We start from the raw sequence: 57,671 nt of genomic DNA, 5'->3' as shown, positions 1-57,671 counted from the left end.
GGTAGGCCTCGTGGTATTCGTCGGGGCCGACGACCCCGCGGAGCCGGTGCCGTCCGAGCCGCTCGTCGTAGACGGCCGAGTCCGCCCAGAAGCGGGCGATCTGGAGCAGCATCTCGGCCCCCTCGGTGTGCAGGAACTCGGTGTCCCCGGCGGCCTCGCAGTACTGCCAGACGTTGTACGCGATCGCCGACCCGACGTGGTGCTGCAGGTGCGTGTGGTCCGGCAGCCAGCGTCCGGAACGCGGGTTGAGATGCACCCGCTGCGTCTCCTCGCGGCCGTCGCTGCCGCTCTGCCAGGGGTAGAGCGCACCGCGTCGGCCGACGTCGCGGGCGGCGGCCACGGCCGTGCCCAGGCGGCGGTGGCGATAGTGCAGCAGGGCGCGGGAGACCTCCGGGAAGTGCAGGTTGAGGTAGGGCAGGACGAACAGCTCGTCCCAGAAGACGTGCCCCCGGTAGGCCTCGCCGTGCAGTCCGCGCGCGGGGACGCCGACATCGAGGTCGGCGGTGTGCGGGGAGAGCGTCTGCAGGACGTGGAAGAGGTGCAGCCGCAGGATGCGGCCCGCCTCCCCGGGTACCTCCAGCTCAGCCCTGCGCCACAGCTGGTGCCAGGCGGTGCCGTGCGACGTGAGGAGGTCGTCGAAGCCCGGAGCGCGGCCCACGCGGTCGATGGCGGTGTCCAGGGGGTCGCTGATCGCCGGGTCGCGGGAGGTGTGCAGGGCGACCGTCTTGTCGACGGTGACGGTGCGGCCGGGCAGCAGGCGCAGCCGCAGTCGCTGCACGGCGCGCGGAGGGACGTGCTTGGAGGTGAGCAGCGCGTCGGTGGTGAGCCGGGCGGCCATGCCGACGCGGATGTCGGAGGTGCGGGTGCGGCAGCGCAGCCACACGGTGTCCGGGGTGGCGTCACCGGTGTGGACGTGGGTGAGGTGGCGGCCGTCCAGGTCGCGGTAGCGCGCCACGCCGGCGTTGGTCACACCGCCGTCGAGGGCCGCCTCCACGTCGAGGTCGCCCGACCAGTCCACCGCCGTGAACTCCGTGCGCAGGGCCACGAGGTGCGGGTCCGCCATGTGCACCAGCCGCCGCTGCCGTACCGCCAGCACGCGTCCCTCCCCGACGTCGTAGCGCGTACGGCGCTCGAGGAGCCCCGACGACAGGTGCAGCCCCATGTGGTGCTCCAGCACCGTCGCCGTGTCCGGGGTGAGCCAGCGCCGCCCCGGCAGGCGGAAGCGCAGCGGCAGCCAGTTCGGCAGGTTGACCATGTCCTCGTTCTCGACGAGCCGTCCGGCCACCCGCGAGGTCAGCCGGTTGTAGACACCGGCCGCGTACGTCCCCGGGTAGTGCACCTCGTCCGCGGCGCACTCGGGCAGCGCCCCGCGGGTCGCGAAACACCCGTTGCCCAGGGTGCACAGCGACTCCCTGAGCCGCTCCTGTCCGGCCTCGTACCCCTCGTACTCCCAGGTCAGCCCCGTCACCCGGTGCTCCTCGCGTCAGCAGTACACCCAGGTCGCCCGCGCCGGCCGTCGGCGCCGTGGCGCGGCGCTGTCCGCCGGGTACCCCCGACGGCCCTGGCCGAGCATGCGCCGGGAGGGACGTTCGGCCCTCCCGGCGCACGCCGGAGTCAGGGTTCGTTCACCGGCACCCGCCAGACCAGGGACGTACCGCCGTCGGCGGGGGTGGTCAGTTCCAGCGAACCGCCCAACTGCTCGGCGCGTTCGGCCATGTTGCGCAGACCGCTGCGGCGGCCGTCCGGCGGGATGCCCACGCCGTCGTCCACGACCGCCAGCCGCACCTCGCGGCCGTCGGTCCCCAGCGCCACCGCGGTGCGGCCGGCCCTGGCGTGCCGTGCCACGTTGCTCAGCGCCTCGCCGAGGACGGCGATCACATGGTCGGCGACGTCCTTCGGTACCTGAGTGTCCAGCAGCCCCTCCATCCGCACGCTCGGCGCGAATCCCGACCCGGGCGCCGTCTCCCCGACGACGCGCATCACCCGGGCCCGCAGGCCGGACCTGGCGGCGGTCTCGCGCGACCGCAGGCCGAAGATCGTCGACCTGATGATCTTGATGGTCTCGTCGAGCCGTGCGGTGAGGATCGCGGCGAGCCCGACGGGACCGGCTCCGACGACGGCGACGGTGTCTCCGGGCCGTACGTTCCCGTTGGTGACACCCACCTCGTAGGCGGTCGGGAAGATGTCGGCGAACAGTACGGCGTCGTGCTTCTCCACCCCGCCGGGCAGTCGATGCACGGAGAGGTCGGCGTGCGGTACGCGGACGTACTCGGCCTGGGTGCCGTCGATCAGGTGGCCCAGGATCCAGCCACCGCCGCCCCGGCACTGCCCGTACGCCCCGTCCTTGCAGAAGCGGCAGCGGCCGCAGGCGGTGATGCAGGAGATCAGGACCTCGTCGCCCGGCCGCACGGTGCGCACGTCGGCGCCGGTCTCGACGACCTGCCCGACCGCCTCGTGTCCCAGCACGGTGCCCGGGCGCGTCTCGGGCACGTCGCCCTTGAGGATGTGCAGGTCCGTCCCGCAGATGGTGACGGCGTCGACCCGCACGACGGCATCGGTCGGGTCCTTGATCACGGGATCGGGGACGTCCTCCCAGGCGGACTGTCCGGGGCCGTGGAAGACGGCCCTTCATGACGGTTCCTCCTTCCGTCTGCCCTCGGTCGGTCGGGAATCCCCCGCGGTTCCAGCGTGACCGCTCAGTCCGGTGACCGCTTGGGCCGGTCGGCCCGATGGCGCGGCGGACCTTCGGCGGGAGGCGCGCGTTCGGTCAGGGCCGAACGGCCCGTACGGACGGGGCCCCGCGGCCGGTCCCGCGGCCGGTCCCGCCCGGCGAAATGATGGTCAAAAGTTGTACATGAACGCTTGTAAGCCTTTGTGGGGCGGCGAATCATTGGCCGGATCCCACCCCCGTCCGATCCCACCCCGTCACATCCCACCCGATCCGATCCCACCCGATCCACGAGCACGCGGGAGCCCCGGTGGCCGCTGGCCAGATACTCTCCGAGCCGGCCGGCACGCCGGCCGCAGCCCACGCGGAGCGGCAGAAGCTGCGCAAGCACTTCGGCCGCTTCGACATCCTGTTCTTCCTGCTGTGCACCATCGTCGGTGTCGACACCATCGGCACCGTGGCCTCGTCCGGTGCCGAGGCGTTCACGTGGCTCATCGTGCTGGCGGTGGTGTTCTTCGTGCCGTCGGCACTGCTGACCGCCGAGCTCGGGGCCGCGTTCCCCGACGAGGGCGGCCCCTACATCTGGACCAGCCGGGCCTTCGGGCGGCTCGCGGGTGCCGTCAACAACTTCCTGTACTGGATCACCAATCCGGTGTGGCTCGGCGGCACCCTCTCCGTGTCCGCCGTCACGGCCTACACCACCTTCTTCAACGACGGGAAGGATCTGAGCACCCCGGCCTTCTACGTCTTCACCCTGGTGTTCGTCTGGGTGGGCGTGCTCGCCGCGATCCTCTCCTTCGACATCGGCAAGTGGATCCCGACCGTCGGCGCGTGGAGCCGCTTCGTCCTCCTCGGCCTGTTCACCGTCACGGTCGTGGTGTACGGCGTCCGGCACGGCCTGCACGGGTTCGGGCCCGGTGACTTCTCCCCCACCTACGCGGGCTTCGTCGGACTGGTGCCCGTGCTGATGTTCAACTACGTCGGTTTCGAGCTGCCCAACACCGCGGGCGACGAGATGACGGATGCCCAGAAGGACGTCCCGTTCGCCATCTTCCGCAGCGCCGCCCTCGCCGTCGTGCTGTACGCGCTGCCGATCCTCGGCATCCTGCTCGTCCTGCCGGTCAAGGCCGTCACCGGCCTCGGCGGATTCCTCGACGCGATCCGTCAGGTCTTCACCGTGTACGGCGGCCATGTCGCCGGCGACGGCACGGCCACGCTCAGCGGCGCGGGCAGCCTGCTCGGCGACTTCGCCGCGATCCTGTTCATCCTCACGGTGCTGTCCTCGGGCGTCACCTGGGTCATGGGCTCCGACCGCGCGCTGGCCGTCTCCGGATACGACGGCGCCGCGCCCCGGTTCCTCGGCGTCATCTCCAGCCGCTTCGGCACCCCGGTGCGCGTCAACGTCCTCAGCGGTGTCGTCTCCACCGTCGTGCTGGTGCTGGCACACGAACTGACCGACGGCAGCGCCGGGAAGCTCTTCGGCGCTGTCCTCGGCCTCGCCGTGTCCACCACCCTCGTCAGCTACTTGGGCATCTTCCCGGCGCTCGCCGTGCTGCGGCGCAGGGCCCCGGACGTCCCCCGGCCGTACCGGGCGCCCTTCCCCCGCACGATCAGCGTGGTGCTCACCCTGCTCGTGCTGTTCGCCGGCGTGCAACTGGTCGCTCCCGGGCTCGGCGACCACTGGTTCGGTTCCGCCTACGCCCCGGACGGCTGGAGTCACGACGAGCGCTGGACGTACCTGCTGACGGAGGCCGTTCCGCTCGTCGGGTTCATGCTCCTCGGCGTCCTGTTCTGGGCGCTGGGCAGGCCGACCCGCATGTCAACCGTGGCCGAGGAACCCTACGCGAAGATCTCGCTGGGGTAGGGGACATGGAGTTTGTTCCATGAGGTCTCGCCCGGCCAGCCGTCCGCGTCCGACCCCTTGAAGTTGAGCTTGCGCTGCCACATGGCGTAGGAATTGCGGTGCTCCGCGTTCCACTGGTACGAGGGGCCGGTGTGGCCGTACGCGGAACAACCCTCCTGCATCAGGCGAATTCCCATTTCGTGGATGATGGGGCTTTCCGGCAGCGTCTTGAACCACGCGGCCCCCGGGAAGGGAATGTCGTCGGAGTCGCCTGGCTTGACCTTGTCCTTCTTGACGATCAGCCGTTGGCCGATCTTGATGAAATTCGGGTCGCGGATTCCGTTCCACGCCTGGAGCTGTTCGACCGTCGTGTGGTAGCGCCGAGCGATGTCGTACAGCGTGTCACCTGTCTTGACCGTGTAGTACATGTCGTCTCTTTCCATGTTTTTATGGTAGGCGTGCCCGTCGCCATCTGCATGGTGAGAAAACCTGATTGACCAGGTGACATTTGAATCGGCCAACACTGTTCGGAGGCGTTCATGATTATGGGAGAACGCGTTTCTGAGGCAGGAACAGATTACGTTTCGCAGCTGGAGAAAGCCGGCGAGCGCTTCGAAAGCCGTACGGCTCGACGCGAGGAAACCCGGCGGACCATCGAGAGCCGGGGAGTGCTGTACGCCGACGACCCCGACCGTGTGGCGAAGCGGCTGGCGCGGCTCAACGCCGACTGGTCACTGGCCAGATCGATAGAACAGACCCCGACGGAGCCCGCCACGTCGACAGGCAGCACTCTCCCGCTGGCGCCGGAGACCTTCGGCGCCGATGTGCTCGGCCTGGAACGCCTGATGGGTCGTAACAACCTCACCGGAGTGGCGTTCCTCGAGGGCGGGTTCAGGGCGGCCCGGTCCATCGGGCGGGTGACCGTCGCGGGGCCGGCGGGTGGATTTCATGGGACCGGGTTCATGGTGTCCCCTTCCTTGCTGATGACCAACAACCATGTCCTGCGCAGCCCTGAGGAAGCGGGCCACGCCGTCGTCGAGTTCAACTTCCAGGCAGGGCTGGACGGACTGCCGCTCACCCCGGTGGCCTTCGCGCTCGAACCGCAGAGGTTCTTCGCGACCGACCGCGACCTGGACTTCAGCGTGGTCGCCGTGGCCGAGCGCAGCCAACAGGGCACACCGCTGGCCGACTTCGGCCGGCTGCCCCTGGACGGGGCGCAGGGGAAGGCCATCCTCGGCGAGTTCGTCAACATCGTTCAGCACCCCAACGGCGAGCCCAAGCAACTCGCACTGCGCGAGAACCAGATCATCGATCTGCTGGACCAGTTCATCCACTACGAGACCGACACCGCGCCGGGGTCGTCCGGATCCCCGGTCTTCAACGACCAGTGGGAGGTGGTCGCCCTGCACCACTCGGCGGTGCCGAAGACCGACGGCGACGGCCATCTCCTGGCCATCGACGGAACCGTCTGGCGGCGGGGGATGGACGAGCACCGGCTGGCGTGGAAGGCGAACGAAGGGGTGCGCATCAGCCGCGTCCTGGAGGCGCTGAGCCGACTCACCCTGACCGCGGGCCCGGCCCGGCTGCGGGACGAGCTGATCAAGCCTCCGACTCAGGGCGCACCGCGGCCGGACGAAGGCGTGCCGCGGCCGGACGAGGGCCTGCCACGGGCGACGCCGGCAGTCGGGCCGGAATCCAACGGCTTCCCGTCGAACGGTTCGGTACGGCTGGTCTCGCACGGCGCGGCGGGCACGACGCTGCCGCTGCGGATCACGGTCGACGTCGATGTGCCGACGTCCGCACCACCCGCCCCGGGGCACCCCGCGGCCGACGCGTCCTCGACCGGGACGACGGCAACCGCCCTCCCGCAGGCGGCGCAGGCCGACGGAAGGGCCACCGCCGACGCGGCGGACCGGGATCTGCACGCGGCCCTGCGCAACCTCCGACTCGGTGCGGAGCGCGTCTACTACGACCGGGACGCCGACCGCGCCGCACGCGACGCCTACTACGCGGGAATCGACGGCAGCGCGGACGGCGACACGCTACGACGCACGCTGACCGAGTTGTTGGAGCGGACCCATGAGCGCCGCCCCTCCTACAAGCCCGCGCGGCTGCTCTACCCGTGGGTCGACCTCCACCCCGACCGGCTGCTGCGCAGCGTCTACTCCGGGAAGACGTTCACCGCGGAGGAACTCATCCGCGCCGACGCCGCCACCGAGGCGGCCCGGCTGAGGGGCGTGCAGGAGTTCCTGCTGCGGGAGAGCACGGCGGGTCCGGCCGAGGTCAGCGAGGAACTGGGCGCCCTGGAGGCGTCCTTGCCCTACAACTGCGAGCACGTCGTCCCACAGTCCTGGTTCGACCACAAGGAACCCATGCGGGGTGACCTGCACCATCTGTTCGCGTGCGAACCGGAGTGCAACAGCTACCGCGGCAGCATCCCGTACATGGACTTCCCCGACTTCGACGAGGCCGTGAAGAAGGACTGCGGGATGCGGGAGCCGGGAGGGTTCGAACCCGAGCACAGCAGGGGCGCCGTCGCCAGGGCCACCCTGTACTTCCTGTTGCGCTACCCGAGACTCGTGGGTGACACGGCTGACGAGTTCCCCCAGGCGCGGCTGCCCGTGCTGCTGGACTGGCACGCGAACGAGGCGGTCGACGAGTACGAGTCGCATCGCAACGCCGCCATCGCCGAGCTACAGGGGAACCGCAACCCCTTGATAGATCACCCGGAGTGGGCCCGGCACATCGACTTCTCCGGTGTGTGGCCCTGAGCGGACGCGCCGGACGGCCCGCCGGTCCGACTTTGGTCTGCGACACGGCCACCCGAGGATGAGAACCGGGTCACCCATCGACCGATGACCGCCACCCGTGTGCGGCCCCAGTGTGGGGTCCGAGCACATCGAGGAGGCGGCATGGCGATCTTCCGTACGCGGACAAGGGCGGGCGCCGTCACACGGGTGGCGGCGGCGCTGGCGACGTCGGTGGTGATCGGGCTGTCCACGGCGGTCGTACCGTCCCCCGTTTCCGCCTCACCGATTCCGTCCCCTGCCTCCACGGCGACCCACTTGTACGTCGCGCCCTGGGGGCGGGACTCCTGGCCCGGCACCCTGGAGCGACCGTTCGCCACACCGGGGCGGGCGCAGCGGGCCGTGCGTGAGCGGACGCAGCGGATGACGGCGGACCTGGTGGTGAACCTGCGCGGCGGAACGTACACCTTGAAGGCACCGCTGCGGCTGTCGCAGGCCGCGGGCGACTCCGGCCGGGGCGGCCACCGGGTGATCTACCAGGCGTACGGCTACGGAACACCCCGGCAGGAGCGGGTGACCCTCAGCGGCGGCCGGCAGGTCTCCGGCTGGCGGCCGGACCGGCGGTTGAGGGGGTTCTGGCGGGCCGACGTGGGCGCGCTGGAGACCCGGCAGCTCTACGTCGACGGCCGGCGCGCCGCACGGCTCGCCGGGGAGGGGACGGGGTTCGACGGCACGCTGAAGGCGACGAGTACCGGGTACGTCACCACCAGCACGGCTCCTCGCGGTTGGCGCGGGCCCGCCGACATCGAGTTCGTCTACCGGTCCGGGTACGTCGAGGGCCGCTGCGGGGTCGCCGGCGTCTCCGGCCTGGGCCGCCGGACCGCCATCACCATGGACCAGCCGTGCTGGGACCTGGTCCAAGCCCTCTACGGCGACCCGGAGCTGCTGGAGACGCCGGTGAGTGTCGAGAACTCGCCCAGCTTCGCGCCCCGGCCCGGCGGCTGGTACCTCGACCGCTCCCGGCCCGGCCACCACGAACTGCTCTACTTCCCGCGGCCCGGCGAGGACATGAGCCGGGCCCGGGTGGTGGCTCCGGTCCTGGAGTCCCTGGTCACCGGGACCGGGCGGCCCGGCCGCCCGCTGCACGACATCGGCCTGCGTGGTCTGACCTTCGCGTACGCCACTTGGCTGGCGCCCAGCGAACCCGCGGGGTTCCCGGCCGCGTGGAGCATGTACCTGCGCCCCGGCCCGGGCGAGGACGCGCGACTGCTGACGGTGCCGGGCACGGTCGCCTTCCGTACCGCCGAACGGATCACCCTGGCGGGCAACCGCTTCACCCATCTCGGCGCGCAGGCGCTGGAGTTGTCCGCCGACAGCTCGTACAACGTCGTCGACGGGAATGTCGTCAGCGATGTCTCCGACGGCGGGATCCTGATGGGGGTGGTCCCGCCGGAGGAGAAGGGGACCAACCGCGGCAACCGGATCACCAACAACTGGATCCACCACATCGGCGCGGACTACCACGCGGCCTCGGGAATCTGGGACACCGCGACCCAGGAGACCACGATCGCGCACAACCAGGTCGACAACGTGCCCTACAGCGGCATCCTCTCCGGGCCCAGCGAGGACCTGAGGGGCGTGATGCGCCGTAACCGCATCCTCGGCAACCGGGTGTTCGCCACGAACCGGCTGCTGATGGACGGCGGCGGGATCTATCTGCGCGGCGAGCAGGGCACGTCGTACGCCGACGGGGCCGTCGTCGCCGGCAACGCGGTCACCTCCAGCAGGTACGGAATCTGGAACGTCGGGATCTACACCGACGACAGCACCAAGTGGGTCACCGTGGACCGCAACGCGGTCTACGACTACGTCGCTTCCATCGGCGGGTGCAGCGAGGAGTGGGGTGGCCGGCCCGTGCGACACGTGCGATACCGCGGCAACTTCTGGGACGACGCCGTGCCCGAGTGGCTGGAGCGGCGTGCGTTCCCCGGCGCCTGGCCCCCGGCCGACCGGCAGAACCCGGACGAGGGCTGCGGAGACCCGCACGACCTCGAGTTCACAGCCAACACCCTGTTGCCGCCGCGGCACCCCGGCCGCACCTGCGCCACCACTCCCACCTGCGCCGCGATCCTGTCGAACGCCGGTCCGCTCCCGCCGTACCGCCGACACCCGGGCATGCCGGCGACCCCCTGAAGCGCAGGCACGCACACGGTACGTCGGTGCGACCTGGCGGACCGCTCAGCGGCCCGCCGCGGTGGTCGGCGTCTGGGTACCGGTGGCGCCGAAGCGGACACCCTTCGCCTCCGTGCCGATCGCGCTGAGCACGATGACGACGACCAGGGTGGGCACGACGGTCCAGGCCATCGCCGAGGGGTAGCCGTGGTGTTCGGCGATGGTCTCCTGGAGGGGCAGGTTGAGGGCGGCGATCAGGTTGCCGAGCTGGTAGGTCACGCCCGGGTAGAAGCCCCGGACGGCGTCGGGGCTCATCTCGGTCAGGTGCGCGGGGATGACACCCCATGCGCCCTGGACGCACACCTGCATCAGGAAGGAGGAGAGCATCAGCCAGCCGACGGTGGTGGACAGGACGAAGAAGGGCACCACGACCAGGCCCGCTGCCGCCGCCACCATGATGGTCCGGCGCCGGCCCAGCCTCTCGGAGTAGGCGCCGAGCAGCACGCCGCCGATCATGGCACCGATGTTGTAGACCACGGCGATGGCGATCGCGGTGTTCGGCGACAGCTCCAGACCCTTCTTGATGAAGGTCGGGTAGATGTCCTGGGTGCCGTGCGACATCCAGTTGAAGGCGGTCATCAGGGCGACCAGGTACACGAACCGCCGCAGCACCGCCGGGTTCCTGAACACCTGGTGGGCGGGGGTGCGGTTGAGCCGGACGCTCTTCTCCCACACCTCGCTCTCCTCGACCCGGCTGCGCACCCACAGCGCGACCAGGGCCGGCACGAGACTGAAGGCGAACAGGCCGCGCCAGCCGAAGACGGGCTCGATGACGAAGAACGCGACGGCGGCCAGCAGATAGCCCAACGAGTAGCCGCTCTGCAGCAGTCCCGACCAGAAACCGCGCCGGGCGGCCGGGATCTTCTCCATGGCCAGTGCCGCGCCGAGCCCCCACTCCCCGCCCATGCCGATGCCGTACAGCAGGCGCAGCACCAGCAGGACGGTGTAGTTGGGGGCGAAGGCGCAGGCGAACCCGACGATCGAGTAGAAGACGACATCGACCATGAGCGGGACGCGGCGGCCGCGGCGGTCCGCCCACATGCCGAACACCAGGGCTCCGACCGGTCGCATCACCAGGGTGACGGTGGTGAGGAAGGCCATGTCGGTGAGGGACACGTGGAAGTCGTCGGCGATCTCGCTGTAGACGAGCACCACGAGGAAGTAGTCGAAGGCGTCCATCGCCCAGCCCAGGTAGGCGGCGACGAACGCGTTGCGCTGGTCCTTGGTGAGACCCGCGGCCTGCTCTCTGACCGTCTTCAGCATGCCAGTCCTCCCGAAGTCCGCGGGTGAGGCTAGGCGCGCGGGGCGGAGCGGACAACGTAGAGGTGGCAAAGCACGGCCCACGTTTGAACAAAAGCCGACAGCCTCCCACGTCCCTCCACGGCGAGGGCGGTTACTCAGGAGGACCTTGACGATCACTGTGACGGCTGCCACGATTCCGTCGCCCACCCCTGCAAACGCTTACTACCAGCATTTGCCACCAGCAGCACCTCAACACCGCGCAGGCTCCGCCACGCACCGAGCCGCCATCCCCACGAAAGGGCAAGCCGATGCGCACAGAACCCCACAGCAAGCACAGCAACCGCTTCACCCCACGGTTGCGGGCCACCTTCGTGGCCGTCGCGATCGCCGCGATCAGCGGCACCACCCTCGCCGGCAGTCCTGCCTCCGCCGCCGCGCCCAGCACGGACACCACCCAGTTCAAGGGCGTCAACTGGGCCGACCCGCGTGACAACTTCGCCGACGACCCGGTCGTGCTGTCGGGCCTGTCGCTCTCCGACACCTACGCGCAGACCTACACCAAGGCGAGCCGGATCATCTCGGCGTTCCGCGCGAACCTCGGCGCCAACACCGTCCGGCTGCCCATCAACCCGTACACCGTCAACGGCTCCTACTGGAAGTCCTACCGCGGGGTCATCGACGCGGCGACCGCCAAGGGCTTCAAGGTCATCGTGTCCTACTGGGAGGGCACGGGCGCGCAGAAGGACGGCTTCATCGACGACGAGGCCACCTACTGGCCGATGTGGAACACCGTCGTCAAGACGTACAAGAGCAACAAGAACGTCTACTTCGAGCCGATGAACGAGCCCCACGGGTACACCGACACGCAGTGGGCCGACATAGCCGCGAAGTGGCTCGACACCTACTCGTCCGTCCCGCGCAACCGCGTGTTCGTCAGCGGCGCCGGCTACAACGACCACGTCACCTCCGTGTGCGCCGACCCGCGACTGAAGGGCACGTACCTGTCCCTGCACCACTACGGGTTCTGGAAGGACTACGCCACCTACGACCAGTGGGTGGCCGACCTCAAGGTGCGCATCGGCGACTGCGCGAACCGGACGGTGGCCGACGAGTTCGGCGCCCCGATGACCACGGGCCTGAACTACGACAAGCCCGCTCCGGACAACAACTTCATCAACTACGTGCAGGCCGTCACCGACACCTTCCGCCAGCTGAAGATGGGGTCGGTGTACTGGCCGGGCCTGCGCACCGACGACACGTACTCGCTGCAGAAGCTGGTCGGCGACCCCTCCCGCCCCTGGCTGGCCACCACCAACCAGTCCGGCGCCGACCGACTCGCCTGGGCCTGGGGCCGCGGCAAGCCCGTGCAGCGCTGAGCCGGCCGGCCGTGCGCAGGGCCGGGGTTCGCGGACCGCGCCCCCGACCCGCGCACGGAGGCCCGGGCACGAACCGGGTGGTTGGCTTCCGCCGGGCACGGCACGCGTGGCGGGACGGTTCGGCGTGGCATGCGCAGGTATGCCCCGCCGTGGACACCCCGGCGAAAGGAATGCCGTGCAGTCCGAGCACGAACAGCCCGCACCGCAGGTCGTCTCCGAGCCCGACCCGCCCTACGACTCCGACAAGCAGAAGCGGCCGGGTCCTGGAGGCCGACATGCGCACCGCGCCGCACTACCGGGCGAGCCGGTACCGCGCCTGCGGAAAGCTGGAGGGCAAGGCCGCGCTGATCACCGGTGGTGACTCCGGCATCGGACGGGCGGTCGCCCTGCTGTACGCGCGCGAGGGCGCCGACGTCGCCGTCATCCATCTCCCGGACGAACAAGTGGACGCGGACCAGGTGCGGCGCGAGGTCGAGGAGCAGGGCCGGCGCTGCCTGCTGCTGCCGGGCGACCTCAAGGACGCCCAGTTCTGCCGCGAGGTGGTCGAGCGGACCGTGGCCGAACTCGGCGGCCTGAACGTCCTGGTGAGCAACGCCGCCTACCTCAACAGCAAGCTCGAGCTGGAGCAGCTGACGGCCGACGACTTCGACCGCACGTTCAAGACGAACGTCTACGCCTACTTCCACTTGCTCATGGCGGCCCTGCCCCACCTGAAGGCGGGGGACGCCGTCATCGCGACGGCGACGGAGGAAGCCCTCAAGGGCAGTACGACGATGATCGACTACGCGGCCTCCAAGGCCGCGCTGATCACCCTGACCAAGTCCTTCGCCGTGCACCTGGCCCAGCGGGGTGTCCGGGCCAACGTCGTCGCCCCCGGCCCGACCTGGACGCCGCTCAACGAGGCGGACCCGAACATGCCGCCGGACGGCCTGGCCCAGATCGGCAGCGAGGCACCCCTGGGCCGCGCGGCCCAACCGGAGGAGATCGCGCCGACGTACGTCTACCTCGCCTCCGACGCCGACTCCAGTTACACGGTCGGCGAGGTGATCGCCGTGACCGGCGGGATCGTCGACACTCGGTGAGACGGCGCGCGGGGCCCGTCGGCACCCGGCAGTGGCCCCGCGTCCGGCGAGATCCCTTGACGCCCGATCGTTTCGTTGCTTCTCTCGGAAGTCTGTACATGGGAGCGCTCCTACCCCCCTCCGAAAGGGATCCCCATGCAGACCACCCCCCCACACCTCCCCCACCACTAGGTCACGCCGCCCCGGACGCGCCCTCCCGGCCCTCCTGACAGCCGTTCTCCTCGCCTGCCTGCTGTCCTGGACGGGCGGCTTGCCCGCGCAAGAGGCCCGGGCCGCCCAGGCCGCGCCCGGGGACGGTTCGGTGTCGGATCCCGACATCGTGTACGTCGGACGGTGGGACACCAGCGCAGGGACCGCGGCAGTACCCTCCTGGACCGGTGCCTATTTCCAGACCGCCTTCACCGGAACCACCGTGAGGATCAAGGCCAGGGGCGCGGTCAACCTGTACGTGAGCATCGATGGCGGACCCGACGTGTTCCACGCGGGCGTGCGGGGCACCGTGAACCTCACCCCCCGGCCCCTCCCCGCGGGCACCCACACCCTGCGCGTCTCCTACCGCTCCGGGGACACCGTCTTCCAGGGCCTGGTGCTGGACCCCGGCGCGCGCACGGTCAATCCGCAGACACCCGCCCGGCTGGTCGAGTTCGTCGGCGACTCCATCACCGCGGGCGCCCTGACCGACCGGCTGGCGCTCGACTCGTACGCCTGGAAGACCGGTGAGCAACTGGGCGCGCGCCACACCCAGATCGCCCGCTCCGGCTACTGCCTCGTCGCGCAGTCCGGGTGCACGGGTCTGAGCAGCCAGTTCTTCAAGACGGCGAGCACGGGCAACCAGGGCTGGGACTTCTCCCGCTACCGGGCGGACGCGGTCGTCATCAACCTCGGTACCAACGACATCGGCCACGGCGTGACCGGCCCGGCCTTCCAGTCGGCGTACACCCGGTTCCTCACCGACCTGCGCGCCGCCTACCCGGACGCGCACCTCTTCGCGGTGCAGACCCTCAAGAAACGGTACGTCGCCGAGACCAGGGCGGCCGTCGACGCCCGCGCCGTCGCCGGTGACGGCAGGGTGCACCACGTCGACACCACCGGCTGGCTCACCGACGGCACCGACTACGAGGACGGCAACGGGCACCCCAACGAGGTCGGCCACACCAAGTTCGCGAACCGCCTCGCCGCTGTCGTCGGCGCCCGCCTCGATACGCCGGGCGCCACCAGGACAGTCGCGCCCGGTCAACCCGGCGACCCGAGCATCAAGTTCGTCGGTCGCTGGGACACCCGGAGCTCCCCGACCGCGTACACCCCCTACTGGGCGGGCGCGTACTACCGGGTCGGCTTCACCGGCCGGACCGTCAAGTTGAAGCAGCGGGGCACGATCGACTTCTGGGCCCGGATCGACAACGGGCCGGTGACCTTCCACGACGACGTCAAGGGGACGGTGAACCTGACCCCGTCGCCGCTGTCCGCCGGCAACCACACCCTCCAAGTCAACTACCAGGTGGTCGCCGGTTCCTACCGAGGTGACGCCGTCTTCCAGGGGCTGGTCCTCGACAGCGGCGCGACGACGTTCGCACCGCAGGCGCCCGGCAGGCTGGTCGAGTTCGTCGGCGACTCGATCACGGTGGGCACCACGACCTCGCAGAACGCCCGAACGGCCTACGACTGGTTGATCGGGGAACGGCTCGGCGCCGAGCACACGCAGATCGCCCAGGGCGGCGCCTGTCTGGTCGCCGCCGCGGACGGATGCGTGGGCCTGGAGCGGCAGTACGGCAAGCTCAACCCGAACGCGGCCACCCCCGACTGGGACTTCGCCTACCGGGCGGACGCGGTCGTCATCAACCTCGGCACCAACGACGTCGGGCACGGGGTGAGTGCCACGCAGTTCCAGGCGGCGTACACCAGTTTGCTGCGCAAGGTCCGCGCGGCTCATCCGCAGGCGTGGATCTTCGCGCTCAGGACCTTCCGCGGCCGGTACGTCCCGCAGACCGAGGCCGCGGTCCGGACGGTCGTCGAGGCCGGGGACTCGCGGGTCTCCTTCGTCGACACCACCGGGTGGCTGAGCGCCGGCGACCTCACGGACTCCGTGCACCCCAACGACCGGGGCCACCGCGTCATCGCCGACCGCCTGGCGCCGATCGTCGCGGCGGGGCTCGGTGCGTGAACGCACCGCGGGACGGCCCCGAGGGCCACGTGGTTTCGTCTTCACCTGTTGCGCCGTCAACCGCTTCTGGGGTCGCCTTCCCGTTCTCCGAGGAGCACGATGGGACCAGAGGCACCCGGCGCCGTGGGCCCGTCGCGAGGCCGCGCGGCCGGTGCGAGGAGGTCGGCCATGGCCCGCATCGCTTCCGCCATCAGATCCCGGATACCCGACACCATCCGGCTCGCCGGCACCCACGCCGGAAACCATCCGTGGAAGATCCAGCTCGTCGAGCATCCCAGGCGCAAGGAGTCGCCGTTCTTCCGGGCCGCGAAGACGACGACGAAGAAGATCCTCGACGAGATGAGCGACGACGACCTGCCCTACGGTCCCCGGCCCACCGGGTCGGAGAACTGGGAGATGCACCACGGCGGCAGCCTCTGGGTGAAGGGCCGCGACGGCTGGCGCATGTACCGGGCGAAGGCCGGCATCGAGTGGAGCATGCAGTTCTGCGCGGACCCCGAGAAGGTCGACCGGCTGCGCCGGCTCGCGGCCGAGCTCGTGGACGCCTTCCCGCTCACCCTGCCCGCGCTGGACGCGCTGGGCTACGAGGAGGCCCGCGATCTGCTGCGCACCCCGATCACGGACGCCGACGGCGTCGAGGCGTGGACGGACTCCCTGTTCAACTCGTGCGTGCCGCTGAGCCGAGGCGACCACCAGGGGATCCTGCCCAAGACCCCCGGCGAGCACCACTACCCCTGGCCGGTCAAAGGGGCCGACTACTTCCGTTACTCCGACTTCACGTTGTGGGTGACCCTGCCCGACGGCACCCACGGCGCCGTCGCCCCCGTGGGCCGGCGTGGCTCCGGCGACGGACGCGTCCGCCTGCTCCACGTACCGGAGAACAGCAAGGCGGCGACCACGCTGGCCGAGGCGGCGGAACTGCGGGAGATGGCCGTGCTCCCGCCCGACAGCCGTGCCGCGCTGGAGGCGTTCCAGCTGCAGATCGCCGACGGACAGCGTGACGCGTCCGGCCCGCTCGTCGCCGAGGGCACGCGGCACAACGGCGGACGCCGGCACGGCAGACGGCGTCAGGCGTAGGGCCTGTCCGACGCGAGGAGCGACCATGGCACGCAAGATCGTCATCTGCCTGGACGGTACCGGCAACCAGGTCGGCGCCGGCCACCCGACCAATGTGGTCCGGCTCTACGAGATGCTGCGCGCGGACGACCCCGCCCAGCAACTCCTGTACTACGACCCCGGCGTGGGCACCATGTCGGCGGCGACCGCGCGCGGTCCGGCCGGCCGCTGGTTCTCCCGCATGTCCGGACTCGCGTTCGGAACCGGCATGAAGACCAATCTCGCCGAGGCCTACACCTTCCTGATGGGCCACTGGCAGCCGGGCGACGAGGTGTACGTCTTCGGCTTCAGCCGCGGCGCCTACACCGCCCGCGCCCTGGTGGGCATGCTGAACAAGCCCGGTCTGATGCGGCCCGGTTCGGAGAACCTGGTTCCGTACGCCGTCGCCAAGTACGCCTTCAACCAGGACGTCGACACCGGCATGAAGGAGATGGCGCGCTTCTCGCACGCCTTCTGCCGGCGCATGGACGACGAGCCGCTGTGGAGGGTGGTGAAGGACAACGCGGAGGCGGCCGGAACAGCGAGACAGGTCTCGCACTACGCCCTTCCCGTCGCCTACCTCGGCGTCTGGGACACTGTGAAGTTCGCGGGCGTCCTGCGCCCGGGCGGCCTTCGCTGGCCCTACACCCACGAGCTGCCCAACGCCGCCCGCATCCGCCACGCCGTCTCCCTCGACGAGAAGCGCCGCCCCTACCGCGAGTACCAGGTGACACCGCGTCCGGCGGTCCTCCAGGACACCGCGCAGGAGGTCTGGTTCGCCGGGGTGCACTCCGACGTCGGCGGCACCTTCGCGCACGCCGACGACGAGCCGCTGCTCTCCACCATCACCCTCAAGTGGGTCACCGACGGCATCTGCGACGACCTGCTGTTCCGCCCCGGCGCCTACGCCGAGGCCTGCGCGCTCGACGATGCGTTCGCCGACGCCCCCGTGCACGACAACGGACCGTTCTGGATCCTGGTGGGCCGCCGCTCCCGTCCGGTGCCGGAGGGCGCGCGGGTGCACGCGAGCGTACGGCTCCGGCGGCAGAACGACCCCGCCTACCACCCCGGCATGCCGGAGCCCCGGCAGTGGGCCGACCCCGACTGGACCCAGCCCCGACAGGACCAGGCCGCCGCCGACGCGGGGCAGTTGGGCGGGCAGGCGACACTGGCCGGCTGAGCGGACTCGGCAAACTGAGCGGACTGAGCGGGCGAACAACCGAAGAGCGCGGCATCCCCTCCGCCCAGGGGCGATCATGGGCCGTTGACACACACGGCCCCGCCCCGGAGGTATCACCATGCCGCAGCCCCTCCATCCGGACGCCCCGGAGTCCGTCAACTCCGGTGCCTGGGAGGCCTACGGGACACACCATCTGAGGCGGGGCACGGTCCTGGCCGAGGCGGAACGGATCGACTGGGGCGTCCCGGACACCGGGCCCGACGCCGGCATCCTCGGCGAACTGTCGGGCCGCCGGGTCCTCGACCTGGGCTGCGGCACGGCCCGGCACGCCGCCCACCTCGTCCGCGCCCACGGCGCCCGGGTGGACGCGGTGGACGCCTCGCCGAGCCAGTTCGAACGAGCCCGGGCACGGTACGGCTCGCTGCCCGGGCTGCACCTCGTCCGGGCCGACGCGGTCGCGCACCTGAGGACGGCGGCGCCGTACGACGTGATCTACTCCGTCAACGGCGTCCCGTTCATCGATCCCCGCCGTCTGCTGCCCGCCCTCGCCACCGCGCTGACGCCCGGCGGGACGCTGTGCTTCTCCGCGCTGCACACCAGCTCGCGCGGCGACGGGCCGTCCTCCGAGGTGCTGTCCCGGCCCGAGGTCCTGCGCTTCGCCGGGGGCGGCGACACCGCCGTGCACATGTGGGTGCTCGCCCCGGAGCTGTGGGAGGAGCTGCTCGCCGAACACGGGCTGCGGCTCGACGACGTGCACGCGGTGGACTCCCCGGAGCCCGGCAACCACGCCTCCTACCGCGTCTTCCGGGCCCGCCGCCCCGCCCGCGTCGCCTCCCGGCCCCGCACCTCCCTGCCTCCCCAGGCGCACGCGACCCTCGGTGTGGCACCCATCCTGTACGGCCCCCGCGGCCTGCTCCTGGGCCGCCACCGGCGGGGCACCTGGGAACTGCCCGGCGGGAAGGCGGAGCCCGGTGAGACGCTCCAGGAGACGGTCGTGCGTGAGCTGCGCGAGGAGACCGGGCTGCGGGCCGAGCCGTCCGACGTACGCCTGCTGGGGACGCTCCTCGACCACGTCGACGACGTCGTCCGGGTGACCGTGGCCGCCGAGGTCACCGACTGGCGCGGCGAGCCGGCCGACCAGCCCGGGGAGAGCGTCGGTGACTGGCGCTGGTACCCCCTGGAGCAGCTCCCGCCCGCCCTGTTCGTGTGCAGCGCCCAGGCCCTCACCGCCTGGCGTCCCGACCTCCCGATCGACCACGCGCCCGCGCACTTCACGCCGTACGCGGAGGCGCCGCCCTCCGCCCCGACACCACGGGTGCGGCCCCGCACGACGGACGACATGGCCGACTGCGTCGCCGTCCTCGCGGCGGTCCACGAGGACGACGGTTATCCGATGGACTGGCCCGCCCGGCCCGCCGACTGGCTCACGCCCCGCTCGCTGCTGTCCGCGTGGGTGGCGGAGCTGGACGGGCGGGTCGTCGGGCATGTGGTGCTGTCGCACAGCGAGGAGGGCGACGTGGCGCCCGGCCTGTGGAGCGCCCGCCGGCCGGGCGCCGGGGCGGCCGCCGTGGTCAACCGGCTGTTCGTCTCCCCCGCCGCGCGCGGGCGCGGCATCGGGGCGGCGCTGATGGAACGGGCGGCGCGTGAGGCGTCCGCGCGGGGCCTGCATCCGGTGCTGGACGTCGTCGCGACCGACACCGCGGCGACGGCGCTCTACGAGCGGCTGGGGTGGGAGCTGCTGGACGTGGTCGAACAGCTCTGGGGCCCCGAACGGGCGGTCTCCCTCCGCTGTTACGCGGCGCCCTCCCGGTAGAAGCAGGCCCGCCGCTGAGGGCCGATCAGCTCAGCGGCGCCCACGCCTATTTCGATCGGTTTTCACCCGTTCTTGTGCAGTCCGCCGCGCTGTCGTCCCGTCGAGACTCGTCCTCTGATGCACTTCCTCCGAGTCCTGCGGCAGGTGACGAGACCTCAGGGGGAGCGGTGACGCGTTGTCAAGAACGACTCGGAGCGGGCAGAACGGGCAGGGCGGTCCTCACCGTGCTCACGGCCCTCGGCACGCTGGCCGGTGCGGCCCTGGTGGGCGCGGGACCGGCCGGCGCCGCGCGGAGCGGCACCCTGATCGCGCCCGGCGTGGTCTACCGGCAGCTCGACATCCAGGGGAGCAAGGGTCCGACGCGCGCCCATGTGCTGAGCGTCGACCTGACCGACTCCAGGGTGCGTCTGGGTCTGCTGTACCCGGGGAAGGTGGCCGCCCGGGCCACCGTCTCGCGGCTGGCGGACACCCAGCAGGCGCTCGGCGGCGTCAACGGCGACTTCTTCAACATCTCCGAGACCCAGCACCCCGGCGTCGAGGCGACCGGCGCGAGCGTGGGCCCGGCGATCGCGGACGGCCACGTGCTGAAGGCGGCCGTGCCGAAGGGCCAGCGCTTCGGACCAGCGCTGCCGTCGGGCGCCACCACCCGGGATGTGCTGGGCGTCGGCACCGATCACCGCGCCCGCCTGGACCGGCTGACCCTCGACGGATCGGTCACCACGCCGGAAGGTGAGTTCGCGCTCGGCGGGCTCAACCAGTACGCGCTGCCCGTGGGTTCCGTCGGCGCGTTCACCACGGAGTGGGGCAGCGCCTCCCGGGTGCGTGCCACGTGCGGCACGGACGGCGACCGGGGCGCGCCGTGCAGCACCGACACCTTCGAAGTGACGGTCAGGGACGGCCGGGTGGTGTCCACCGCCGACAGCCCCGGCGGCGGCGCCATCGCCGCCGGGACCACCGTGCTCGTCGGCCGGGAGGCGGGCGCCCAGCGGCTGCGCAAGTTCTTCGCCGGGGAGTCGGTGCGGGTGCGGCACCAGCTCGTGGCGACGTCGGCGTCGTACAGCTTCGCCATCGGCGGGTTCCCGGTCCTGCGGGGCGGCCGGCCGCTGCCCGGTCTCGACGCGTCGGCCGCGGCCGTGCGCACCGCCGTGGGCATCACCGAGGGCGGCCGGGGCGTGCTGCTGTTCGCGCTGGACGGGGCGCCCGAGTACCGCAGCGGTCTGACGGTCGCCGAAGTGGCGGACGCCCTGCGCGACCTGGGCGCGGTCGACGCCTTCAACCTGGACGGCGGGGGCTCCACGACGTTGGTCACCCGCTCCTCGGGCGCCGGTACGGTCTCGGTGCGCAACCATCCCTCCGGCGGCGCGGAGCGCCCGGTCGCGAACGGCATCGGGGTCTTCGCCGCCGGGTGACCCTCACGGCCGCAGACTGCTCACGATGTCGGCGGTCGCGGTGATGCCGCTGTGGATGGTGGGAGCGACGCTGGTGCTCGCGAGGTAGAAGCCGAGCAGCAGACAGACCAGGGCGTGGGAGATCTTCAGCCCACCGTTGCGCAGGAAGATCACCGCCAGGACAGCGAGCAGCAGCACCACAGAGATGGAAACGGCCATCGTCAACCTCCTCCGCCACGTCCGCTTCGCGGCGTTCGGCCGCAAGTGTGGCGTAGCGGAGGGTTTGCCCGGGTGGCAGACCTGTCCGCCGATCGAGTGGTGTCACACGACCGGTGCGCGTCCAGGAACGTCTCCGGGTGACGGTCAGGGTGCTTGCAGGTCGACCAGTTCGGCCAGTGCGGCGCGATGGGCGCCCGCCGTGCCGTACGCGATCGAGTCGGCCTTGGCGCGCTTCAGGTAGAGGTGGACCGGGTGCTCCCAGGTCATGCCGATGCCGCCGTGCAGTTGCAGCGCCTCCTCGGCCGCGTGGACGGCGACCCGTGCCGCGTAGGCCTGGGCGACGGCGACCGCCACCTCCACGTCCTCACCCGTGGCGAGCGCGTCGGCGGCGTTGCGGGCGGCGGCGCGGAGGTTGACGACCTCCAGCCAGAGCTGGGCGAGCCGGTGCTTGAGGGCCTGGAAGCCGCCGACGGGCCGGTTGAACTGCTTGCGCTCCTTGAGGTAGCGCACGGTCTCCGTCAACGTCCAGTCCGCGAGGCCGAGTTGCTCGGAGGCGAGCAGCCCTGCCCCGGCGCGCAGGGCACGGCGGACCGCGGGCCCGGCGTCGCCGAGCCGACGGCCGGGGGCGCCGTCGAGGGTGACGGTGGCGAGCGGGCGGGTCTGGTCGAGGGAGACCTGTGGGGTGACGGTCACGGCGTCGGCCTCGACCGCGTACAGCCCGCCGTCGTCCGCCGGTACGAGCAGTACGTCGGCGGCAGCGGCGTCCGCGATGCCGGTCAACTCACCGCGCAGGGCCCCGCCTTCATGGCGTACGGCCTGGTGGGCGCCGCCCGGAGCGACGTTCAGGGCGACGGCGAGGGCACCGACGCGCCGGCCGGAGGCCAGCTCGGTGAGGAGGTCGTCGGCGATGGGGGTCCCCCCGCTCGAGCGGAGCCGAGAGTGGGGGAAGGCCAGCAGGGCCTCGGTGGCGACGACCGCGCTCGTCAGGTAGGGCACGGGAGCGACCGAGCGCCCCAGCTCCTCCAGGACGACGGCGACTTCGCGGTGCGAGGCGCCCTGGCCGCCGAGGGACTCCGGCACCAGGAGGCCCGCCAGGCCCATGCCGTCGGCCAGCGCCTTCCACGCCTCCCGGTCGTGCGGGGTGTCCGACTCGGTGCGGGCGATCACGCCCGGCGCGTCGCAGTGGTCCGTGAGCAGGTCGCGGACGGCGGCGCGGAGGGCCTCTTCCTCCTCGGAGTAGAGAAGATCGGTCATCGGGCGAGGTCCTTCCAGGCGACGTCCTTGTCGGTGCGCGGCTCGGCGGGCAGGCCAAGGACGCGCTCGGCGACGATGTTCAGCAGGACCTCGGTGGTCCCGCCCTCGATGCTGTTGCCCTTGGAGCGCAGGTAGCGGTAGCCGGCGTCGCGGCCGGTGAAGTCCACCAGTTCCGGGCGGCGCATGGTCCAGTCGTCGTACAACAGGCCCTCTTCGCCGCGGAGTTCCACTTCCAGGCCGCTGATCTCCTGGTTGAGGCGGGCGAAGGCGAGCTTCATGCCGGAGCCCTCGTGGCCGGGCTGGCCGGCGACGAGCTGCTGGCGCAGGCGTTCGCCGGTGAGACGGGCGACCTCGGCGTCGACCCAGAGGGTCAGCAGCCGCTGATGCAGGTCGTGGGTGCGCAGTTCGGGGCGTTCGCGCCAGGTCTTCGAGACGGGGCCGATCATGCCGCCCTCGCGGGGCAGCCGCATGCCGCCGATGGCGACGCGCTCGTTCATGAGGGTGGTCTGGGCGACCCGCCAGCCGTCGCCGACGTCGCCGAGACGGCGGGAGTCGGGGATGCGCACGTCGGTGAGGAAGACCTCGTTGAACTCCGCCTCGCCGGTGACCTGGCGCAGCGGGCGCACCTCGACGCCCGGGTCGGTCATGTCGCAGAGGAAGTAGGTGATGCCGGCGTGCTTGGGCACGTCCGGGTCGGTGCGGGCGATGAGGATGGCCCAGCGGGCGAGGTGGGCGCTGGACGTCCACACCTTCTGCCCGTTGACGACCCAGCCTCCCCCACTCTCCCGCACGGCGCGGGTGCCGAGCGCCGCGAGGTCGGACCCGGCGCCGGGCTCGCTGAACAGCTGGCACCAGACCTCCTCCCCCACCCACAGGGGCCGCAGGAAGCGCTGCTTCTGCTCCTCGGTGCCGTACTTCAGGATCGTCGGCGCGGCCATGCCGAGGCCGATGCCGATGCGCCGCGGGTCGTTGTCGGGGGCGCCCGCGGTCTCCAGCTCGGCGTCCACCACGGCCTGGAGAGAGCGCGGGGCGCCGAGGCCGCCGAGGCCCTCGGGGTAGTGGACCCAGGCCAGTCCGGCGTCGAAGCGGGCCCTCAGGAAGTCCGTCCGTTCCGTCGTGGCGGGCGGATGCGCGGCCAGCAACTCGGCTGTGCGGCGCTTGAGTTCGGATGCGTCGGTCATGCGGCGGCTCCGTTCTGCGGTACGACGGCGACCCGGCCGGTGGTGACACCGTCGCCGACCCGCTGCACGGCCGCGGCCGCCTCGTCCAGCGGTACGCGCTCGCTCACCAGCGGCTTGATCGCGCCCCGGGTGGCCAGCTCGGTGAGCTGCTCGTGGCAGTGCTGGACCAGCTTGGGGTTCTTGGTGTTGTACAGGCCCCAGTGCAGGCCGAGGATGGCGTAGTTCTTCACCAGGGCGTGGTTGAGGCCCGGGCTGGGGATGGTGCCGCTCGCGAAGCCCACGACGACGATCCGGCCCTCGAAGGCGACGACCTTGGTGGACTGGGTGTAGGCGTCGCCGCCGACCGGGTCGTAGATCACGTCGGCGCCGCGACCGCCGGTGGCCTCCTTGACCGCGGCGACGACGTCCTCGGCGCGCCGGTCGACGACGACGTCGCAGCCCAGCTCGCGGGCGACGGCCGCCTTGCCGGCGCCGCCGACGACACCGATGACGGTGGCCCCGGCCGCCTTTCCGAGCTGCACGGCCGCGCTGCCGACCCCTCCTGCGGCAGCGTGGACGAGCAGTGTCTCGCCGGCTTCGAGGCGGGCCCTGCGGTGCAGGCCGAACCAGCCCGTCTGGTACCCGATGTGCAGGGCGGCCGCCTCGGCGTCGTCCAGCGCGTCGGGGGCGGGCAGCAGCGCGGCGGCGTCCGCGACGGCGTACTCCGCGAAGCCGCCGTGGGGCAGCGCCGGGTTGGCGATCACCCGGCGGCCGTCCTCGGTCTCGCCGCAGATCTCCACGCCGGGCGTGAAGGGCAGCGGGGGCCGGACCTGGTAGTGGCCCCGGCACATCAGCACGTCCGGGAAGTTGATGTTCGCGGCGCGCACCCTCAGCAGGACCTGGCCGTCGCCGGGCTCGGGACGCGCCACGTCCGCCAGACGCATCACCTCACTCGGCTCGCCGTTCTCGTGCACCTGCCATGCCTGCATGCGGAGCCTCCACGGGACTGTGTCTGAATTGTTCGCCTCAGGGGCGCTTTCAGCCGGTGTCGAGAGCCCGATCGTGCTCAGCCTGCGGGGCTCCGCGCGCTCGATCTCTCGACACCGGCGCGCCCCTTCGGCTCACGTACGTCGCCTGACCGGGGTCGTTCGCATACTAAGCGGTCGCTTGCCGATCAGGGAACAGCCTGCCACGGAAGAGTCACGTCCGTCACGATCGCTTGGGCTTCGCCCGCACGTGCATCCGCTCCCCCTGCGGCCCGAAGAGACTGAGGAACTCCGCCGGCCCCTCCCCCGTCGAGCCGAACCAGTGCGGAACACGGGTGTCGAACTCGGCCGCCTCCCCCGCGGCGAGCACCACGTCGTGCTCTCCCAGCACGATCCGCAGCCGCCCCGAGAGGACGTAGAGCCACTCGTACCCCTCGTGAACCCGGGGTTCCGGCTCCTCCTGCCGCCGCGGTACGAGCACCTTGTACGCCTGGAGTCCACCGGGTTGGCGGGTGAGCGGCCAGTAGGTGCGCCCGTGCCGGACGATCGGCTCGGCCCGCACCCGCGGATCCCGCACCGGCGGAGCGCCCACCAGTTCGTCCAGCGCCACCTCGTGCGCTCGCGCGATGGGCAGCAGCAGCTCCAGACTGGGTTTGCGCAGGCCGGACTCCAGCCGCGAGAGCGTGCTCACCGAGATGCCGGTCGCCTCCGACAGCCCGGCGAGCGTGGCGCCCCGCTCCTTGCGGATCCTCCGCAGCCGCGGACCGACCTCGGCGAGCACCTCGTCCATACCGTCCTCACTCATGAGCAGCATTGCAGTTTCGGCAAAGAGGTTTGTCAATACGGCAGCGTCCGGGCGATGTTGTCCGTGGAGGTGGTCACCATGACCGATACGTACGAAGTGGTCGTCGTCGGAGGGGGCGCGGCCGGACTGTCCGCCGCGCTGGTCCTCGGCCGGGCCCGGCGCCGGACGCTGGTGGTCGACGCGGGCGAGCCGCGCAACGCGCCCGCCGCGCACATGCACGGCTACCTGTCCCGCGACGGCATGCCGCCCGCCGAGTTCCTGGCGGTCGGCCGCGAGGAGATCGCGCGCTACGGCGTCGAGCTGGTGCGGGACCGGGTGGTGGACATCGACAAGGGGGACGACTTCGCCGTGGTCCTGGCCGGTGGCCGTACCGTGCGCGCCCGTCGGATCGTCGTCGCCACCGGCCTCAGGGACGAGCTTCCGCCGGTGGCGGGAGTCGCCGAGCGCTTCGGGCGGGACGTGCTGCACTGCCCGTACTGCCACGGCTGGGAGGTGCGGGACCGGGCCTTCGGCGTGCTGGCCACGTCCGCGCTGAGCGTCCACCAGGCGCTGATGGTCTCCCAGTGGTCCGGCGACGTGACGTTCTTCCTGCACACGGTCACCGAGGAGGAGCTCGCGGACGACGATCTGCGCCGGCTCGCCGCGGCCGGGGTGAAGGTGGTGGCCGGCGAGGTCGCGGAGGTGGTGGCCGAGGACGACCGGCTCACCGGGGTCCGGCTCGCCGACGGTACGGTCCACGAGCGTGCGGTGGTGTTCGTCGCGCCGCGTGCCGTGCCGCAGACCGCTCTCCTGCTGCGGCTGGGGGCCGAGCTGCGCGAGACCCCGTTCGGCGCGTACCCGGTGGTGGACGAGACGGGCCTGACGAGTGTGCCCGGGGTGTGGGCGGTGGGCAACGCGATGGGCTTCGCCGAGCAGGTGGTGAACGCGGCGGCCGGCGGCTACCGGGCCGGGGCCACGATCAACGGGGAGCTGCTGATGAGCGATCTCGACGCGGCTGTTCATCTGTAGACGTCCGGGTGTGGACCGCCCGCCTCCGGTGCACCATGACTGCATGCTGCTGACCCGGCTCGCCCAGGTGTCCCGGGAGGTCGCCGCCACCTCGGCGCGCTCCCGCAAGATCGCGCTGCTCGCCGAGCTGTTCCGGGACGCGGACGCCGACGACGCTCCGATCGTCATCCCGTATCTGGCGGGCAGACTCCCGCAGGGCCGGATCGGCGTCGGCTGGAAGGTGCTCGGCCGCCCCGTCGAACCGGCGGCCGGGCCGACGCTGACGGTGCGCGAGGTGGACGCCCGGCTCACCGAGCTGGGCAAGGTCACCGGCCCCGGTTCGCAGGCCGAACGCGCGCGCTTGGTTGGCGAGTTGATGGGGCTGTCCACCGAGGACGAGCAGCGCTTCCTGCTCGGCCTGCTCACCGGTGAGGTCCGCCAGGGCGCCCTGGACGCGCTCGCCGTGGAGGGGCTGGCGCAGGCGACCGGGGCGGCCTCGGCGGACGTACGGCGGGCGGTGATGCTCGCCGGTTCGCTCCAGGAGGTCGCGCGGGCCCTGCTCGGCGAGGGGCCGCCGACCCTGGAGCGGTTCCGTCTCACCGTCGGCCGCCCGGTGCTGCCCATGCTCGCGCACAGCGCCTCGTCGGTCGCGGAGGCGGTCGAGAAGCTCGGCGCCTGCGCGGTCGAGGAGAAGCTGGACGGCATCCGCGTCCAGGTGCACCGCGAGGGCGACGACGTGCGCCTGTACACCCGCACCCTGGACGACATCACCGACCGTCTGCCGGAACTGACCTCGGCGGCACTGGAGCTGCGAGGTGAACGCTTCATCCTGGACGGCGAGGTCATCGCCTTCGACGACAGGGGGCGGCCCCGCTCGTTCCAGGAGACCGCCGGGCGTGTCGGCTCACGGGTGGACGTGACGACGGCCGCCGAGGCGGTCCCCGTCTCCCCCGTCTTCTTCGACGCGCTCTCCGTCGAGGGCCGCGACCTGCTGGACCTGCCCTTCGCCGAGCGGCACGCGGAGCTGGCACGGCTGGTCCCGGAGCCGATGCGGGTGCGGCGGGCACTGGTGAACGGGCCCGAGGACGTTGCGGTGGCGGAGGAGTTCCTCGCCGGGACGCTGGAGCGCGGCCACGAGGGCGTGGTGATCAAGGCCCTGGACGCCGCCTACAGCGCGGGCAGGCGCGGGGCGTCCTGGCTGAAGGTCAAGCCCGTGCACACCCTCGACCTGATCGTCCTGGCCGTCGAACGCGGCCACGGCCGCCGCACCGGCAAGCTCTCCAACCTGCACCTGGGCGCCCGCACCGCCGACGGTGGCTTCGCCATGCTCGGCAAGACCTTCAAGGGCATGACCGACGCGATGCTCGACTGGCAGACCGAGTATTTCCAGGGACTGGCCGTCGAGGACGACGGCTGGGTGGTGACCGTACGCCCCGAACTCGTCGTCGAGATCGCCTACGACGGCCTGCAACGCTCCACCCGCTACCCGGCCGGCGTCGCCCTCCGCTTCGCTCGCGTGGTCCGCTACCGCGAGGACAAGCGCCCGGAGGACGCGGACACCGTGGAGAGCCTGTTCGCCGCCCACCCGGAGGTGCGTACGTGAGGGACATGACAGGGAAGCGCAGCGCGGGTCTGCTGCTGTTCCGGCACACCGACGACGGCCTTCAGGTGTTGCTGGGCCACATGGGCGGCCCGTTCTTCGCGCGGCGCGACGCGGGCGCCTGGACGGTGCCGAAGGGCGAGTACGAGCCCGACGAGCCCGCCTGGGACGCGGCCCGCCGCGAATTCCAGGAGGAGCTGGGCCTCGCCCCGCCCGACGGCGACGCCGTAGCGCTCGGGGAGGTCCGGCAGACCAACGGCAAGATCGTCACGGCGTGGGCGATCGAGGCCGACCTCGACCCGGCGACCGTGGTCCCCGGCACGTTCCGGATGGAGTGGCCGCCGAAGTCGGGACGGGTCCAGGAGTTCCCGGAGCTGGACCGGGTGGAGTGGCTCGGCCTGGACCGGGCGCGCGAGGTGATCGTCACCGCCCAGTCCGCGTTTCTCGACCGCCTGGCGGAGCACTCGGCCTGAGCAGATAACCCCGCGTTGCGGTCCCCGGCGCCGCGCGGGAAGGTCGAAGCACAGCGGGTCTTCAGGGAGGTCGGTCATGCCCATCGCGACGGTGAACCCGGCGAACGGTGAGACGCTCAAGACGTACGAGGCCATGGGCGAGGAGGAGCTGGAACGCCGGCTCCAGCTCGCCGAGGCCACGTTCCGCACGTACCGCACGACCGGCTTCGCCGAGCGCGCCCGCCTGCTCACCCGGGCGGCCGAGCTGCTCGACGAGGACCGGGACGAGATCGCCCGGATCATGACGACCGAGATGGGCAAGCCGATCAAGCAGGCCCGCGCCGAGGCCGCCAAGTGCGCCAAGGCGATGCGCTGGTACGCCGAGAACGCCGAGGAACTGCTCGCCGACGAGAGGCCCGCCGACGCGGACGTGAAGGACTCCGGCGCCTCCCGCGCCCTGGTCCGCTACCGGCCGCTGGGTCCGGTGCTCGCGGTGATGCCGTGGAACTTCCCGCTGTGGCAGGTGGTCCGCTTCGCCGCGCCGGCGCTGATGGCAGGCAACGTCGGCCTGCTCAAGCACGCGTCCAACGTCCCGCAGACCGCGCTCTACCTGGAGGACCTGTTCCACCGCGCCGGATTCACGGAGGGCTGCTTCCAGACGCTGCTCATCGGTTCCGCCGCGGTCGACGAGATCCTGCGCGACGAGCGCGTGAAGGCCGCCACCCTCACCGGCAGCGAGCCCGCCGGCCGGGCGGTCGCCTCCACCGCCAGCGACATGATCAAGAAGACGGTGCTGGAACTGGGCGGCAGCGACCCCTTCGTCGTCATGCCCTCGGCGGACGTCGACCGCGCCGCCGACGTCGCGGTGACCGCCCGCGTGCAGAACAACGGGCAGTCCTGCATCGCCGCGAAGCGGTTCATCGTGCACACGGACGTCTACGACGCCTTCGCCGAGCGTTTCGCCGAGCGCATGAACGCGCTGAAGATCGGCGACCCGCTGGAGGAGGACACGGAGGTCGGGCCGCTCTCCAGCGAGCAGGGCCGTACCGACCTGGAGGAACTCGTCGACGACGCCAAGCGCGTGGGCGCGACCGTCCTGTGCGGCGGTGAACGCCCGGACGGACCCGGCTGGTACTACCCGCCGACGGTCCTCGCCGACATCCACCGCGAGATGCGCATCCACCGCGAGGAGGCGTTCGGCCCCGTCGCCACGCTCTACCGCGCCGGCGACCTGGACGAGGCGATCCTGATCGCCAACGACTCCCCGTTCGGCCTGAGTTCCAACGTCTGGACCCGGGACGAGGCCGAGGTCGACCGTTTCGTCCAGGACCTGGAGGCGGGCGGCGTGTTCGTCAACGGCATGACCGCCTCCCACCCGGCGCTCCCGTTCGGCGGTGTGAAGCGGTCCGGGTACGGCCGTGAACTGTCCGGGCACGGAATCCGGGAGTTCTGCAACATCACCACGGTTTGGCACGGTGCGTGAGGCTTCCGCGGCTACGATCCCGTCTGTGAACCGCGAAGTGACTCTGCCTCTGATCGTCGACGACCGCGGTACCTTGCAGGTGGCTGCCGCCGACGTGAGCAAGCTGCTCCGCACGGTGGGCGGGAGGTGGCTGCATCTCGTCGAGGCCGGGACGGAGGGACTGGACGAGGACACGGTCGCCGCGTTGACGATCGAGCTGGCGAAGCTGGCGGATCGTATCGACGTCGCGTGCATTGCGCACAGCAGCGGTGGCGCGCCCTGACGGGGCGCGGGGAACTGCGCGATCAGCCATGGACGACCCGCGGACCGGATCGCGCAGCACCCCGCCGCTGCGCTAGCGGATCGGCATCCCCGACAGGGTCCGCGCGATCACCAGTCGCTGGATCTCACTCGTGCCCTCGAAGATCGTGTAGATCGCCGCGTCCCGGTGCATCCGCTCCACCGGGTATTCGCGCGTGTACCCGTTGCCCCCGAGGATCTGGATCGCCTGCGCGGTCACCTTCTTCGCCGTCTCACTCGCGAACAGCTTGGACATCGAGCCCTCCGCCGCGGTGAACGCCTTGCCGCTGATCGCCATCCAGGAGGCACGCCAGACGAGCAGCCGCGCCGCGTCGACCTGCGTGCGCATGTCGGCCAGCTGGAACGCCACACCCTGGTTGTCGATGATCGGCCGGCCGAACTGCTCGCGGGTCTTCGCGTAGTCGAGGGCCACCTCGTACGCGGCACGGGCCGTACCCACCGCCATGGCCCCCACCGCGGGGCGACTCGCTTCGAACGTCGCCATCGCCGCGTTCTTGACGCGCTCACCGCCCTGCTTGGCCTTCTCGCGGGCCCGCGCCAGGCGCTCGTCCAGCTTCTCCTTGCCGCCGAGCAGGCAGGAGCCGGGGACGCGCACGTTGTCGAGGATGACCTCCGCGGTGTGGGAGGCGCGGATGCCGTGCTTCTTGAACTTCTGGCCCTGGGCGAGTCCGGGCGTGTTCGGCGGGACGATGAAGGAGGCGTGGCCCTTGGAGCCGAGCTCGGGATCGACGACCGCGACGACCACGTGGACGTTGGCGATGCCGCCGTTGGTCGCCCACGTCTTCGTGCCGTTGATCACCCACTCGTCCTTGGCCTCGTCGTACACCGCGCGCGTCCGCATGGAGGCGACGTCGGATCCGGCGTCGGGTTCGGAGGAGCAGAACGCGGCGACCTTGACATCGTTGGCGTCGCCGTACATCTGGGGGATCCAGGTGCCGATCTGCTCCTCGGTGCCGTTGGCGAGGACGCCGACGGCGGCGAGGCCGGTGCCGACGATCGACAGGGCGATGCCCGCGTCGCCCCAGAACAGCTCCTCCATGGCCATGGGTATGCCGAGGCCGGTGGGGTCGAAGTACTGCTGGGCGTAGAAGTCGAGGGAGTAGATGCCGACCTTGGCGGCCTCCTGGATGACCGGCCAGGGAGTCTCCTCACGCTCGTCCCATTCGGCGGCCGCGGGGCGGATGACGTCGGCGGCGAAGCCGTGCAGCCAGTCCCGGACCTCCTTCTGTTCGTCGTTGAGCTCCATGGTGAACTCGGCCATGTCCCCTCCAGCGGCGGCGCACGAGTCAACGTGCATGTTACTTGCGGTAACACGAGTGTGTTACCGGTCGGTAGGAAAAGTCAACTCCGGACGGCAGCTCGGCAGCCCGTTCGATGTCAGGCTGCTGTCAGGTGTTAGTTTGCGCAGGCGTCATCGAATCAGCACGGGTGGGGAGAGACCATGGACACCACGCAGCGGACCGAGCAGCAGCGCTCCGCCGACCGCCGGCGTCGGGAGCTGCTGGAGGCCGCGGACCGGGTGGTGCTGCGTGACGGCCCGCAGGCCTCGATGAACGCGATCGCCGCCGAGGCGGGTATCACCAAGCCCATTCTCTACCGCCACTTCGGCGACAAGGGTGGACTTTACGCGGCGTTGGCCAAACGGCACACGGACGCGTTGCTGGACTCGCTGCGGGCCGCACTGGACGCTCCCGCGGACCGGCGGGAGCGGGTGGAGGCGACGCTCGACACGTACCTCGCGGCGATCGAGGCGCGGCCCCAGGTGTACCGCTTCCTGATGCATCCGTCCGAGGGCGGGCAGGGCGGGGAGCAGGGGTTCGACGTGGGGAAGCACTCCGCTCCGCTGCTCCGTCGGATGGGTGAGGAGCTGGCGCAGGTCATCGAGGACCGGTTGGATCTCGGGCCGGGCGGACAGCGGCTGGCGCGGGTGTGGGGGCATGGGATCGTCGGGATGATGCACGCTGCCGGGGACTGGTGGCTGGGCGAACGCCCTTGTTCTCGGGCGGAGTTGGTCCGGAGTTTGGCTGACCTGTTGTGGGGTCGGCTTGCGGCGGCCGGGGACAAGATAGGGGGTCCCGGCTTCTAGGGGTTGTGTCTCGTCTGCGGGTCGTGGGGGCTGGTCGCGCCCACGCGGCGGAGCCGCAAATCGATACAGCCCCGCGCCCCTAAGCAGGCACGGTTCCCCTGTACCAAGAAGCCCGCCCTGCTTGTCGCATCAGTCTGCGGTGGCGCCAGCCCTTCAAGTGGTCGGCGTAGATCGTGCCCTCCACGTGGTCGTACTCGTGCTGCAAGCACCTCGCGAACCAGCCCGTCCCGTGGACCCTCAGCCGGTCCCCCGTCATCGTGAAGCCCTCGATGACCGCGTGGTCGTAGCGTTCCGTGCCGGCTTCCAGGCCCGGTAGGGAAAGGCAGCCCTCGGGGCCTCGAATGACGACTCCGTCGGCCTCGACAAGGCGGGGGTTGATCACATGACCCAGGTGGCGGACGTCATCGTCGTCGGGGCAGTCGTAGACGAAGACGCGGAGGGGCTCGCCGATCTGGTTGGCGGCCAGGCCCACGCCCTGGGCGGCGTACATGGTGGCGAACAAGTCCTCCACCAGGTCCCCCAGTTCGGGGCCGAACGCGGTGACCTCCCGGCAGGGCTCGTGCAGGACCGCGTCGCCGAGGAGGGTGAGGGGGCGGACGCGCCCTCGGGCGCCGGGGATCTGGCCGTTTCGCATGGCGGCAAGGGTACGGTCCTCCCTGACACGCGCATGCCGTACGGGCGTGAGGTGGTGCCGCGGTTCGGGAGTGCGAGGGGATCTCGATAGGCTGACCACCTACCACGTTGCCGTCAGGCTTCAGGCGCGGCGCGTACGCAAGGAGGATCGAGAACTGATGTCAGGCAACTCGGACCCGCTCACGCCGCGGGCCAAGCTGGCCGTGACCGCGGGCAAGGCGGTCGCTGCGGCGTCCCGCGCCGCGGGGCGCGGCAGCGGTTCGGTGATCGGCGGCCGGGTGGCGCTCAAGCTCGACCCCGACCTGCTGGCCCGGCTCGCCCAGAACCTGGACGTCGTCCTCGTCTCGGCGACCAACGGCAAGACCACCACCACCCGCCTCATCGCCGAGGCCCTGCGCGCCGCGGGACCGGTCGTCTCCAACGCGCTCGGCGCCAACATGCCCGCCGGCATCACCTCGGCGCTCGCGGGTGGTTCGGAGGCCCGGTACGGCGTCATCGAGGTCGACGAGAAGTACCTCGCGGGTGTGGCCCGGGACACCGCTCCGAAGTGCATCGCGCTGCTCAACCTCTCCCGGGACCAGCTCGACCGCGCCGCCGAGACCCGCATGCTCGCCGAGAACTGGCGTGAGGGCCTCGCGGGGTCGAAGGCCGTGATCGTGGCCAACTGCGACGACCCGCTGGTGGTGTGGGCCGCCTCCTCCTCCCCCAACGTGATCTGGGTCGCCGCCGGTCAGATGTGGAAGGACGACGCCTGGTCCTGCCCGTCCTGCGGTGGTGTGATGCAGCGGCCCGGCGACGACTGGTTCTGCGGTGAGTGCGGGTTCCGGCGGCCCACACCGAGCTGGGCGCTGTCCGGGGACCACGTCCTCGACCCGCACGGGTCCGCCTGGCCGATCCACCTCCAGCTGCCGGGGCGCGCCAACAAGGCCAACGCCGCCTCCTCCGCGGCCGTCGCCGCCGTGTTCGGGGTGCCGCCGCAGGTCGCCCTGGAGCGCATGTACCAGGTGCAGGCGGTCGCCGGTCGCTACGACGTCGTCCAGTTCCAGGGCCGTGACCTCAGGCTCCTGCTGGCCAAGAACCCGGCCGGCTGGCTGGAGACGTTCTCCCTGATCGACCCGCCGCCCACCCCGGTCATCCTCTCGGTGAACGCGCGCGGCGCCGACGGCACCGACACCTCCTGGCTGTGGGACGTCGACTACACGCGCCTCACCGGGCACCCGATCTTCGTCATCGGCGACCGGAAGCTGGACCTCGCGGTGCGTCTGGAGGTCGCCAACCAGCACTTCCAGGTTTGCGAGAACGTCGACCAGGCCGTGCAGATGTGCCCGCCCGGCCGGATCGAGGTCATCGCGAACTACACCGCGTTCCAGGACCTGCGCCGCCGCGTCGGCAACTGACCACGAAGGACGAACACCTCATGAGCGACAACCAGCTGCGGGTGGTCTGGGTCTACCCGGACCTGCTCAGCACGTACGGCGACCAGGGCAACGTCCTCGTCGTGGAGCGCCGGGCCCGGCAGCGCGGCCTCGACGTGGCCCGGCTCGACGTGCGCAGCGACCAGCCGATCCCGACCTCGGGCGACATCTACCTGATCGGCGGCGGCGAGGACCGCCCGCAGCGGCTCGCGGCCGAGCGGCTGCGCCGCGACGGGCACCTGTACCAGGCCGTGCAGAACGGCGCGATCGTGTTCGCGGTCTGCGCCGGCTACCAGATCCTCGGCCAGGAATTCGTCAACGACCTCGGGCAGCGCGAGCCCGGCCTCGGTCTGCTCGACGTGACCACGACCCGGGGCGAGGGCGAGCGCTGCGTCGGTGACGTCCTCGCGGACATCGACCCGCGCCTGGGCCTCCCGCCGCTGACCGGCTTCGAGAACCACCAGGGCATCACCCACCTCGGCCCCACGGCCCGCCCGCTGGCCCGGGTGCAGTTCGGCAGGGGCAACGGCACGGGAGACGGCACGGAGGGCGCGTACAACGACACCGTCTTCGGTACGTACATGCACGGCCCGGTACTGGCCCGCAACCCGCTGATCGCGGACCTGCTGCTGAAGCTGGCGCTGGACGTGAACGCGCTGCCGCCGACGGACGACCGCTGGTACGAGGCGCTGCGCAACGAGCGCATCGCCGCCGCGCAGCAGCCCGCGTAGCGACACGGGGCGTCGGTGAGCCCGCCTGACGCCCTGTCCGCTCACCTGTGCGGCCACGTCCAGCAGGCGGACGCCCCATGGGGAGTGCCCCCCACCCGCCGGTAGGGTGGCCGGGATTCCAGCCGGACAGCGCGGTCCGGCTCCCGGCTCACTTCGAGAAGGTTGTTTCGGGCTATGCGCATTGGTGTCCTCACCTCCGGCGGCGACTGCCCCGGACTGAACGCCGTCATCCGGTCCGTCGTGCACCGCGCCGTCGTCGACCACGGCGACGAGGTCATCGGCTTCCGCGACGGTTGGAAGGGCCTGCTGGAGTGCGACTACCTCAAGCTCGACCTCGACGCCGTGGGCGGCATCCTGGCCCGCGGCGGCACGATCCTCGGCTCCTCCCGGGTCCGTCCCGAGCACCTGCGGGACGGGGTGGAGCGGGCCAAGGGTCATGTCCAGGAGCTGGGGCTCGACGCGATCATTCCGATCGGCGGTGAGGGCACCCTCAAGGCGGCCCGGCTGCTGTCGGACAGCGGCCTGCCGATCGTCGGCGTACCGAAGACCATCGACAACGACATCGCCGTCACCGACGTCACCTTCGGCTTCGACACGGCCGTGGGCGTGGCGACGGAGGCGCTGGACCGGCTGAAGACCACCGCCGAGTCCCACCAGCGGGTGCTGATCGTGGAGGTCATGGGCCGCCACACCGGCTGGATCGCGCTGCACTCCGGGATGGCGGCCGGCGCGCACGCCGTCGTCGTGCCGGAGCGGCCCTTCGACATCGACGAGTTGACCCGCAAGGTGGGCGAGCGGTTCGAGGCGGGGAAGCGGTTCGCGATCGTGGTCGCGGCGGAGGGGGCGAAGCCGGCGGCCGGCTCCATGGAGTTCGACGAGGGCGGCAAGGACGTCTACGGGCACGAGCGCTTCGCCGGTATCGCCCGACAGCTGTCCGTGGAGCTGGAGCGGCGGCTGGGCAAGGAGGCACGGCCGGTGATTCTCGGGCATGTGCAGCGGGGTGGGACTCCTACCGCGTACGACCGGGTGCTGGCTACTCGGTTCGGGTGGCACGCGGTGGAGGCGGTGCACCGGGGTGAGTTCGGGCGGATGACCGCGCTGCGGGGGACGGACATCGTGATGGTGTCGTTGGCGGAGGCGGTGGAGTCGCTGAAGACGGTTCCTGCGGAGCGGTACGCGGAAGCGGAGTGCGTGCTTTAGCCGTCCGGCGGGTGCGGGTCGTTCGTGGCTGGTCGCGCCCACGCGGCGGAGCCGCACATCGCTGGCCCCCGGTGACAGGCGTTGCCGGGGGTCGTCCTAGTCTTGGGGCGGACAGACAGCACATCCCCCCACGAAACAGGAGCCGGCGAGATGGATCACAGCGGGCACGGCATGGTCATGGATCTGCCGCCGTTCACGCTGGGGCGGGGGCTTCAGTGGTCGGCGGATCCGTTCTTTCTCGTGGCCTGCCTGGTGGGGCTCGGGCTGTACGGGTGGGGGTTCGTGCGGCTGCGCCGGCGGGGGGACTCGTGGTCCGTGGCACGGACGGTCTCGTACGTGGTCGGGGTGCTGACGATCGCGCTGATGATGTGCACGAGGCTGAACGACTACGGGATGGTCATGTTCAGCGTGCACATGGTGCAGCACATGGTGATCAGCATGCTGTCGCCGATCCTGATCCTGCTCGGCGCCCCGGTCACGCTGGCGCTGCGCGCGCTGCCCACGGCGGGACGCGGGCACAAGGGGCCGCGTGAGCTGCTGCTGATGCTGCTGCACAGCCGGTACATGCGGATCATCACGCATCCGGCGTTCACGATCCCGCTGTTCATCGCCAGCCTGTACGGGCTGTATTTCACCCCCCTCTTCGACTTCCTGATGGGCTCCAGGACGGGGCACATCGCGATGATGATCCACTTCTTCGCGGTGGGCGTGGTGTTCTTCTGGCCGATCATCGGCGTGGACCCGGGACCGCAGCGGCCGGGGTACCTGCTGCGGATGCTGGAGTTGTTCGCCGGCATGCCGTTCCACGCGTTCTTCGGCATCGCGCTGATGATGGCGTCGACCCCGATGGTGGAGACGTTCCGGAACCCGCCCGCCTCCCTCGGCATCGACGCGCTCTCCGACCAGAACGCGGCCGGCGGTATCGCCTGGGCGTTCAGCGAGATTCCGTCCGTACTCGTGTTGGTCGCTCTGTTGTTCCAGTGGTACGGCTCGGAACAGCGGCAGGCCAGGCGCAAGGACCGGGCCGCGGACCGGGACGGCGACAAGGAACTCGAGGAGTACAACGCCTATTTGGCCTCATTGAACGCACGGGGGCGTTGAGCGCTTTTCCATTCAGTAGCATGATGCGCGTCGGGGGAACCGCCGGGGGGAGCGGTGATGACTTTTCGCGCGTTCTTGCGAGGGGCCGGAATTCGTGTGGTCCGCCGGATCACCGTGTTGCTGGTCCTCGTTCTGGTGACGAGTGGGTGCGACCGCGACGCACCGATGCTGCTGGTGAAGGCCGTGGCGGTGGGCGTTCCGTCGCTCGCGCCCTTCTTCGACGAGAGTCAGGGGCTGGGCCACGACACCGCGGTCCGGTCGCTGCCGGCGCCGGGCAGTCTCCAGCAGGGTGACACGCCCGGACTGTACGGGGGCACGAAACAGCCCGGCATCTGTGATGTCGAACAATTGAGGGAATTTCTCACCGATCCGCGAAACCACCGGAAGGCGCGGGCGTGGGGCGACGTTTTCGGCATCACCACCGACGGGATTCCTGATTTCCTGGACCGGCTCACACCTGTGCTCCTGCGTCACGACACTCTCGTGAAGAACCACGACTACAAGAAGGAAAAAGCCGTTCCTTTCGACTCCCTGCTCCAGGCGGGAATCGCGGTTCTCGTGGATGAACAAGGAGTTCCGGCGGTGAAGTGCTCCTGCGGTAATCCGCTGCTGCCCTTCACGGGCGACACCGACCGGATCGACGTGGAGTTCCCGCCCGGGGACACGGCGTGGAAGGGGTACGACCGGTCCTCCGTGGTCGCCGTGCGCCCGGCCTCGCGACAGCTGGAGCGGCTCGCGCTCGTCGACGTGCACGAGCCCGACCGTGGCATCACCCGGCCCGTCGGCACGACGGGTGAGAAGGACACCAGCTTCAGCACCCGGAAGATGCGGGTGGTGCCCGACCTGGCGGGGAGCACGTCCGGGGCGGCGAGCCGGAGGCTGGCCGCCGTGGGGCTGCGAGCCGGAGGCTGGCCGCCGTGGGGCTGGCCGCCGCCTATGACGGAGAGGGGTGGCCGCCGGACGACGCCCTGGTCACCGCGTCCGACCCGCCGGCCGGGGAACGTCTGCGGTTCGGGCAGTACGTGACACTGAGTGTGGCCGGGGGCGGGGACAGCGGGAAGAGCACTCCCCCGCACACAGGCGGGGCGGAGCCGACCCGCACTCCCCCGGCGTCGTCCGGCCCGCCGGCTCCGTCCGGCCCGTCGGCTCCGTCCGGCCCTTCGACGTCCTCCGGCCCTTCGACGTCCTCCGGCCCATCGACGTCTTCCAGCCCTTCGACGTCCTCCGGCCCTTCGACGTCTTCCGGCCCTCCGGCTTCCTCCAACCCGCCTGCCTCGTCCGACCCACGGTCGTCGAGCGCACCACCGCGGTCGTCGTCCGACCCGCCGTCGTCGAGCGCACCACCGCGGTCGTCGTCCGACCCGCCGTCGTCGAGCGCGCCACCGCCGTCGTCCGACCCGCGGTCGTCGTCCGGTGCGCCGGCCTCGTCGAGCCCACCGGCCCCGGACGACCCGCCGTCCGGCCCTCCGAACCCGTCGGATCCGCCGCCGTCCCCCGGCCCGCCGACCAGCGCGCCTCCGACCACGACCGACGCGCCGCCGGATCCCCCCAGCGCACGGCCCCGGCCTCCCAGCGCACGGCCCGAGCCTCCGCCGGGCCCGCCCCCCCCCGCCCCCGAAGCCCCGCCGGAGCCGTAGAGGTCACACAGCCGTACCGCCGTAAAGCCCCGTAGAACCCGGGAGTCACCGGATGCCTTCAGGATCACCGACGTCGGGAGTGGGCCGGGTCATCGCCGGCCGTTATCTGCTGCTGAACCCGCTGGGCAGCGGCGGCATGGGACATGTGTGGCGCGCCCACGACCAGAGACTCGCCTGTGATGTCGCGCTCAAGGAAATCGCCTTCCGCGACCCGGCCGAGGCCGAGGGCGAGCGGGAGGCCAGGGTCGCCCGGGCCCGTGCGGAGGCCCGGCACGCGGCGGGGCTGCGCGACCATCCGCATGTGCTCACCGTGCACGACGTGCTGGAGCACGAGGGGCTCCCGTGGATCGTCATGGAGTACGTGGCGGACGCCGTCGACCTGCGCGAGCTGGTGGCCCGCGGCGGCCCGCTGGCCCCCGCCGAGTGCGCCCGGGTCGGCCTGGCGGTGCTGGACGCGCTGACCGCCGGGCACGAGCGGGGCGTCCTGCACCGGGACGTGAAACCGGCGAACATCCTGCTCGCGCCGGACCGTGGCGGGGCGCCGTACGGGCGGGTGCTGCTCACCGACTACGGGATCTCGGTGCAGCCGGACGCCGGGGAGCCGCGGTACACGCGCGCCTCGGTGCTGGTGGGGACGGCCGGTTATCTCGCCCCGGAGCGTGGCACGGGTGGGCCGCCCACACCGGCCGCCGACCTGTTCTCCCTGGGCTGCACGCTGTACTACGGCGTCGAGGGACAGGGCCCCTTCGAGCGGGCGTCGTACCTCGCGGAGATCACGGCGGTGATCACGGAGGACCCGCGGCCGCCGGTGCGCGCGGGGGCCCTGGAGCCCGTACTGCGGGCGCTCCTCATGAAGGATCCGGCCCGGCGGCTCGACGCGGCGGCGGCCGAGGCCGCCCTGTCGCAGCTGCTGCTGCCCCAGGTGGACGCCCATGCGCGGACCTGGACCGATCCGGGGTCGCAGCCGCCGTGGAGCGGGCCTTGGCAGCAGCCGGAAGCAGGGGGGCTGGGCGCCGACCTGGGGCGGCGGGTCGGGCGGGCCGTGCTGACCTGTGTGCTCGGGCTGCTGCTCGCCCTGGGCGGCGTCTGGTACGCGACGGCCTACCGGGCGGCGGGCGACGCGACAGCAGCCCCGTGGCCGTACGGGGAGCGGGTGCGGTTGGCCGGGCCGCTGAAGGACGGTGATTGTGTGCTCGCCGACTGGCCCCGCACCGAGCGCTTCGCCGGCACCCCCCGGCTGGCCCTGGATCCGACGTGCCGGGACAAGGCGCCCGACGGGCAGGTGACGGCGTTCGTGGCGGCCGCGACGGCCGAGGAGGCGCGGCGGCTGGGGCCATGGCGGTGCGCGGAGCGGACGCGGGAGCTGCGGGAGCGGCTCGCGGACGTGCGGAGTCTCGCCGTCGTGCCGACCGGGGCGGGTTTCGAGGCGGCCGGGCGACGCGTCGCGTGTCTGCTGGTGGGTGCGCACGGCCCGGTGTACGGGCCGCTCGGCACCCACCGGCGGATCGGCGCCGCCTTCACCGACACGTCGACCATGCAGAAGCGGGACTGTCTGCGGACCAGCTCCAACCGGGACGCCCGGCTGGCGTCCTGCGAGGGGTCGTACGACGAGCTGGTCGTCGGATTCACCCGGCTGGGTGCCGATGTGACGCTCGCCGAGGCGCGGACCGAGTCGGACGCGGCGTGCCGCCGGGAGCTGCCGCCGGCCGACTACGGGTTCGATCCATCGGTGTACGAATCGGGGTCCTGGTCGAGCCAGGGACCGTGGAAGTCCGGAACGCGTTACGTCGTGTGCACCGTGCGGAGGCAGAACGGGGGCACCATGGAGGGTGACGGACCTTGAGGAGGGTGTTGCGATGCCCAGACCCACGAACGGCTCCACGAACGGCTCCACGAACAGTTCCACGAAGACCATGGGGGTGATCACCGTCGGCGGACTCGTCGCGGTGACGGCCTACACGGTGGCGCTCGGCAGCAACGGCTGGCTGTGGTTCGGCTGGGTCGTGCTGGGGCTCATCACCATCGGGATGGTCGCCACCCGCAGTACCTGAGTTTCGGGGGCCTTACTCCGGCGCGAGCCGGGCCGCCGAGTGCACCCCCGGCTGGTACTTCGGCAGCCGGGCGGTGACCTTCATGCCCGCCCCGACGGCGGTCTCGATGACGAGGCCGTAGGCGTCGCCGTACACCTGGCGCAACCGGTCGTCGACGTTGGACAGGCCGATGCCGCCCGAGGGGCTGATCTCACCGGCGAGGATGCGGCGCAGCAGGTCGGGGTCCATGCCGGCACCGTCGTCCTCGATGACGACGAGGGCCTCGGCGCCGGTGTCCTGCGCGGTGATCTGGATGTGGCACTTCTCGGTCTTGCCCTCCAGGCCGTGCTTGACGGCGTTCTCCACCAGTGGCTGGAGGCACAGGAACGGCAGGGCGACCGGGAGCACCTCGGGAGCGATCTGCAGGGTCACGGCGAGGCGGTCGCCGAAGCGTGCCCGCACGAGGGCCAAGTAGTGGTCGATGGCGTGGAGTTCGTCGGCGAGGGTGGTGAAGTCGCCGCGCCTGCGGAACGAGTAGCGGGTGAAGTCGGCGAACTCCAGGAGCAGTTCGCGGGCGCGCTCGGGGTCGGTGCGGACGAACGAGGCGATCACGGCGAGGGAGTTGAAGATGAAGTGCGGGGAGATCTGGGCACGCAGGGCCCTGACCTCCGCCTCGATCAGCTTGGTGCGGGACTGGTCGAGGTCGGCCAGCTCCAGTTGGACGCTCACCCAACGAGCCACCTCACCGGCCGCGCGGACGAGGACTGCGGACTCGCGCGGGGCACAGGCGACGAGGGCGCCGTGGACGCGGTCGTCGACGGTGAGGGGAGCGACCACGGCCCAGCGCACCGGGCAGTCGGGAGTGTCGCAGGTCAGCGGGAACGCCTCGCCGCGGCCGGTCTCCAGCGGGCCCGCCAGGCGCGCCATGATCTCGGTGCGGTGGTGGGCGCCCACCCCGTCCCAGGCCAGGACCTGTTGCTGATCGGTCAGGCAGAGGGCGTCGGTGCCGAGCAGGGTGCGCAGTCTGCGGGCCGATCGGCGCGCGGTCTCCTCGTTCAGGCCCGCCCGCAGTGGGGGTGCGGCGAGGGAGGCGGTGTGCAGGGTCTCGAAGGTGGCGTGCTCGACGGGGGTGCCGAGGCCGCCGAGGGTCTGGGGGCGGGCGGTGCGGCGGCCCAGCCAGAAACCCGCTGCCAGCAGCGGGAGGACGGCCACACAGAGACCGGCGAGGAACCCGCTCACGCCTTCACCTCCGCCGCCCGCAACTCCTCCGGCAGGTGGAACCGGGCCAGGATCGCCGCCGTGCCGGCGGGTACCCGGCCCGGGGTCGCCAGGGACACCAGGATCATGGTGAGGAAGCCGAGGGGGACCGACCACAGGGCGGGCCAGGCGAGCAGGCTGTGCAGCGGGCCCGAGCCGGGGACGCCGGCCATGGTCGCCGCCACGGCCAGGAAGGCGGACCCGCCGCCGACCAGCATGCCGACGGCCGCGCCGGGCGGGGTCAGCCGGCGCCACCAGATGCCGAGGACGAGCAGCGGGCAGAAGGAGGAGGCGGAGACGGCGAACGCGAGGCCGACGGCGTCGGCGACCGGCAGCCCGCCGACCAGGACGCTCGCCGCCAGCGGTACGACCATGGCGAGTCCGGTGCCGAGCCGGAAGTGCCGTACCCCGCGCGAGGGGAGGACGTCCTGGGTGAGCACGCCCGCCACGGCCATGGTGAGGCCCGACGCGGTGGACAGGAACGCGGCGAACGCGCCCCCGGCGACCAGTGCGCCCAGCAGGTCGCCGCCGAGGCCGCCGATCATCCGGTCGGGCAGCAGCAGGACGGCGGCGTCCGCGTCGCCGGTGAGGGCGAGTTCGGGGGTGTAGAGGCGGCCGAGGACGCCGTAGACGGGGGGCAGCAGATAGAAGCCGCCGATGAGGGCGAGTACGGCGACGGTGGTGCGGCGGGCGGCGACTCCGTGCGGGCTGGTGTAGAAGCGCACGACGACGTGCGGCAGGCCCATGGTGCCCAGGAAGGTGGCGAGGATCAGGCCGTACGTGGCGTACAGGGGGCGTTCCTCGCGGCTCGCGGCGAGTGAGGTCGACATGCCGCCGCTGGTGCCTCGGTCGGGGACGGGGACCGGATCGCCCCGGTCGAAGGTGAGGCGGGTGCCGGCGGTGACGCGGTGGGTGCCCGCGGGGAGTTCGAGGCGGGCGTCGTCGTGCGGGCGTCCGTCCACGGTGCCGCTGACGGTGACGGTCAGCGGCCGTTCCAGCTTCAGGTCGACGGTGTCCTGGACGCGGACGAGCCGCTGTTCGCGGAAGGCCGCGGGTTCCTCGAAGGCGTGCCGGGGTGCTCCGTCGCCCTGCCAGGCGAGGACCAGGAAGAGGGCGGGGACGAGCAGGGCGGTGAGTTTCAGCCAGTACTGGAACGCCTGCACGAAGGTGATGCTGCGCATGCCGCCCGCGGCGACGGTCGCGGTGACGACGACGGCGACGATCAGTCCCCCGAGGGTCTCCGGCGCACCCGTCAGGACAGTCAACGTGAGTCCCGCGCCCTGGAGTTGGGGCAAGAGGTAGAGCCATCCCACGCCGACGACGAAGGCGCCCGCGAGCCGTCGTACCGCCTGGGAGGCGAGACGGGCCTCGGCGAAGTCGGGCAGTGTGTAGGCGCCCGAGCGGCGCAGCGGGGCGGCGACGAACAGCAGCAGGACGAGGTAGCCGGCGGTGTAGCCGACGGGGTACCAGAGCATGTCGGGGCCCTGCACCAGGACCAGTCCGGCGATGCCGAGGAAGGAGGCGGCGGAGAGGTACTCGCCGCTGATGGCGGCGGCGTTGAGGCGGGGGCCGACGGTGCGGGAGGCGACGTAGAAGTCGGATGTGGTGCGGGAGATGCGCAGGCCGAAGGCGCCGACGAGGACGGTGGCGACGACGACGAGGGCGACGGCGGGGACGGCGTAACTGGAGTTCATCGGCTGTGGGTTCCCGGCTGCCGGATCAGCGGTCCTCGACGAGGCGCACGAAGTCGCGTTCGTTGCGTTCGGCGCGCCGTACGTACCAGCGGGCGAGCAGGACGAGGGGGGCGTAGAGGCCGAAGCCGAGGACGGCCCATTCCAGGCGGCGGGCCTCCGGGGCGGCGGCGAACACCAGCGGCAGGGGGCCGACGAGCAGGCCGAGGACGGCGAACACGGTAAGGGCGGACCGCAGTTGGGTGCGCATGAGGGAGCGGACGTAGGTGTGGCCGAGGGTGGTCTGCTCGTCGATCTCGGTGCGGGGACGGTAGTAGCCGGAGGCGTGCCGGGTGCGGCGGGGCGGCCCGGTGACGACGACGCGGCGTTCGGTGGGGTCCTGGTGGGGCACGATTACGGCCTCCTCATCAGCAGGTCCCGCAGTTCGCGTGTGTGGCGGCGGCTGACCTGGAGTTCCTCGCTGCCGACCAGGACGCTCACCGAGCCCGCGTCGAGGCGGAGTTCGCCGATGTGGTGCAGGGCGACGAGGTGGCGGCGGTGGATGCGGACGAAGCCGCGGGAGCGCCAGCGCTCCTCCAGGGTGGACAGCGGGATACGGACGAGGTGGCTGCCGCGGCCGGTGTGCAGCCGGGCGTAGTCGCCCTGCGCCTCGACGTGGGTGATGTCGTCGACGGCGACGAAGCGGGTCACACCGCCGAGTTCGACGGGTATGTGGTCGGGGTCGGGTTCGTGCACGGGTATCCGCGCGGCGGTGCCGCGCTGTTCGGGGGTGGCGCGTTCGACGACACGGCGGACCGCCTCGGCGAGGCGTTCCTTGCGCACGGGCTTGAGGACGTAGTCGACGGCCTTGAGGTCGAAGGCCTGGACGGCGAAGTCCTCGTGGGCGGTGACGAACACGACCAGCGGCGGCCGGGCGAAGCCGGTCAGCAGCCGGGCCAGGTCGAGGCCGTCCAGGCCGGGCATGTTGATGTCGAGGAAGACAACGTCGATCGCCTCGGGCCCGCCCGGCCCCGACTCCAGGGCGCGGTTGATGCGGCGCAGCGCCTCGGTCGCGTCACCGGCGCCCTCGACGCTGCCGATCCGGGGATCCGCGGTCAGCAGGTACAGCAACTCCTCCAGCGAGGGGCGTTCGTCGTCGACAGCCAGGGCGCGCAGCATGAACGTGGAGTCTAGGAGCAATTCGCACGCCTGGACATCTCGTCGGCGTGCGCGTTCGCGCTGGACACGGTGGTACCGCTGGGCTGGTTACAGTGCGGCCATGAACAGCAGGCCCTCGTCCTTCGACGACCTCGACCGGAAGATCGTCACCGCGCTGATGGCGAACGCCCGGAGCAGTTTCGCCGAGATCGGCGCCGCGGTCGGTCTGTCCTCGACGGCGGTCAAGCGGCGGGTGGACCGGCTGCGTGAGACGGGTGTGATCACCGGGTTCACGGCCACGGTGAAACCGTCCGCGCTGGGCTGGCGCACCGAGGCGTACGTGGAGGTGTACTGCGAGGGCGCGGCCCCGCCGCGGCGGCTGGCGGAGGTGGTGCGCAACCATCCGGAGATCACCGCGGCGATGACGGTGACGGGCGGCGCCGACGCCCTGCTGCACGTGCGGGCGCGGGACGTGGAGCACTTCGAGGAGGTGCTGGAGCGGATCCGCGTCGAGCCGTTCATCCGCAAGACGATCAGCGTGATGGTGCTGTCCCATCTGCTGCCGGAGGCCCCGGAGGCCGGCGCCAGCCAGCCCGCCCCGGAGAGCGCATGAGACGTGCGTGGGCTGCGGAGACAACGCAGCGTTGCTGCGCGGACACGCAGTCTTTCTTGCTTGTCGCGCTTCTCGGCCGCTCCCTACCTTGGTGTCATCCCAGTCGACACCGCAGGAAAAGCGGAGGAACCCCTCTGTGCTCGAAAGCCGTGTCCAGCGCCCCCGGCGCTTTCTCGTCTGCGAACCCAGACACTTCGCCGTGCAGTACGCGATCAACCCCTGGATGCATCCCGACGCCCACGTCGACGTCGACCTCGCCCAGGAGCAGTGGCACTCGCTGATCAGTGCCTACCGTGCCCACGGGCACACCGTCGACTCCGTGGAGCCGGTCCCCGGTCTCCCGGACATGGTCTTCGCCGCGAACTCGGCCGTCGTCGTCGCCGGCCGCGTCCTCGGCTCCCTCTTCCACGCGCCGGAGCGGCGTCTGGAGTCGGTTCACTACGACACCTGGTTCAAGACCGCCGGTTACGACGTCCACCGGCCCGAGGCCGTCTGCGAGGGCGAGGGCGACCTGGTGTGGACCGGCCGTTACCTGCTGGCCGGCACCGGGTTCCGCACGGCCCGGGACGCGCACCGTGAGGCACAGGAGTTCTTCGGCCACCCGGTGATCAGCCTGACCCTGGTGAACCCGTACTTCTATCACCTGGACACGGCGCTGTTCGTGCTCGACGACGACAACATCTCCTACTACCCGGAGGCTTTCTCGCCGGGCAGCCGCGACGTGCTCGCGCGGCTGTACCCGGATGCGGTGCTCGCCACCCGCGACGACGCGATGGCGTTCGGCCTGAACTCCGTCTCCGACGGACGCCATGTCTTCATCGCCCCGGCCGCCGAGGCCCTCGCCGAGCGGCTCACGGGCCACGGCTACGTCCCCGTCCCCGTCGACCTGTCGGAGTTCCACAAGGCCGGCGGCGGCATCAAGTGCTGCACTCAGGAGATCCGCTCATGACCGCACCCGCTCGTACGCGTACCTCCGCCGACCTGATCCGCGCCGAGGAGCCGGTCCTCGCGCACAACTACCACCCGCTGCCTGTGGTCGTCGCCCGCGCGGCGGGCGCCTGGGTGGAGGACGTCGAGGGGCGCCGCTACCTCGACATGCTGGCCGGCTACTCGGCCCTGAACTTCGGTCACCGCCACCCCGCGCTGATCGAGGCGGCGCACCGCCAGCTCGACCGGCTCACCCTCACCTCGCGCGCCTTCCACAACGACCGGCTCGCCGGGTTCGCCGAGCGGCTCGCGGAGCTGACGGGCCTGGACATGGTGCTGCCGATGAACACCGGCGCCGAGGCGGTGGAGAGCGGGATCAAGGTGGCCCGCAAGTGGGCGTACGAGGTGAAGGGCGTCCCGGCCGACCGGGCGACGATCGTGGTCGCGGCGGACAACTTCCACGGCCGTACGACGACGATCGTGAGCTTCTCGACGGACGAGACGGCGCGCTCGGGGTTCGGGCCGTTCACCCCGGGGTTCCGGGTCGTGCCGTACAACGACCTGGCCGCGCTGGAGGCGGCGGTCGACGAGACCACGGCGGCGGTGCTGATCGAGCCGATCCAGGGCGAGGCGGGCGTCGTGATCCCCGACGACGGTTATCTGGCGGGCGTCCGTGAGCTGACCCGGCGGGCGAACTGCCTGTTCGTCGCGGACGAGATCCAGTCGGGCCTGGGGCGCACGGGGCGGACGCTGGCGGTCGAGCACGAGGGGGTCGTCCCGGACGTCGTGCTGCTCGGCAAGGCGCTGGGCGGCGGCATCGTGCCGGTGTCGGCGGTCGTCGGGCGCCGGGAGGTGCTGGGCGTGTTGCGGCCGGGCGAGCACGGCTCGACGTTCGGCGGCAACCCCCTCGCGGCGGCGGTCGGCACGGCCGTGGTCGAGCTGCTGGAGACGGGCGAGTTCCAGAGCCGGGCCGCCGAGCTGGGCGCGGTGCTGCGGGACGGTCTGACGGAGCTGGTCGGCAGGGGCGTCGTCGGGTTCCGCTCGCGCGGGCTGTGGGCGGGCGTCGACATCGACCCGGACCTCGGCACCGGTCGCGAGGTGAGCGAACGCCTGATGCGGGAGGGCGTCCTCGTGAAGGACACCCACGGCTCGACGATCCGTCTGGCCCCGCCGCTGACGATCACCGCGGAGGAACTGGCGTCGGCGCTGGGCTCATTGGAGAAGGTGCTCGGGGGAGGTGTCTGAGGCCGCCTTGAGGGCTGAGGGGGCCGTGGCGGACCCGTCAGCCCTGCTCCTCGTACGCGCTGATCACATACCGTGCCTCGTCGTCGGTCGCGTTCTCGTCCCGGTCCACCTCGATCCGCAGCGGGTGCCCGTCCGTCGCGTACCGCGCCCTCGTGACGTCGGCGCGGTCGTGGCGGGCCTCGTCCAGTTCCGCGAGAAGACCGGCGAGGGTGGGGATCGCGCCGGGTGACTCCGCGACGACCCGGCGGCTGTCCTCGTCGAGGCCCGTCGCCCGGACGACCTCGCCGTCGCGGACGGTCACCCGGAAGGCGCCGATCAGGGCCCGCTCCCCCGCGCTCGACGTGAGGGTGTAGGTGTAGGCGGCGGGCTCGGTCCAGGCGGGCCGGGCGGGCGCGGTCCCGGCCGTCGGCACCGGGGCGCCGCAGGCGGTCAGGGCGGCGCACGCCAGCAGGGCGCGGGCGGTGGATCGTACGGCGGTCATGGGTGCCTTTCGTCGCGGCCTTCGCTGCGTGGGTCGCTCCTTCGACGCCCGGCCCCGGAGGAACGTTCGCTCCGCGTGCTCCCGGGTGAAGATGGGAACGGGAGGTGGTAGACCACTCTCAGCGACAGAGAGGTCGGCCGTGGGCACATTCGACGAGCGCGACGTTGCCCGGCGGCGGTCCGACGTGGCGGTCGCCGTGCCTGTGCTGCTCGACGCGCAGGGCGTGGTGCGCAGCTGGACCGGGGACGCGCAGCGCCTGCTGGGCTACGCGGCCGCCGAGGCGGTCGGTGCCCGGCTGTCCGGTCTGCTGGCCGACGAGGACGCGTCGCGCGTGCCGGAGCTCGTGGAGCGGTGCCGTCGGGACGGGGGCTGGGCTGGGTCGCTGACGGTCCGCCGCAAGGACGGCCGGCCGGTGCGCGTGGTCGCCCGGATCACCTCGGCGCGGGAGCCCGGCGGCCCCGCGCGGTGGCTGCTGCTGATGACGGAGACGGCAGACGGTCCGGCCGGGGACCTGGACCGCGGTGTGCTGCAGCAGATCGTCGACCGGGCACCGATCGGCATGGCGGTCGTCGACGCCGACCTGCGCTACGTGTGGTCCAACGAGGCGCTGGCCCGCTTCGGCGGCGGTCCGCCCGAGCGGCGGATCGGGCTGCGGCTGGCGGACGTGCAGCCGGGGCTGGACTCCGAGGCGTTCGAGGCGCTGATGCGGCGGGTGCTGGACAGCGGGGAACCGGTCGTCGGGTACGAGCAACTGGGGCGCGTCCGGTCGGCACCGCACCGGGAGACGATGCACATGCTGTCGATCACCCGGCTCGACGACGAGCGGGGCCGCCCGATGGGCGTCTACTACACGGTCGTCGACATCACCGAGCGGCATCGCGCCCGGCAGCGCCTCGCCCTGCTGGACCGGGCCGGCGAGCTCATCGGGGGCAGCCTGGACATCATGCGGACGGCGCAGGATCTGGCCGATGTGGTGGTGCCGGGGTTCGCCGACTTCGTCACCGTGGATCTGCTGGAGTCGGTGCTGCGGGGCGCCGAGCCCGCGCCCGTGGCGGCCCATGACCCGGTGCCGCTGCGCCGGGCGGGCCGGCAGTCCTCGAGTTCCGGTGTCCCGGAGTCCGTGCTCGGCGTCGGCGGGGCCGTCACCTATGCGGCGGGTTCGCCGCCGGTCCGCTGCCTGGTCACGGGGCGCTCCTGGCGCGAGGAGCGGCTCGACCCGCGCGCCGGGGAGTGGGCGGCGGACGTCCCGGGCGGCCGGGAGGCCACCTTCTGGGACCTGGGCCTGCACAGCGTGCTGGTGGTGCCGATCCGGGCCCGGGGTGTCACCCTCGGCGTGGCCACGTTCTTCCGGCGGCATCGGCGGGAACCGTTCGACGAGGACGACCTCAGCCTGGCCGAGGACCTGGTCGCGCGGGCGGCCGTGTGGGTGGACAACGCCCGGCGCTACACCCGTGAGCGCGACGCGGCCCTGGTGCTCCAGCGCAACCTGCTCCCGCACCGGCTGCCGGAGTCGGACGCGATGGAGGTGTCCGCCTGCTACCGCCCGGCCGACGAGCTGATCGGGCTGGGCGGGGACTGGTACGACGTGATCCCGCTGTCCGGCGCGCGCGTCGCCCTGGTGGTGGGTGAGGTGCCCGGGCACGGCATCGGCGCCGCCGCGGCCATGGGCCGGCTGCGGACCGCCGTACGGACGCTGGCGGCCCTGGATCTGCCGCCGGACGAGGTGCTCGCGCATCTCGACGATCTGGTGGGTCGGACGGCGCGCGAGGAGGGCGGGGAGCCCGAGGGCGGTACCGGGGCGGAGGGCTCGGGGTGCGTGTACGTGGTCTACGACCCGGTCGACGGGCGGTGCGCGATGGCGGCCGCGGGGCATCCGGTGCCGGCCGTGATCCGGCCGGACGGCACGGTCTCCTTCGTGGCACTGCCGCAGGGTCCGTCGCTGGGGGCGGGCGGCCCGCCGTTCGAGGCGCTGGAGCTGTCCCTGGCGGAGGGCAGCACGCTCGCGCTGCACACCGACGGGCTGCTGGCGCACGGGGAGGTGTGGGTCCTGGACGTGGACCGGGAGCGGCTGCGGCGGGCCCTGGAGGCGTCGGCGGAGACGCTGGAGCTGCGCTGCCGGACCGTCGTCGACGCGCTGGTGCCGTCCCGCCCGTACGACGACGTGGCGCTGCTGATGGCCCGTACCCGGCGGCTGGGCGCCGACCAGGTGGCGGTCTGGGATCTGCCGCGGGATCCGGTGGTCGTCGCCGACGCCCGGAGGGCGGCGCGCCGGCGGCTGGCCGAGTGGGGGCTGGAGGAGCTGGCCTTCACGACGGAGCTGGTGGTCAGCGAGCTGGTCACCAACGCCATCCGGTACGCCCGCGGCCCGATCCGGCTGCGGCTGATCCGGGAGCGGGCGCTGACCTGCGAGGTCTTCGACGGCGGCGCCACGGCTCCGCATCTGCGCCATCCGCGCACCATGGACGAGGGCGGGCGGGGTCTGCTGTTGGTCTCGCAGTTCACCCAGCGGTGGGGCACCCGTTTCGTCCCGGACGGGAAGATCATCTGGGCCGAGCAGTCACTGTCGGGGCCCGCGGTGTGAGACGAGGCAGCCCTCCCCGCCGCCATTGGTGCGAAACTGGTTCAAAACCGGCGGTGAGGCGGCGGGTATGGACGACGAGACGGCGATCGACTACGCGACGGTGTTCCAGGCGTTGCCGGGCATGGTCGCCCTGCTGACCCCCGACCTGGTCTACGCGGACGTCAACGAGGAGTTCCTCCGGGTGGCCGGCCGCAGGCGCGAGCAGGTGGTCGGCCGCCGTATCTTCGACGTCTTCCCGGACAACCCGAACGACCCCGCCGCGACCGGCATGCGCAATCTGGAAGCGTCCCTGCAGCGGGTGCTGGCCACCGGCGAGCGGGACGCCATGGCCCTCCAGCGCTATGACGTCGAATCCCTCCCCGGCGTGTGGGAGGAGCGCTACTGGAGTCCGGTCAATGTGCCGGTGCTCGGCACGGACGGCAAGGTGGTGCTGCTGGTGCACCGGGTGGAGGAGGTCACCGAGCTGATCCGGGCCCGCGGTGGCCCGAGCGGCAGCCGGGCCCGGGTGCTGGAGGCCGAGCTGTACACGCGGGCCCGGGAACTTCAGCATCTCAACGACCGCCTGCGCCAGGCGCACGCCCGCGAACGCGAGGTCGCGATGGCCTTGCAGGAGGCCATGCTGCCCGCCGCCCGCCAGGTGGGCCACCGCGAGGCCGCCGTGCGCTACCGGCCCGCGGTCGGTGCGCTGAACGTGTGCGGGGACTGGTACGACCTGGTCGACCTGGTGGGCGGCAACCGGATCGGGGTCTCCGTGGGGGACGTGGTCGGGCACGGCCTGGAGGCGGCCGGGGTGATGGGCCAGCTGCGCAGCGCGCTGAGCGCCACCTCCCGCGTGGCGGAGGGCCCGGCCCAGGCCCTGGACGTCCTGGGCCGGTACGCGAACGTCGTCGACGGGGCCGAGTCGGCCACGGCGGTGACGACGTTCATCGACTGTGACCTCCATACGATCACCTACAGCAGCGCCGGTCATCCGCCGCCCGCGCTGGTCCATCCCGACGGCCGGGTGGAGTTCCTCGACCGTGCCACCGACACGCCGCTCGACGCGCGCCCGGAACCCGTCCCGAGGCCCCAGGCAGGCACCAGCTACGCCGACGGCGCCACCCTCGTGCTGTACACGGACGGACTGGTCGAACGGCGCCGTGAGGACATCGACACCGGTCTGGCCCGGCTGGCCGACTCCCTCGCGCGGCACCGGGACGAGGACCCCGAGCGGCTCGCCGACGCCGTACTCCTGGAGTTGCTGCCGCCGGGCGGTGCCACCGACGACACGGCTCTGGTCATCGTGCGCCTGTGAACGCGGCGTTCAGCGGGGCGGCGTGAGAAGCCGTACGGCCGGTTCGAGCAGCGGCAACGTGTCCGACGCCCCGTCAAGCCCGGCCCGCGGTCGTTTCCGGGGTGGTGGTGGGGAGGTGCGGCCGGGCGGGTGTCCTCCCTTCGCCGTGGACGCGGCTGGCTCGGTGGGCCGGCCGGATGCACCTACGAGGGCGCGGCTCAGCATGAGCGGGCAGCGTGTGGGACGGGCCCGAGTTGGAGGAGTGCGTATGGACGGCTTGCAGGAGTTTGGCGGCGCCGCGCACGGCTGCCGTGTGCGGGGTCGGAACCACGTGCAGCGGCCCGTGCAGCCGGCCGGCGAGGCGACGGGTGATCTCGGGACGCAGGGCACCTCCGCCGCCCAGGAGGACGCCGCGCCGCAGGGCGTCGGCGGTGAACGAGGAACGGTCCTGGCTGAGCATCGCCGTCAGCATCGCGACCACCGCTGTGGCGATCTGCTCGGGTGAGGTCGTTTCGTCCAGGTCGGCGGTGCCCAGGGCGGTGCGGCGCGCGCCGGTGACGGCGCCGTCGCACAGCAGTACCGCCTCGGTGAGGTGGGCGCCGATGTCCACCACCAGCAGCGGACGGGACATGTCCGCGTCCGCGGCCAGGGCGATGCTCCGGGCGCTGGGCACCGTCAGGACGCTGCGCGGCTGCAGCGCGCCGACCGCGGCGCGTACCTGGGCCCGGTAGGCGACGCCGTCCAGAACGGGAGCGGTGACGATGACCATGGGCCGGGTGCGGCGGGGCATGCGGTGACCGAGCAGGCGCTGCAGCATCCGGGCGCACCCGGCGGGGTCGATGATGGTGCCGCGTTGGACGGGGTGCGCCGCATCGGCGCCCGGGGAGGTCACGGTGGGCACGTCGATGACCACGCCCCTGCCGGCGATCCAGACGCGGGTGCGGGCGCTGCCCAGGTCCAGGGCGATGCCGCAGCAGCGTCGGCACATCGGCCAGGGCCGGTGCCCGGCGGCGCCTCGCCAGCCGTCCGTGCCGGTCACAAGATGCTCAGCAGGAGCATCCTCGAGCTCTTCCGGGCATCCTGGCTGCAGGAGCCCGCGGTGGACTTCGCCGCCCCCGAGGTCAGCCTCGTGAACGCCGACCTGACCGGTCTGCCGCCCACCACCGTCCACTACGGCGAACATGAGACCCTCGCCGACGACGGCGCCCGGCTCGCCCGCCGCCTCGCGGACTTCAAGGTCACCTCCGAGGTCCACGCGCTGCCCTAAGGACAGCACTCGTTCGTCCTGGGCGCGGGACGCGTGCCCGAGGTCGACCGGGCCGTCCAGCAGATGGGCCAGTGGCTGCGCCGGCACCTGAGCAGGGCCCGAATGTGACGACGGGGCCTGCGGAGCAGGCCCGCCGCACCTCCCCATGCCGGCGGTTCCCGTCCTCGTCCTCGACGAGACCGCCGAGCGCCTCGACCCGCCCACCCCGACGCGCTCACCGCCGACTTGCCGGCCGCCACCGAGGGCGCTCGCGGGGTGACTCCGATCCTTGAGCTCGATCTGAAGAGCCAGGTACGGACTGCCTCGGAACTCGTGTGGACCCGCCTGCGACTCCGCCTGCTCGACGACGTGCAGGACCGCCGGCGGGGTGACCGGCCATCTGTCGCGGGCAGGAGGGTCGCCACGCAGACGGAGGTGCGCTCCTCCGGGCTCGCCGCCGGCACTGATCGCGCAGGCCGACGGATCGTTCTGGCGTGGGACCGCATCGGCCGAATGACTGAGACGGCGACGGGACGGGTTTGTCGGTTTGAGGCTTTTGGTGCTCCTTCTCGGGCGGCTTCTCCCGCGCGTCATCCCCGGAGCTGACGCAACGCCATACCTGAGGATGACCAGGCCCATTCCGGCATCAGCTTCAGGTGGTCAGTACTTCGGCTGATCCGGAGGGAGCGGTGCGGACCGGACGATGAAGGAGTCCCCAGCCAGGTGCGCCGTACGCGCGCGCCGGGCTCGCGCCCTCGATCGGAGCAAGACCTCGTGACCACATCGCCGCCCGCTCCCCGCACTCCCACCATTGCCGCCCGCGCCACCGAGCTGTCCAAGGTCTACGGGCAGGGCGATACCCGGGTGGTCGCCCTGGACCGGGTCAGTGTGGGCTTCGGGCAGTCCCAGTTCACCGCGATCATGGGGCCTTCCGGGTCCGGCAAGTCCACACTGATGCACTGCGTGGCCGGGCTGGACAGCTTCTCCTCCGGTTCCGTCCGCGTCGGTGACGTCGAGCTGGGAGCCCTGACGGACAGGCAGCTCACCAAGCTCCGCCGGGACAAGGTCGGCTTCATATTCCAGGCGTTCAATCTGCTGCCGACCCTCACCGCGCTGGAGAACATCACGCTCCCGATGGACCTCGCGGGCCGGACCCCGGACAAGGAGTGGCTGGACAGCGTCATCCAGATGGTCGGCCTGTCGGGCCGGCTCACTCACCGCCCCGCCCAGCTCTCGGGCGGCCAGCAGCAGCGTGTGGCCGTCGCCCGGGCGCTCGCGTCCCAGCCGGAGATCGTCTTCGGGGACGAGCCGACCGGGAACCTGGACTCGCGTGCGGGTTCGGAGGTCCTGGGGTTCCTGCGTGACTCCGTGCGGACGTTGGGTCAGACCGTCGTCATGGTGACCCATGACCCGGTCGCCGCCGCCTACGCGGACCGGGTCGTCTTCCTCGCGGACGGGCGGATCGTCGACGAGATGTACGAGCCCACTGCGGACGCGGTCCGCGAACTCATGAAGTCCTCCGACGCCCCCGGGTTCCGTACGAGCTGAGCCGTTCGGGCCGAGCCGCTGGAGCGCGCCGAGTCGTACGGACCGGCACGCAGCCCCTGACCGACCCCCGTCTTCCCCTCCACTCCCCTCACCAGGACAAACACCACCATGTTCCGCACAGCCCTGCGCAACGTCCTCGCGCACAAGGCCAGACTGCTGATGACCGTGCTCGCCGTGATGCTCGGCGTCGCGTTCGTCTCCGGCACCCTGATCTTCAACGACACCCTCAGCGACGGCTACCGCGACCAGACGGCCAAGAGCTACGCCCACGTGGACGTCGAGGTCCGCCCCTACGGCCAATCCGACAAGGTCCCCGGCATCAGTCGGAAGGAACTGAACGAGATCGCCCGACTCGACAGGGTCGCCGGAGCCGCCGGACGTGTCGGCGGGATCGCCGGCGTCGCGGACAAGGACGGCGGGCTCATCGGCGGTGGCACATCCGGCACGGGCGCCAACTTCGCGCCCGGGAAGGACGGCAAGGACCCGCTCTACGTGTTCACCAAGGGCAGCGGGCCCACCCACCCCCGCCAGGTCGCGCTCGACAAGGACACCGCCGAGAAGGGCGGCTACGACGTCGGCGACACCGTGCGTGTCGCCTTCAGGGGGCCGGCGAAGACGTACGAGCTCTCCGGCATCTTCACCACCGACGACACCTGGGTGGCCCTGGGCGACAGCCTGGCGCTGTTCGACACCCCGGTCGCTCAGCGGCTCTTCCTCCAGCCCGGCTACTACGAGTACGTCACCGTCACCGCCGCCCCGGGCACGTCGAGCACCGAACTCGCCGCCACTTTGAGGAAGGTGCTTCCGGATGACACGGACGTCAAGACGGGCCGGCAACTCGCCGATGAGAGGGCCGAGGGAGGGGCGAGTGACGCGTTGATGCTCAGTACGATCCTGCTCGCCTTCGCCGGCGTCGCGCTCTTCGTCAGCGTCTTCCTGATCGCCAACACCTTCACCATGCTCGCCGCCCAGCGCACCCGCGAGCTTGCTCTGCTGCGCGCGGTCGGCGCCTCCCGCAGGCAGGTCACCCGGTCCGTGCTGATCGAGGCGATGGCTGTCGGCATCGTGGGCGCCGCCGGCGGGCTCGGAGTCGGCGCCGCCATGGCCGCCGTGGCGCGTTCCACGGTCGGTGTCTTCGGCGCGAAGAACCCGGACGGGCCGCTGGTCGTCACGGCGACGACCGTCCTGGTCGCGGCTGCCGTCGGGGTCCTGGTCACCATGCTGGCCGCCTGGCTGCCGGCCCGCCGCGCCGCGAAGATCCCGCCGGTCGCGGCCATCGGCAGCGCACACCTGCCCGCCACCACCAGGTCCCTGCTGGTGCGGAACCTGCTCGGCGGCATCATGGTGCTGCTCGGCGCGGCGGTCGTGGTCGCGGGCGCAGGGGCCGGCGGCTCCCTCGGCAAAGCGCTCGTCGGACTCGGTGCCGTCCTCGTAGTGACTGGTGTCCTCGTGCTGATCCCGTTGCTGTCCCGGCCCGTGATCGCCCTCGTACAGCCGCTGCTGCGGCGCGGCTTCGGGGTCTCCGGCAAGCTCGCCGGCCAGAACGCCGTACGCAGCCCGCGCCGTACCGGCGCCACCGCCTCCGCGCTGGCCATCGGCCTCACGCTGGTCAGCGCTCTGACCGTACTCGCCACCACCGTCGGCCAGTCCACGGACAGGATGACGACGGACATCGTCAAGGCGGACTACATGGTCACGGACAGCGGCGCGGGCCTGGACACCTCGGCGGCCGCCGCACTGCGCAAGGCCCCCGGCGTCACGACGGTGTCGGAGGAACAGCAGTCCTGGATGCAACTCGACGGCATCCAGGAGGATGTCTCCGCCGTCACCCCGGCGGACTTCGACAAGGCCATCCGCCTCCCGGTCGTATCAGGCTCGCAGGGCACGCTCGCGAAGGGGCAGGTCGCCGTCGCCGAAGACGAAGCGCGGGCCCACGGCTGGAAAGTGGGGGACACCCTGCCGGCCGTGTACGGGGACTCCGACAAGAGCCGCAAGCTGACCGTCGGGGCCGTCTTCGAGTCCAACGAAGTCGTCCTGCCGGTCGTCGTCTCCGCGGACGTGATCGATCCGAACGCCACCTCCACGACTTCCTCGAAGGCCTACCTCAAGACGGATGGCAGCACGCACGAGAAGGCACTCGCCGACGCCCTCGCCGGGCGCCCGGGGATCAAGATCGATGACCGGCAGGCCATCCGCGAGGAGTTCAGCGGAGCCTTCGGCACCGTGCTGAACGTCCTGTACGCACTGCTGGCGATCTCCCTGCTCATCGCCGTGCTCGGGGTGGTCAACACGCTCGCGATGTCGGTCTTCGAGCGGCAGCGGGAGGTCGGCATGCTGCGTGCCGTCGGACTCGACCGGCGGGGCGTGACGCGGATGATCCAGCTGGAGTCCGTGGTCATCTCCCTCTTCGGCGCGGCGGTCGGCATGGCGGTCGGAACCTTCCTGGGCTGGGCCGTCTGCGAGATCGTGAAGGCGGACATCCCCGGATACGCGCTGGTGCTGCCGTGGGACCGGTTCGGGCTCTTCCTCCTGCTGGCGGCGCTGGTCGGCCTGCTGGCCGCCATGTGGCCGGCCCGCAGCGCGGCCCGGCTGAACATGCTCACCGCCATCAAGACCGAGTAGACGGAGCGCGTCGCCGTTTGGCCTCGGGCACGCCGTGCCTGAGGCCAAACGCGGTCCCCTCGCCGGCAGCCTGTCCGTTCCTCCAGTCACCATTGGGCTCTCTTCTTACTTACTTGTAAGTTAGAAACATGACTACGCTCCTGG

50 protein-coding genes and 1 pseudogene (2 of these 51 cut by a window edge) are annotated in these 57,671 nt (G+C 71.7%); 33 read left to right on the top strand and 18 right to left on the bottom strand.

Features of this window, described 5'->3' with window-relative positions:
• Positions 1–1,468: the 5' portion of a glycoside hydrolase family 65 protein gene (locus IG99_RS11975; RefSeq protein ID WP_037672692.1), read on the bottom strand. 902 nt of this gene lie to the left of the window's left edge; 1,468 of the gene's 2,370 nt are visible here — the first part of the coding sequence; the start codon lies at positions 1,466–1,468; its stop codon lies beyond the left edge, outside the window.
• 146 nt (positions 1,469–1,614) lie between these two features.
• A complete protein-coding gene (locus IG99_RS50235; protein ID WP_234311819.1) occupies positions 1,615–2,574 on the bottom strand; it encodes an alcohol dehydrogenase catalytic domain-containing protein in 960 nt (319 codons plus the stop codon).
• A gap of 404 nt (positions 2,575–2,978) precedes the next feature.
• Here IG99_RS50235 and IG99_RS11965 point away from each other — a divergent pair, with 404 nt between their 5' ends.
• On the top strand, positions 2,979–4,532 hold the full coding sequence (locus IG99_RS11965; protein WP_037672689.1) for an APC family permease: 1,554 nt from the start codon (positions 2,979–2,981) through the stop codon (positions 4,530–4,532).
• Here the strand turns inward: IG99_RS11965 and IG99_RS11960 are convergent.
• Positions 4,508–4,954: a LysM peptidoglycan-binding domain-containing protein gene (locus IG99_RS11960; RefSeq protein ID WP_078947664.1), complete on the bottom strand. Its 447-nt coding sequence runs from the start codon at positions 4,952–4,954 to the stop codon at positions 4,508–4,510. The genes IG99_RS11965 and IG99_RS11960 overlap by 25 nt on opposite strands.
• A gap of 225 nt (positions 4,955–5,179) precedes the next feature.
• On the opposite strand from IG99_RS11960, the gene IG99_RS11955 reads away from it, so the two are divergent.
• On the top strand, positions 5,180–7,282 hold the full coding sequence (locus IG99_RS11955; protein ID WP_234311818.1) for an endonuclease: 2,103 nt from the start codon (positions 5,180–5,182) through the stop codon (positions 7,280–7,282).
• A gap of 141 nt (positions 7,283–7,423) precedes the next feature.
• Positions 7,424–9,451 (top strand): right-handed parallel beta-helix repeat-containing protein, encoded by a 2,028-nt coding sequence (locus tag IG99_RS11950; protein ID WP_078947663.1) that lies wholly within the window; start codon positions 7,424–7,426, stop codon positions 9,449–9,451.
• Between the two features lie 45 nt (positions 9,452–9,496).
• Here IG99_RS11950 and IG99_RS11945 read toward each other — a convergent pair whose 3' ends face one another.
• A complete protein-coding gene (locus IG99_RS11945) occupies positions 9,497–10,753 on the bottom strand; it encodes an MFS transporter (protein WP_037672682.1) in 1,257 nt (418 codons plus the stop codon).
• A gap of 287 nt (positions 10,754–11,040) precedes the next feature.
• Here IG99_RS11945 and IG99_RS11940 point away from each other — a divergent pair, with 287 nt between their 5' ends.
• The 8 genes and pseudogenes from IG99_RS11940 to IG99_RS11910 all read left to right on the top strand — a co-directional run bounded on the left by IG99_RS11940 (position 11,041) and on the right by IG99_RS11910 (position 20,848).
• Positions 11,041–12,108: a glycoside hydrolase family 5 protein gene (locus tag IG99_RS11940; protein WP_037672680.1), complete on the top strand. Its 1,068-nt coding sequence runs from the start codon at positions 11,041–11,043 to the stop codon at positions 12,106–12,108.
• Between the two features lie 275 nt (positions 12,109–12,383).
• A complete protein-coding gene (locus IG99_RS11935) occupies positions 12,384–13,190 on the top strand; it encodes an SDR family oxidoreductase (protein WP_234311817.1) in 807 nt (268 codons plus the stop codon).
• A 250-nt stretch (positions 13,191–13,440) separates the two neighbouring features.
• Entirely contained in the window at positions 13,441–15,351 is a 1,911-nt protein-coding gene (locus tag IG99_RS11930) for a GDSL-type esterase/lipase family protein (RefSeq protein ID WP_234311816.1), read from the top strand.
• Positions 15,352–15,519: 168 nt separating this feature from the next.
• Positions 15,520–16,428 carry a DUF6424 family protein gene (locus IG99_RS11925; protein WP_051865217.1) on the top strand — a complete coding sequence of 303 codons (909 nt, stop codon included), beginning with the start codon at positions 15,520–15,522 and terminating at the stop codon, positions 16,426–16,428.
• Between the two features lie 25 nt (positions 16,429–16,453).
• Positions 16,454–17,626 (top strand): DUF2235 domain-containing protein, encoded by a 1,173-nt coding sequence (locus IG99_RS11920; RefSeq protein ID WP_078947662.1) that lies wholly within the window; start codon positions 16,454–16,456, stop codon positions 17,624–17,626.
• A gap of 118 nt (positions 17,627–17,744) precedes the next feature.
• Positions 17,745–18,911 (top strand): annotated as a pseudogene (locus tag IG99_RS11915) (bifunctional class I SAM-dependent methyltransferase/NUDIX hydrolase); the annotation flags it as partial.
• Positions 18,912–18,965: 54 nt separating this feature from the next.
• Positions 18,966–19,439, top strand: a complete 474-nt coding sequence (locus IG99_RS47545; RefSeq protein WP_234311829.1) for a GNAT family N-acetyltransferase — start codon at positions 18,966–18,968, stop codon at positions 19,437–19,439.
• Between the two features lie 167 nt (positions 19,440–19,606).
• Entirely contained in the window at positions 19,607–20,848 is a 1,242-nt protein-coding gene (locus tag IG99_RS11910; RefSeq protein WP_037672677.1) for a phosphodiester glycosidase family protein, read from the top strand.
• A gap of 3 nt (positions 20,849–20,851) precedes the next feature.
• Here the strand turns inward: IG99_RS11910 and IG99_RS11905 are convergent, their stop codons facing one another.
• The 5 genes from IG99_RS11905 to IG99_RS11885 form a co-directional block, all read right to left on the bottom strand.
• Positions 20,852–21,046: a hypothetical protein gene (locus IG99_RS11905; protein WP_037672675.1), complete on the bottom strand. Its 195-nt coding sequence runs from the start codon at positions 21,044–21,046 to the stop codon at positions 20,852–20,854.
• 144 nt (positions 21,047–21,190) lie between these two features.
• Entirely contained in the window at positions 21,191–22,300 is a 1,110-nt protein-coding gene (locus IG99_RS11900) for an acyl-CoA dehydrogenase family protein (protein WP_037672673.1), read from the bottom strand.
• On the bottom strand, positions 22,297–23,481 hold the full coding sequence (locus IG99_RS11895; protein WP_037672671.1) for an acyl-CoA dehydrogenase family protein: 1,185 nt from the start codon (positions 23,479–23,481) through the stop codon (positions 22,297–22,299). Before IG99_RS11895 ends, IG99_RS11900 begins: the two co-directional genes overlap by 4 nt.
• Positions 23,478–24,449 (bottom strand): NADPH:quinone oxidoreductase family protein, encoded by a 972-nt coding sequence (locus IG99_RS11890; RefSeq protein WP_037672668.1) that lies wholly within the window; start codon positions 24,447–24,449, stop codon positions 23,478–23,480. Before IG99_RS11890 ends, IG99_RS11895 begins: the two co-directional genes overlap by 4 nt.
• Positions 24,450–24,669: 220 nt before the next feature.
• Positions 24,670–25,251: a helix-turn-helix domain-containing protein gene (locus IG99_RS11885; protein WP_037672983.1), complete on the bottom strand. Its 582-nt coding sequence runs from the start codon at positions 25,249–25,251 to the stop codon at positions 24,670–24,672.
• A 78-nt stretch (positions 25,252–25,329) separates the two neighbouring features.
• Between IG99_RS11885 and IG99_RS11880 the strand changes: the two genes are divergently transcribed.
• From IG99_RS11880 to IG99_RS11860, 5 genes are all read left to right on the top strand, one after another.
• Complete coding sequence (locus IG99_RS11880; protein WP_037672981.1) at positions 25,330–26,259, top strand: NAD(P)/FAD-dependent oxidoreductase; 930 nt, start codon at positions 25,330–25,332, stop codon at positions 26,257–26,259.
• Between the two features lie 43 nt (positions 26,260–26,302).
• Positions 26,303–27,841 (top strand): ATP-dependent DNA ligase, encoded by a 1,539-nt coding sequence (locus tag IG99_RS11875; RefSeq protein WP_037672666.1) that lies wholly within the window; start codon positions 26,303–26,305, stop codon positions 27,839–27,841.
• 5 nt (positions 27,842–27,846) lie between these two features.
• Entirely contained in the window at positions 27,847–28,311 is a 465-nt protein-coding gene (locus IG99_RS11870) for an NUDIX hydrolase (RefSeq protein WP_037672664.1), read from the top strand.
• A 76-nt stretch (positions 28,312–28,387) separates the two neighbouring features.
• Complete coding sequence (locus tag IG99_RS11865) at positions 28,388–29,773, top strand: NADP-dependent succinic semialdehyde dehydrogenase (RefSeq protein ID WP_037672662.1); 1,386 nt, start codon at positions 28,388–28,390, stop codon at positions 29,771–29,773.
• Positions 29,774–29,798: 25 nt separating this feature from the next.
• Positions 29,799–30,035 carry a DUF6213 family protein gene (locus tag IG99_RS11860; RefSeq protein WP_037672660.1) on the top strand — a complete coding sequence of 79 codons (237 nt, stop codon included), beginning with the start codon at positions 29,799–29,801 and terminating at the stop codon, positions 30,033–30,035.
• A 72-nt stretch (positions 30,036–30,107) separates the two neighbouring features.
• On the opposite strand, the gene IG99_RS11855 is transcribed toward IG99_RS11860, so the two are convergent.
• Positions 30,108–31,334 (bottom strand): acyl-CoA dehydrogenase family protein, encoded by a 1,227-nt coding sequence (locus IG99_RS11855; protein ID WP_037672659.1) that lies wholly within the window; start codon positions 31,332–31,334, stop codon positions 30,108–30,110.
• A 180-nt stretch (positions 31,335–31,514) separates the two neighbouring features.
• Between IG99_RS11855 and IG99_RS11850 the strand changes: the two genes are divergently transcribed.
• Entirely contained in the window at positions 31,515–32,159 is a 645-nt protein-coding gene (locus tag IG99_RS11850; protein WP_037672656.1) for a TetR/AcrR family transcriptional regulator, read from the top strand.
• Positions 32,160–32,238: 79 nt separating this feature from the next.
• Here IG99_RS11850 and def read toward each other — a convergent pair whose 3' ends face one another.
• Positions 32,239–32,793, bottom strand: coding sequence for a peptide deformylase (def, locus tag IG99_RS11845; RefSeq protein WP_037672653.1), 555 nt, complete (start codon positions 32,791–32,793; stop codon positions 32,239–32,241).
• Positions 32,794–32,950: 157 nt separating this feature from the next.
• On the opposite strand from def, the gene IG99_RS11840 reads away from it, so the two are divergent.
• From IG99_RS11840 to IG99_RS49565, 5 genes are all read left to right on the top strand, one after another.
• A complete protein-coding gene (locus IG99_RS11840) occupies positions 32,951–34,189 on the top strand; it encodes a MurT ligase domain-containing protein (RefSeq protein ID WP_037672650.1) in 1,239 nt (412 codons plus the stop codon).
• A gap of 20 nt (positions 34,190–34,209) precedes the next feature.
• Positions 34,210–34,938 carry a type 1 glutamine amidotransferase gene (locus tag IG99_RS11835; RefSeq protein ID WP_037672649.1) on the top strand — a complete coding sequence of 243 codons (729 nt, stop codon included), beginning with the start codon at positions 34,210–34,212 and terminating at the stop codon, positions 34,936–34,938.
• A gap of 174 nt (positions 34,939–35,112) precedes the next feature.
• Positions 35,113–36,138, top strand: coding sequence for a 6-phosphofructokinase (locus tag IG99_RS11830; protein WP_037672647.1), 1,026 nt, complete (start codon positions 35,113–35,115; stop codon positions 36,136–36,138).
• A gap of 150 nt (positions 36,139–36,288) precedes the next feature.
• Positions 36,289–37,239 carry a cytochrome c oxidase assembly protein gene (locus IG99_RS11825; RefSeq protein WP_037672646.1) on the top strand — a complete coding sequence of 317 codons (951 nt, stop codon included), beginning with the start codon at positions 36,289–36,291 and terminating at the stop codon, positions 37,237–37,239.
• Between the two features lie 96 nt (positions 37,240–37,335).
• The gene (locus IG99_RS49565) at positions 37,336–38,265 is read left to right on the top strand and encodes a DUF6777 domain-containing protein (RefSeq protein WP_063768307.1); all 930 of its coding nucleotides are present in this window, start codon (positions 37,336–37,338) and stop codon (positions 38,263–38,265) included.
• Here IG99_RS49565 and IG99_RS48695 read toward each other — a convergent pair.
• Complete coding sequence (locus IG99_RS48695; RefSeq protein ID WP_158973175.1) at positions 38,174–38,764, bottom strand: hypothetical protein; 591 nt, start codon at positions 38,762–38,764, stop codon at positions 38,174–38,176. The two genes, IG99_RS49565 and IG99_RS48695, sit on opposite strands and share 92 nt — an antisense overlap.
• Before the next feature lie 164 nt (positions 38,765–38,928).
• On the opposite strand from IG99_RS48695, the gene IG99_RS11815 reads away from it, so the two are divergent.
• Both IG99_RS11815 and IG99_RS11810 read left to right on the top strand, forming a co-directional pair.
• Positions 38,929–40,719: a serine/threonine-protein kinase gene (locus IG99_RS11815; protein WP_037672645.1), complete on the top strand. Its 1,791-nt coding sequence runs from the start codon at positions 38,929–38,931 to the stop codon at positions 40,717–40,719.
• Between the two features lie 13 nt (positions 40,720–40,732).
• Positions 40,733–40,927, top strand: a complete 195-nt coding sequence (locus IG99_RS11810) for a membrane protein (RefSeq protein ID WP_037672643.1) — start codon at positions 40,733–40,735, stop codon at positions 40,925–40,927.
• A 12-nt stretch (positions 40,928–40,939) separates the two neighbouring features.
• Here IG99_RS11810 and IG99_RS11805 read toward each other — a convergent pair whose 3' ends face one another.
• From IG99_RS11805 to IG99_RS11790, 4 genes are read right to left on the bottom strand one after another with little or no spacing between them, the layout of a single operon-like run.
• A complete protein-coding gene (locus IG99_RS11805) occupies positions 40,940–42,145 on the bottom strand; it encodes a sensor histidine kinase (protein ID WP_037672641.1) in 1,206 nt (401 codons plus the stop codon).
• Complete coding sequence (locus IG99_RS11800; protein ID WP_037672639.1) at positions 42,142–43,857, bottom strand: sodium/solute symporter; 1,716 nt, start codon at positions 43,855–43,857, stop codon at positions 42,142–42,144. Before IG99_RS11800 ends, IG99_RS11805 begins: the two co-directional genes overlap by 4 nt.
• A 25-nt stretch (positions 43,858–43,882) precedes the next feature.
• Positions 43,883–44,245: a hypothetical protein gene (locus IG99_RS11795; RefSeq protein WP_037672637.1), complete on the bottom strand. Its 363-nt coding sequence runs from the start codon at positions 44,243–44,245 to the stop codon at positions 43,883–43,885.
• Positions 44,246–44,247: 2 nt separating this feature from the next.
• Complete coding sequence (locus IG99_RS11790) at positions 44,248–45,012, bottom strand: LytR/AlgR family response regulator transcription factor (RefSeq protein WP_037672635.1); 765 nt, start codon at positions 45,010–45,012, stop codon at positions 44,248–44,250.
• Between the two features lie 100 nt (positions 45,013–45,112).
• On the opposite strand from IG99_RS11790, the gene IG99_RS11785 reads away from it, so the two are divergent.
• From IG99_RS11785 to rocD, 3 genes are all read left to right on the top strand, one after another.
• On the top strand, positions 45,113–45,604 hold the full coding sequence (locus IG99_RS11785; protein ID WP_037672633.1) for an Lrp/AsnC family transcriptional regulator: 492 nt from the start codon (positions 45,113–45,115) through the stop codon (positions 45,602–45,604).
• Positions 45,605–45,740: 136 nt separating this feature from the next.
• The gene (gene ddaH / locus IG99_RS11780) at positions 45,741–46,553 is read left to right on the top strand and encodes a dimethylargininase (RefSeq protein ID WP_037672631.1); all 813 of its coding nucleotides are present in this window, start codon (positions 45,741–45,743) and stop codon (positions 46,551–46,553) included.
• Positions 46,550–47,776, top strand: a complete 1,227-nt coding sequence (gene rocD / locus IG99_RS11775) for an ornithine--oxo-acid transaminase (protein WP_037672628.1) — start codon at positions 46,550–46,552, stop codon at positions 47,774–47,776. The genes ddaH and rocD overlap by 4 nt, the downstream gene beginning before the upstream one ends.
• A gap of 37 nt (positions 47,777–47,813) precedes the next feature.
• Here rocD and IG99_RS11770 read toward each other — a convergent pair whose 3' ends face one another.
• A complete protein-coding gene (locus tag IG99_RS11770; RefSeq protein WP_037672625.1) occupies positions 47,814–48,257 on the bottom strand; it encodes a DUF6174 domain-containing protein in 444 nt (147 codons plus the stop codon).
• A 139-nt stretch (positions 48,258–48,396) separates the two neighbouring features.
• Between IG99_RS11770 and IG99_RS11765 the strand changes: the two genes are divergently transcribed.
• Together IG99_RS11765 and IG99_RS11760 are read left to right on the top strand one after the other, a co-directional pair.
• Entirely contained in the window at positions 48,397–50,838 is a 2,442-nt protein-coding gene (locus IG99_RS11765) for a SpoIIE family protein phosphatase (RefSeq protein WP_037672622.1), read from the top strand.
• 67 nt (positions 50,839–50,905) lie between these two features.
• Positions 50,906–52,132: a PP2C family protein-serine/threonine phosphatase gene (locus IG99_RS11760; RefSeq protein WP_037672621.1), complete on the top strand. Its 1,227-nt coding sequence runs from the start codon at positions 50,906–50,908 to the stop codon at positions 52,130–52,132.
• A 73-nt stretch (positions 52,133–52,205) separates the two neighbouring features.
• Here IG99_RS11760 and IG99_RS11755 read toward each other — a convergent pair whose 3' ends face one another.
• The gene (locus tag IG99_RS11755) at positions 52,206–53,099 is read right to left on the bottom strand and encodes a rod shape-determining protein (RefSeq protein ID WP_078947660.1); all 894 of its coding nucleotides are present in this window, start codon (positions 53,097–53,099) and stop codon (positions 52,206–52,208) included.
• Positions 53,100–53,153: 54 nt separating this feature from the next.
• On the opposite strand from IG99_RS11755, the gene IG99_RS11750 reads away from it, so the two are divergent.
• The 4 genes from IG99_RS11750 to IG99_RS11735 form a co-directional block, all read left to right on the top strand.
• Positions 53,154–53,378 (top strand): alpha/beta hydrolase fold domain-containing protein, encoded by a 225-nt coding sequence (locus tag IG99_RS11750; protein WP_234311815.1) that lies wholly within the window; start codon positions 53,154–53,156, stop codon positions 53,376–53,378.
• A gap of 753 nt (positions 53,379–54,131) precedes the next feature.
• Positions 54,132–54,905: an ABC transporter ATP-binding protein gene (locus IG99_RS11745; RefSeq protein ID WP_037672618.1), complete on the top strand. Its 774-nt coding sequence runs from the start codon at positions 54,132–54,134 to the stop codon at positions 54,903–54,905.
• A 108-nt stretch (positions 54,906–55,013) separates the two neighbouring features.
• Complete coding sequence (locus IG99_RS11740) at positions 55,014–57,527, top strand: ABC transporter permease (RefSeq protein ID WP_037672616.1); 2,514 nt, start codon at positions 55,014–55,016, stop codon at positions 57,525–57,527.
• A 128-nt stretch (positions 57,528–57,655) separates the two neighbouring features.
• Positions 57,656–57,671: the 5' portion of an ester cyclase gene (locus tag IG99_RS11735; RefSeq protein ID WP_037672615.1), read on the top strand. Its footprint extends 425 nt past the window's final position; only the first 16 of its 441 coding nucleotides appear in the window; its start codon is at positions 57,656–57,658; the stop codon falls past the right edge of the window.

It is taken from the genome of Streptomyces griseus subsp. griseus (assembly GCF_000720255.1).
GTDB classification, from domain to species: Bacteria; Actinomycetota; Actinomycetes; order Streptomycetales; family Streptomycetaceae; genus Streptomyces; species Streptomyces griseus_I.
This window is presented reverse-complemented; position numbering and strand designations above follow the sequence as displayed.

Coding starts and splice junctions, on each gene's coding strand:
- IG99_RS11755 (WP_078947660.1), bottom strand. CDS start 53,099: ATGTGCCGACGCTGCTGCGGCATCGCCCTGGACCTGGGCAGCGCCCGC.
- def (WP_037672653.1), bottom strand. CDS start 32,793: ATGCGAAACGGCCAGATCCCCGGCGCCCGAGGGCGCGTCCGCCCCCTC.
- IG99_RS11880 (WP_037672981.1), top strand. CDS start 25,330: ATGACCGATACGTACGAAGTGGTCGTCGTCGGAGGGGGCGCGGCCGGA.
- IG99_RS11750 (WP_234311815.1), top strand. CDS start 53,154: ATGCTCAGCAGGAGCATCCTCGAGCTCTTCCGGGCATCCTGGCTGCAG.
- IG99_RS11830 (WP_037672647.1), top strand. CDS start 35,113: ATGCGCATTGGTGTCCTCACCTCCGGCGGCGACTGCCCCGGACTGAAC.
- IG99_RS11870 (WP_037672664.1), top strand. CDS start 27,847: ATGACAGGGAAGCGCAGCGCGGGTCTGCTGCTGTTCCGGCACACCGAC.
- IG99_RS11950 (WP_078947663.1), top strand. CDS start 7,424: ATGGCGATCTTCCGTACGCGGACAAGGGCGGGCGCCGTCACACGGGTG.
- IG99_RS11875 (WP_037672666.1), top strand. CDS start 26,303: ATGCTGCTGACCCGGCTCGCCCAGGTGTCCCGGGAGGTCGCCGCCACC.
- IG99_RS11960 (WP_078947664.1), bottom strand. CDS start 4,954: ATGGAAAGAGACGACATGTACTACACGGTCAAGACAGGTGACACGCTG.
- IG99_RS11920 (WP_078947662.1), top strand. CDS start 16,454: ATGGCACGCAAGATCGTCATCTGCCTGGACGGTACCGGCAACCAGGTC.
- IG99_RS11790 (WP_037672635.1), bottom strand. CDS start 45,012: ATGCTGCGCGCCCTGGCTGTCGACGACGAACGCCCCTCGCTGGAGGAG.
- IG99_RS11815 (WP_037672645.1), top strand. CDS start 38,929: ATGCCTTCAGGATCACCGACGTCGGGAGTGGGCCGGGTCATCGCCGGC.
- IG99_RS11800 (WP_037672639.1), bottom strand. CDS start 43,857: ATGAACTCCAGTTACGCCGTCCCCGCCGTCGCCCTCGTCGTCGTCGCC.
- IG99_RS11890 (WP_037672668.1), bottom strand. CDS start 24,449: ATGCAGGCATGGCAGGTGCACGAGAACGGCGAGCCGAGTGAGGTGATG.
- IG99_RS11895 (WP_037672671.1), bottom strand. CDS start 23,481: ATGACCGACGCATCCGAACTCAAGCGCCGCACAGCCGAGTTGCTGGCC.
- IG99_RS11865 (WP_037672662.1), top strand. CDS start 28,388: ATGCCCATCGCGACGGTGAACCCGGCGAACGGTGAGACGCTCAAGACG.
- IG99_RS11740 (WP_037672616.1), top strand. CDS start 55,014: ATGTTCCGCACAGCCCTGCGCAACGTCCTCGCGCACAAGGCCAGACTG.
- IG99_RS11935 (WP_234311817.1), top strand. CDS start 12,384: ATGCGCACCGCGCCGCACTACCGGGCGAGCCGGTACCGCGCCTGCGGA.
- IG99_RS11760 (WP_037672621.1), top strand. CDS start 50,906: ATGGACGACGAGACGGCGATCGACTACGCGACGGTGTTCCAGGCGTTG.
- IG99_RS11810 (WP_037672643.1), top strand. CDS start 40,733: ATGCCCAGACCCACGAACGGCTCCACGAACGGCTCCACGAACAGTTCC.
- rocD (WP_037672628.1), top strand. CDS start 46,550: ATGACCGCACCCGCTCGTACGCGTACCTCCGCCGACCTGATCCGCGCC.
- IG99_RS11770 (WP_037672625.1), bottom strand. CDS start 48,257: ATGACCGCCGTACGATCCACCGCCCGCGCCCTGCTGGCGTGCGCCGCC.
- IG99_RS11850 (WP_037672656.1), top strand. CDS start 31,515: ATGGACACCACGCAGCGGACCGAGCAGCAGCGCTCCGCCGACCGCCGG.
- IG99_RS11855 (WP_037672659.1), bottom strand. CDS start 31,334: ATGGCCGAGTTCACCATGGAGCTCAACGACGAACAGAAGGAGGTCCGG.
- IG99_RS11840 (WP_037672650.1), top strand. CDS start 32,951: ATGTCAGGCAACTCGGACCCGCTCACGCCGCGGGCCAAGCTGGCCGTG.
- IG99_RS11925 (WP_051865217.1), top strand. CDS start 15,520: ATGGCCCGCATCGCTTCCGCCATCAGATCCCGGATACCCGACACCATC.
- IG99_RS11785 (WP_037672633.1), top strand. CDS start 45,113: ATGAACAGCAGGCCCTCGTCCTTCGACGACCTCGACCGGAAGATCGTC.
- IG99_RS11940 (WP_037672680.1), top strand. CDS start 11,041: ATGCGCACAGAACCCCACAGCAAGCACAGCAACCGCTTCACCCCACGG.
- IG99_RS47545 (WP_234311829.1), top strand. CDS start 18,966: ATGGCCGACTGCGTCGCCGTCCTCGCGGCGGTCCACGAGGACGACGGT.
- IG99_RS11900 (WP_037672673.1), bottom strand. CDS start 22,300: ATGACCGATCTTCTCTACTCCGAGGAGGAAGAGGCCCTCCGCGCCGCC.
- IG99_RS11905 (WP_037672675.1), bottom strand. CDS start 21,046: ATGGCCGTTTCCATCTCTGTGGTGCTGCTGCTCGCTGTCCTGGCGGTG.
- IG99_RS11945 (WP_037672682.1), bottom strand. CDS start 10,753: ATGCTGAAGACGGTCAGAGAGCAGGCCGCGGGTCTCACCAAGGACCAG.
- IG99_RS11835 (WP_037672649.1), top strand. CDS start 34,210: ATGAGCGACAACCAGCTGCGGGTGGTCTGGGTCTACCCGGACCTGCTC.
- IG99_RS11825 (WP_037672646.1), top strand. CDS start 36,289: ATGGATCACAGCGGGCACGGCATGGTCATGGATCTGCCGCCGTTCACG.
- IG99_RS11885 (WP_037672983.1), bottom strand. CDS start 25,251: ATGAGTGAGGACGGTATGGACGAGGTGCTCGCCGAGGTCGGTCCGCGG.